The organism is Campylobacter concisus, assembly GCF_002913765.1.
Classification (GTDB): domain Bacteria; phylum Campylobacterota; class Campylobacteria; order Campylobacterales; family Campylobacteraceae; genus Campylobacter_A; species Campylobacter_A concisus_BB.
Genome location: NZ_PPCH01000025.1, coordinates 228,503 through 286,173, shown reverse-complemented (window position 1 = coordinate 286,173; position 57,671 = coordinate 228,503). Strand labels below are relative to the sequence as shown.

The 57,671-nt window shown below is 37.3% G+C and carries 49 protein-coding genes (2 of these 49 running past the window's edge); 6 read left to right on the top strand and 43 right to left on the bottom strand.

Features of this window, described 5'->3' with window-relative positions:
• From CYO89_RS08210 to rpsU, 21 genes are all read right to left on the bottom strand, one after another.
• On the bottom strand, positions 1 to 206 hold the beginning of the coding sequence (locus CYO89_RS08210) for an NADH-quinone oxidoreductase subunit J (protein ID WP_103597919.1). Its footprint begins 331 nt before the window's first position; the window shows 206 of its 537 coding nt (coding positions 1–206); the start codon lies at positions 204 to 206; the stop codon falls past the left edge of the window.
• Positions 199 to 837 (bottom strand): NADH-quinone oxidoreductase subunit NuoI, encoded by a 639-nt coding sequence (gene nuoI, locus CYO89_RS08205; protein WP_103597918.1) that lies wholly within the window; start codon positions 835 to 837, stop codon positions 199 to 201. Before nuoI ends, CYO89_RS08210 begins: the two co-directional genes overlap by 8 nt.
• Before the next feature lie 8 nt (positions 838 to 845).
• Positions 846 to 1,841: an NADH-quinone oxidoreductase subunit NuoH gene (gene nuoH, locus CYO89_RS08200; RefSeq protein ID WP_009294978.1), complete on the bottom strand. Its 996-nt coding sequence runs from the start codon at positions 1,839 to 1,841 to the stop codon at positions 846 to 848.
• On the bottom strand, positions 1,834 to 4,134 hold the full coding sequence (locus CYO89_RS08195) for an NADH-quinone oxidoreductase subunit G (protein ID WP_103597917.1): 2,301 nt from the start codon (positions 4,132 to 4,134) through the stop codon (positions 1,834 to 1,836). Before CYO89_RS08195 ends, nuoH begins: the two co-directional genes overlap by 8 nt.
• Positions 4,131 to 4,841: a hypothetical protein gene (locus CYO89_RS08190; RefSeq protein ID WP_103597916.1), complete on the bottom strand. Its 711-nt coding sequence runs from the start codon at positions 4,839 to 4,841 to the stop codon at positions 4,131 to 4,133. Before CYO89_RS08190 ends, CYO89_RS08195 begins: the two co-directional genes overlap by 4 nt.
• Complete coding sequence (locus tag CYO89_RS08185; protein WP_004317978.1) at positions 4,838 to 5,068, bottom strand: NADH-ubiquinone oxidoreductase subunit E family protein; 231 nt, start codon at positions 5,066 to 5,068, stop codon at positions 4,838 to 4,840. Before CYO89_RS08185 ends, CYO89_RS08190 begins: the two co-directional genes overlap by 4 nt.
• A complete protein-coding gene (gene nuoD / locus CYO89_RS08180; protein WP_103597915.1) occupies positions 5,065 to 6,294 on the bottom strand; it encodes an NADH dehydrogenase (quinone) subunit D in 1,230 nt (409 codons plus the stop codon). The genes CYO89_RS08185 and nuoD overlap by 4 nt, the downstream gene beginning before the upstream one ends.
• Positions 6,291 to 7,055 carry an NADH-quinone oxidoreductase subunit C gene (locus CYO89_RS08175; RefSeq protein ID WP_103597914.1) on the bottom strand — a complete coding sequence of 255 codons (765 nt, stop codon included), beginning with the start codon at positions 7,053 to 7,055 and terminating at the stop codon, positions 6,291 to 6,293. The genes nuoD and CYO89_RS08175 overlap by 4 nt, the downstream gene beginning before the upstream one ends.
• The gene (locus CYO89_RS08170; RefSeq protein WP_021083979.1) at positions 7,052 to 7,564 is read right to left on the bottom strand and encodes a NuoB/complex I 20 kDa subunit family protein; all 513 of its coding nucleotides are present in this window, start codon (positions 7,562 to 7,564) and stop codon (positions 7,052 to 7,054) included. The genes CYO89_RS08175 and CYO89_RS08170 overlap by 4 nt, the downstream gene beginning before the upstream one ends.
• Positions 7,546 to 7,935, bottom strand: a complete 390-nt coding sequence (locus CYO89_RS08165) for an NAD(P)H-quinone oxidoreductase subunit 3 (RefSeq protein ID WP_012001119.1) — start codon at positions 7,933 to 7,935, stop codon at positions 7,546 to 7,548. Before CYO89_RS08165 ends, CYO89_RS08170 begins: the two co-directional genes overlap by 19 nt.
• A gap of 107 nt (positions 7,936 to 8,042) precedes the next feature.
• On the bottom strand, positions 8,043 to 9,677 hold the full coding sequence (locus tag CYO89_RS08160; RefSeq protein WP_103597913.1) for a multidrug ABC transporter permease/ATP-binding protein: 1,635 nt from the start codon (positions 9,675 to 9,677) through the stop codon (positions 8,043 to 8,045).
• Positions 9,677 to 11,041 carry a coproporphyrinogen III oxidase family protein gene (locus CYO89_RS08155; RefSeq protein WP_103597912.1) on the bottom strand — a complete coding sequence of 455 codons (1,365 nt, stop codon included), beginning with the start codon at positions 11,039 to 11,041 and terminating at the stop codon, positions 9,677 to 9,679. Before CYO89_RS08155 ends, CYO89_RS08160 begins: the two co-directional genes overlap by 1 nt.
• A 191-nt stretch (positions 11,042 to 11,232) precedes the next feature.
• Positions 11,233 to 12,549 (bottom strand): hypothetical protein, encoded by a 1,317-nt coding sequence (locus CYO89_RS08150; protein ID WP_103597911.1) that lies wholly within the window; start codon positions 12,547 to 12,549, stop codon positions 11,233 to 11,235.
• A 2-nt stretch (positions 12,550 to 12,551) separates the two neighbouring features.
• Positions 12,552 to 14,144, bottom strand: coding sequence for a hypothetical protein (locus tag CYO89_RS08145; RefSeq protein WP_103597910.1), 1,593 nt, complete (start codon positions 14,142 to 14,144; stop codon positions 12,552 to 12,554).
• Between the two features lie 46 nt (positions 14,145 to 14,190).
• Positions 14,191 to 14,982, bottom strand: a complete 792-nt coding sequence (locus CYO89_RS08140) for a DUF2314 domain-containing protein (RefSeq protein ID WP_103597909.1) — start codon at positions 14,980 to 14,982, stop codon at positions 14,191 to 14,193.
• Positions 14,983 to 15,311: 329 nt separating this feature from the next.
• Entirely contained in the window at positions 15,312 to 15,809 is a 498-nt protein-coding gene (locus CYO89_RS08135) for a YajQ family cyclic di-GMP-binding protein (protein WP_002942447.1), read from the bottom strand.
• 3 nt (positions 15,810 to 15,812) lie between these two features.
• Positions 15,813 to 16,742 (bottom strand): D-2-hydroxyacid dehydrogenase, encoded by a 930-nt coding sequence (locus CYO89_RS08130; RefSeq protein ID WP_103597908.1) that lies wholly within the window; start codon positions 16,740 to 16,742, stop codon positions 15,813 to 15,815.
• Positions 16,743 to 16,744: 2 nt separating this feature from the next.
• Complete coding sequence (locus CYO89_RS08125) at positions 16,745 to 17,926, bottom strand: glutathionylspermidine synthase family protein (protein WP_103597907.1); 1,182 nt, start codon at positions 17,924 to 17,926, stop codon at positions 16,745 to 16,747.
• Between the two features lie 2 nt (positions 17,927 to 17,928).
• Positions 17,929 to 18,546, bottom strand: coding sequence for a UPF0323 family lipoprotein (locus CYO89_RS08120; protein WP_103570117.1), 618 nt, complete (start codon positions 18,544 to 18,546; stop codon positions 17,929 to 17,931).
• Positions 18,543 to 19,175: a DNA-binding protein gene (locus CYO89_RS08115; RefSeq protein ID WP_103597906.1), complete on the bottom strand. Its 633-nt coding sequence runs from the start codon at positions 19,173 to 19,175 to the stop codon at positions 18,543 to 18,545. The genes CYO89_RS08120 and CYO89_RS08115 overlap by 4 nt, the downstream gene beginning before the upstream one ends.
• Before the next feature lie 103 nt (positions 19,176 to 19,278).
• A complete protein-coding gene (rpsU, locus tag CYO89_RS08110; RefSeq protein WP_009294994.1) occupies positions 19,279 to 19,491 on the bottom strand; it encodes a 30S ribosomal protein S21 in 213 nt (70 codons plus the stop codon).
• 143 nt (positions 19,492 to 19,634) lie between these two features.
• Here rpsU and ccoG point away from each other — a divergent pair, with 143 nt between their 5' ends.
• The 6 genes from ccoG (at position 19,635) to CYO89_RS08080 (ending at position 27,642) form a co-directional block, all read left to right on the top strand.
• Complete coding sequence (ccoG, locus tag CYO89_RS08105) at positions 19,635 to 20,960, top strand: cytochrome c oxidase accessory protein CcoG (RefSeq protein ID WP_103597905.1); 1,326 nt, start codon at positions 19,635 to 19,637, stop codon at positions 20,958 to 20,960.
• A gap of 4 nt (positions 20,961 to 20,964) precedes the next feature.
• Positions 20,965 to 21,618 (top strand): TetR/AcrR family transcriptional regulator, encoded by a 654-nt coding sequence (locus CYO89_RS08100; protein WP_258032553.1) that lies wholly within the window; start codon positions 20,965 to 20,967, stop codon positions 21,616 to 21,618.
• 106 nt (positions 21,619 to 21,724) lie between these two features.
• Complete coding sequence (locus CYO89_RS08095; protein WP_012001106.1) at positions 21,725 to 22,885, top strand: efflux RND transporter periplasmic adaptor subunit; 1,161 nt, start codon at positions 21,725 to 21,727, stop codon at positions 22,883 to 22,885.
• Between the two features lie 10 nt (positions 22,886 to 22,895).
• Complete coding sequence (locus tag CYO89_RS08090) at positions 22,896 to 26,021, top strand: efflux RND transporter permease subunit (protein WP_103597904.1); 3,126 nt, start codon at positions 22,896 to 22,898, stop codon at positions 26,019 to 26,021.
• Entirely contained in the window at positions 26,011 to 27,393 is a 1,383-nt protein-coding gene (locus CYO89_RS08085; protein WP_103597903.1) for an efflux transporter outer membrane subunit, read from the top strand. Before CYO89_RS08090 ends, CYO89_RS08085 begins: the two co-directional genes overlap by 11 nt.
• Positions 27,394 to 27,411: 18 nt before the next feature.
• Complete coding sequence (locus CYO89_RS08080) at positions 27,412 to 27,642, top strand: hypothetical protein (protein ID WP_180995481.1); 231 nt, start codon at positions 27,412 to 27,414, stop codon at positions 27,640 to 27,642.
• A 129-nt stretch (positions 27,643 to 27,771) separates the two neighbouring features.
• On the opposite strand, the gene aqpZ is transcribed toward CYO89_RS08080, so the two are convergent.
• The 22 genes from aqpZ to CYO89_RS07970 form a co-directional block, all read right to left on the bottom strand.
• The gene (gene aqpZ, locus CYO89_RS08075) at positions 27,772 to 28,479 is read right to left on the bottom strand and encodes an aquaporin Z (protein ID WP_103597902.1); all 708 of its coding nucleotides are present in this window, start codon (positions 28,477 to 28,479) and stop codon (positions 27,772 to 27,774) included.
• Positions 28,480 to 28,721: 242 nt separating this feature from the next.
• Positions 28,722 to 31,562, bottom strand: coding sequence for a type VI secretion system Vgr family protein (locus tag CYO89_RS08070; protein ID WP_181001909.1), 2,841 nt, complete (start codon positions 31,560 to 31,562; stop codon positions 28,722 to 28,724).
• Positions 31,562 to 32,107, bottom strand: a complete 546-nt coding sequence (locus CYO89_RS08065) for a hypothetical protein (RefSeq protein ID WP_258032552.1) — start codon at positions 32,105 to 32,107, stop codon at positions 31,562 to 31,564. The genes CYO89_RS08070 and CYO89_RS08065 overlap by 1 nt, the downstream gene beginning before the upstream one ends.
• The gene (locus CYO89_RS08060) at positions 32,104 to 32,667 is read right to left on the bottom strand and encodes a hypothetical protein (RefSeq protein WP_232527100.1); all 564 of its coding nucleotides are present in this window, start codon (positions 32,665 to 32,667) and stop codon (positions 32,104 to 32,106) included. The genes CYO89_RS08065 and CYO89_RS08060 overlap by 4 nt, the downstream gene beginning before the upstream one ends.
• Positions 32,664 to 33,155: a hypothetical protein gene (locus tag CYO89_RS08055; protein WP_021089495.1), complete on the bottom strand. Its 492-nt coding sequence runs from the start codon at positions 33,153 to 33,155 to the stop codon at positions 32,664 to 32,666. The genes CYO89_RS08060 and CYO89_RS08055 overlap by 4 nt, the downstream gene beginning before the upstream one ends.
• Before the next feature lie 178 nt (positions 33,156 to 33,333).
• Positions 33,334 to 33,855, bottom strand: a complete 522-nt coding sequence (locus CYO89_RS08050; protein WP_021089483.1) for an Hcp family type VI secretion system effector — start codon at positions 33,853 to 33,855, stop codon at positions 33,334 to 33,336.
• A 64-nt stretch (positions 33,856 to 33,919) separates the two neighbouring features.
• Entirely contained in the window at positions 33,920 to 34,837 is a 918-nt protein-coding gene (locus CYO89_RS08045; protein WP_021089466.1) for a hypothetical protein, read from the bottom strand.
• A 9-nt stretch (positions 34,838 to 34,846) separates the two neighbouring features.
• Positions 34,847 to 38,335, bottom strand: coding sequence for a type VI secretion system membrane subunit TssM (gene tssM / locus CYO89_RS08040; protein WP_103597901.1), 3,489 nt, complete (start codon positions 38,333 to 38,335; stop codon positions 34,847 to 34,849).
• Positions 38,336 to 38,412: 77 nt separating this feature from the next.
• Positions 38,413 to 39,309, bottom strand: a complete 897-nt coding sequence (locus CYO89_RS08035; protein WP_103597900.1) for a type VI secretion system baseplate subunit TssG — start codon at positions 39,307 to 39,309, stop codon at positions 38,413 to 38,415.
• Entirely contained in the window at positions 39,306 to 41,024 is a 1,719-nt protein-coding gene (gene tssF, locus CYO89_RS08030; RefSeq protein ID WP_021086338.1) for a type VI secretion system baseplate subunit TssF, read from the bottom strand. Before tssF ends, CYO89_RS08035 begins: the two co-directional genes overlap by 4 nt.
• Positions 41,024 to 41,413, bottom strand: coding sequence for a hypothetical protein (locus tag CYO89_RS08025; RefSeq protein WP_012001091.1), 390 nt, complete (start codon positions 41,411 to 41,413; stop codon positions 41,024 to 41,026). Before CYO89_RS08025 ends, tssF begins: the two co-directional genes overlap by 1 nt.
• Positions 41,414 to 41,421: 8 nt before the next feature.
• A complete protein-coding gene (tssC, locus tag CYO89_RS08020; RefSeq protein ID WP_103565630.1) occupies positions 41,422 to 42,870 on the bottom strand; it encodes a type VI secretion system contractile sheath large subunit in 1,449 nt (482 codons plus the stop codon).
• Between the two features lie 2 nt (positions 42,871 to 42,872).
• On the bottom strand, positions 42,873 to 43,358 hold the full coding sequence (gene tssB / locus CYO89_RS08015; protein ID WP_012001089.1) for a type VI secretion system contractile sheath small subunit: 486 nt from the start codon (positions 43,356 to 43,358) through the stop codon (positions 42,873 to 42,875).
• Positions 43,359 to 43,438: 80 nt separating this feature from the next.
• Entirely contained in the window at positions 43,439 to 44,722 is a 1,284-nt protein-coding gene (locus CYO89_RS08010) for a type VI secretion system domain-containing protein (RefSeq protein ID WP_103597899.1), read from the bottom strand.
• Positions 44,723 to 45,487 carry a type IVB secretion system protein IcmH/DotU gene (gene icmH / locus CYO89_RS08005; RefSeq protein WP_021086306.1) on the bottom strand — a complete coding sequence of 255 codons (765 nt, stop codon included), beginning with the start codon at positions 45,485 to 45,487 and terminating at the stop codon, positions 44,723 to 44,725.
• 9 nt (positions 45,488 to 45,496) lie between these two features.
• Positions 45,497 to 46,891: a type VI secretion system baseplate subunit TssK gene (tssK, locus tag CYO89_RS08000; protein ID WP_103597898.1), complete on the bottom strand. Its 1,395-nt coding sequence runs from the start codon at positions 46,889 to 46,891 to the stop codon at positions 45,497 to 45,499.
• Position 46,892: 1 nt separating this feature from the next.
• Positions 46,893 to 47,360 carry a type VI secretion system lipoprotein TssJ gene (gene tssJ, locus CYO89_RS07995; RefSeq protein ID WP_087583804.1) on the bottom strand — a complete coding sequence of 156 codons (468 nt, stop codon included), beginning with the start codon at positions 47,358 to 47,360 and terminating at the stop codon, positions 46,893 to 46,895.
• Positions 47,361 to 47,475: 115 nt separating this feature from the next.
• A complete protein-coding gene (locus CYO89_RS07990; protein ID WP_103597897.1) occupies positions 47,476 to 48,843 on the bottom strand; it encodes a thioredoxin reductase in 1,368 nt (455 codons plus the stop codon).
• 3 nt (positions 48,844 to 48,846) lie between these two features.
• On the bottom strand, positions 48,847 to 49,662 hold the full coding sequence (locus CYO89_RS07985) for a 3-deoxy-D-arabinoheptulosonate-7-phosphate synthase (RefSeq protein WP_103597896.1): 816 nt from the start codon (positions 49,660 to 49,662) through the stop codon (positions 48,847 to 48,849).
• An 18-nt stretch (positions 49,663 to 49,680) separates the two neighbouring features.
• The gene (locus CYO89_RS07980; RefSeq protein ID WP_103597895.1) at positions 49,681 to 51,042 is read right to left on the bottom strand and encodes a thioredoxin reductase; all 1,362 of its coding nucleotides are present in this window, start codon (positions 51,040 to 51,042) and stop codon (positions 49,681 to 49,683) included.
• Positions 51,043 to 51,045: 3 nt separating this feature from the next.
• Positions 51,046 to 54,801 (bottom strand): hypothetical protein, encoded by a 3,756-nt coding sequence (locus CYO89_RS07975; RefSeq protein WP_103597894.1) that lies wholly within the window; start codon positions 54,799 to 54,801, stop codon positions 51,046 to 51,048.
• Between the two features lies 1 nt (position 54,802).
• Positions 54,803 to 57,671 carry the 3' portion of a DUF2974 domain-containing protein gene (locus tag CYO89_RS07970; RefSeq protein ID WP_103597893.1) on the bottom strand. It continues 680 nt past the right edge of the window, so the window shows 2,869 of its 3,549 coding nt (coding positions 681–3,549); its start codon lies off the right edge, out of view — the gene reads right to left on this strand; the stop codon is at positions 54,803 to 54,805.

The window sequence follows — 57,671 nt, the reverse complement described above, 5'->3', positions numbered from 1 at the left end:
TATAAAACGACCACCGCACCTGTATAGACGATGATCTGCACCACGCCTAAAAACTCAGCCCCAAGCAAGAAAAATATAGCCGAGATAAAAACCATGCCAGCAGCTAGCGCAGAGACCGCATTTAGGGCGTTTTTGCAAAGCACGCTAAAAGAAAAACTAACTAATATAAGGGCGCTAAAAAGATAAAATGCAAAGCTCTCATACATCGCTTGACCCTTTTAAATTTATATCCATCGTTTCTGCCTTATCTTCATTTGTAAGCGCATTTGGCGTCTTTTTCACCAAGCTATCAGCATTTTTAGGTAGAGCGCCATAGCCCTCAAACTCGGTTTGATCTTTTAAAAATTTATCATCTGTTAAAAACTCAGCCTTTGTGCCAAAGAGGATTTTGTTTTCACTTGCGACCTCGTACTCTTGTCCGCAAACTATAGCAAGCTCAGGGCAGACATCAGCGCAAAAACCGCAATATACGCATCTGCTTAAATTTATCGTGTAGCTTGCGACCTTTTTGCGGCCATCATCGCCAAGTGAGGTCTTCATCGAGATGCAGTTGCTAACGCAAATTTTCTCACACAGCCCACAGCCTATGCAGCGCTCATTTTCGCTTTCAACAAATTTTAAAAGCCTGTGAATTCCCCTATATCTGGCGTTTAGCTCCATCTTTTGCATAGGGTATTTTAGAGTGTGCGACTTGCTAAAGAGCATCTGCTTTAGCGTGATCTTTAGCCCCACCAAAAGATCAAGCTTAAAAGTAGCGGCGATGAAGTGCTTAAATTTATCAAATGCCCCTTTTGGCTCTATCTTTTCGTCTATCAAAATATATCTTTTCTCGCTCATTTTACGCCTTAGATAAGTAGTGCAAAGCCGGTGATTACGACATTTAAGATGCCAAGCGGAAGCAAAATTTTCCAGCAAAGCATACTAAGCTGATCGACCCTTAAATGCGGCCACGACGCCCTCGTCCAAAGAAAAAAGAAAAAGACTAGGCTTGATTTTAAAAGTATCATTAGCCCGCCTGGGATAAATAAAAACTCATTAAAACCGCCCAAAAATAGGAGCGTGATGATGATGCTTGCTGCGATCATGTTGGTGTATTCGCCGATAAAAAACATCGCCCATCTCATGCCGCTATACTCAGTGCCGTAGCCTGCTACGATCTCGGTCTCGTTTTCTGTTAGACAAAATGGCGTTCTGTTGCACTCCACAAAGCTTGCCATCACGAAAAGCACGAAGGCAAGGGGCTGCTTGAAAATTAGCCAGTTAAAGATGCCTTTTTGGTAGTTGTTTATATCAACTAGCGAGAGCGAGCTAGTCACCATGACAACGCTTAAAAGCGCCATGCCAGCGACCACTTCGAAGCTAAGAAGTGCCACGACTGCGCGAGCAGCGCTGATTAGTGCAAATTTATTGTAGCTTGCAAGACCTGCTGCAAGTGGCGAAAAGACGCAAACTGCTGCCACGCCAGCGATATACAAAACGCCCACATTTATATCTGCAAGTATCGGTCTAATCGTATGCCCAAAAACCTCAAACTCAGGCAAAAATGGCACCGGCGCAAGCGCTGCAAATGCCGCGATAGCAGAGATTAGAGGGGCTATTAGAAAGATAAATTTATTTGCATTTGCTGGGACGATATCCTCTTTTGTAAAAAGCTTTATCATGTCAGCCACGATCTGAAGCACGCCAGCAGGCCCCACCATATCAGGCCCCACGCGGCGCTGCATGTAGGCTAACACCTTTCTCTCAGCGTAGGTCGCAAGCCCAGCAAGGCTAGCCATGACGGCCAAGATGACGACTGCTTTAACAATAGTTGTTATCACAAAAAATAGCATTTCACTCATTCTCTGCCTTTATTATTTTTACGCTTGCGTAACTCTTGCCCTCAAAAATGGCGCTTACATCAAGCTTATCATCGTAGTCGCCAAGATAGGCTGCCACGCCTCCTAGCTCGCTATCAAGCTCCACGCAAATGGCAAGCTTTTGCCCATTTTTTTCTAAAATGACCGCTTCATTTTGTGAAATTTCAAATTTAGCCATAAACTCGCCACTTGCGTAAAGTTTCGCGCGTTTAGCTGTCTGGCTGGCATAGTTTGCAAAAAACGATGGCAGATTTATAGGATTTGCAAGGCTTATTAGCGCTTCGTCCTCTTTTAAATTTAGCTCATTTTGCTCTTTAAAAAGTGGCTCTACATCATCTTTTGGTGTGAAATTTGAAATTTCAAGCTTGTAGCCTCTGTGGCTTGTGCCGTCATTTGCGTAAAAATTTTCTAAATCATCAAATTTAACGCCCCTATAGCCCTTCTCTTTTGGTAGCTGCGCTGTGTAGTCAATCGTATTTTTAGCCGCTATGTTAAGCGCATTTGCGATATCGTTTAAGAAGTAGCCATTATGAGCCAAAGCCGCATTTGTTGGCACTACTTCGTTATTTATGCTTGTAAATGTGCCCTCTTGCTGATTTAGCGCACCAGCGTCAAGATCGCCCTCAAAAATGCTAAATTTAAACTCGCCCATTTCGTTGTATCCTAGCGTCTTGCCAGGCTTTTTCTCGCGTGAAAGCGTGCAAATTTTTGCTACGCCAAGCGAATTCGTGCGAGGTGGTATGAGCATCACACGAAACGGCGTAGCTCTTGCGATCACTCCAGCAAGGGCTGCAAGTAAATTTGCATTTTCATGAGCGTAAAAGTCGCTACCTAAAATGAGCGTAAATTTAGCCTTGCCTTCGCTAAGAGTTGCTACTTCTAAGCCAAAGCTCTCTTCAAATTTTTCAACTCTTGCCTGAAGTGCTACTGGTAAATTCTCACCCCAGTTTTTAAGCACAAAGAGTAAAATTTGCTCCAAATCCCCAGCCTCATAGCTCACACAGGCAAAATTCTTTGAAAATTTCTTCGCCACCTCATCAGCGATGTGATGAAAGTAAATTCCAGCCGCTTTATTCATCTTAAGGGCGTTATTTAGCTTATAGCTTGTTACTGGGCTCTCATGGCGCAAGAAGCTGCCAGCCGTGATCACAAAGTCGCTATTTTTTAGGCTATCATAGTCTGCGTTATATGAGCTAATACCGCTAAATTCGCTAAAAATATTTAAGAAGTTTTGAAATTTAAAAGCCTCATCGTTTAATAAATTTAGATCAAATTTCTCTCTCAAGCGCTCCAAAATAAGCGCCTCTTCGTTTGTTATGAAGCTATTAAATTTTATATTTTTTATGTTGCCGTTTTTTAAATTTGAGATGAGCTCATTAAATTTCGCCTCATTTTTACGGGCATTTTCGTTGTGAAAGTCGTAGCCAAACCTTGCCGCACCGCTTATCTCGCCAAAGTGAAAGTCGTTGCTGACACGATAAATTTGCTTGCTTCTATCGCTAGTGCTTTTCTCTTTTACGTCATAAAAAATGAGCTCGCAGTCGCTTTGGTGCGGATTTGCCGCTGGGACACGGCTTAGCTCCCAGATGTTTGAGCTATACTGAAAATTTGAGCTAACAAGCGCGCCAACAGGGCAGACGCTGATGCACTCGCCACAAAACGAGCAGTCCAAATTTTCGCCAACACTTGGGCCAATTAGGCTCTTTTGCATCTTGCTAAAGACGGCGTAGGCATCTTTTGGCATGCTCTCTTTTAGCTCTTTTGGCACTTCAACACCCCTTGGCACCGTTTTTAGCGCGCTCTCGCCTATCTTATCTTTGCAAACCGTCACGCACCTCTCGCAGACCACGCAAAGGGCTGGGTCGTAGTTTATTAGCCCCCATTTTTTGTGCGGTTTATGAGTGTCCTCTATGGCAAATTTTTGCTCATTTACGCGTAGATGCGCCGTTAAATTTTGCAATTCACACTCGCCACTTTTATCGCAAACACCGCACTGAAGGGGGTGATTGACGCAGTAGGTCTGCATGATCGCATTTCGCTCAGCAGCGATCTCTGGCGTATTTGTGTAAATTTGCATATCCTCTTTGGCTTTGGCGTTGCAGCTATAGACCACTTTGCCGTTTGCCTCGACCATGCAAAGCCTGCAAGCAAGCGTTGGCGAACAGCCGCTAAGGTAGCAAAGCGCAGGGATGTAAATGCCATTTGCCCTTGCGATGTTTAGGATGCTCTCGCCCTCGTTTGCCTCTAAAATTTGATCGTTTATGGTGATTTTCATTTGCTAACTACTACTTGTTTAAATGCATATCCATCAAAATTTTTTGCGCCAATCAGGGCAACCGTGCCTTTTAGCGTTGGATCAAGCCTAAATTTAGCCCTTACGTTAAAGTCTTTTGCCTTTAAATTTAAAATTTCGCCATCCTTTGCCTTTGCCACGATGCCAAACTGCACACCGCCTACGATCTCGTCGCTTGCGTTTTTGTTTAGATAAACGACCGCTCCGTCAAAATTATCAAGCTCTCTTAGCTCGCCAACTTCGCCACCTGCTGCAAATTCTCTCACTTCGCTGCCTGCTAAGACGACATTTTTGCCTAAAATTTCAAGTAGCCAAAAGATCGCATCTTTGTCTGGATGAGTAAAAAAGGAGTCATCTATGATCACGTTTTTAACGTCCTTTATCCACTCGCCAAGCTCCTCAAATTCCTCCTCGCCCACATTGCACTCGCCGCTTATCAGTCCATCATCAAGTTCATCAAAAAACTCATTTTGCACCAAATTTGCATACTTGCAAAGAAGCGCTAAGACGTAGCTTATCGATCCTATCTCGCAGCGGATCAAATTTTTACTGCCAAGCTCGTTATCCTCGAAGCATGAGATGTATTTAAACTCGTGCTCTTTTATCTTTTTTGCTAAATTTTTGTCGCTCAAACTTAGTAAATTTGCGATACTTAGGCTCTTGCCTGCTACTAGATCATTAAATTTCATATCTTGCCCTTTTTTATCGTTAATGCCCAATCAACTTGGTTAAATTTAAGCGAGTTCATCACCTCGCAGTTTAGGTTATAAGCCAAATTTACGGCCTTTGTTACACCGCTGTAATCTCCTATCTCAAACAAAAATATCACCACTTCGTCTGGCTCGCTCGCCTTTATCTGCTGTCCAAGAGCGCTCAAAAACTCGCCCTTTAGATGCCTAAGATCGACCCTTCTCATCTATCAACCTCGCCTAAGATGATATTTGTGCTGCCAATTATTGCGGCCACATCTGCCACATACTGCCCAACTAGCATATCTTCGTAAATTGCGCAGTGCCAAAAGCTTGGTGTGCGAATTTTTAGGCGGTACGGGCTTGCGCTGCCATCTGAGTTTATATAAATTCCAAGCTCGCCCTTTGGCGACTCACTAGCAAAGTAAATTTCACCCTTTGGTGGCTTTAGCCCCTGAGTTATCAGCACAAAATGCTGCATTAATGAGTAGTTTTGGCTCATTATCTGCTCTTTTGAGGCGCTCACATACTCTGGCGCGTCGGCGATGATAGCGGGGCTACTTGTCTGATACTTGCTAACGCACTGCTTTAAAATTTTCACGCACTCACGCATCTCTTTCATATAAAGCAGATATCTCGCGTAGCAGTCGCCCTTGGTGGCGTAAGGCACGTCAAATTCTAGCTCGTCGTAGATGAGATATGGCTCTTCTTTTCTGATGTCGCGCGCGATGCCACTTGCTCTTAGCATGACGCCAGAGCAACCGCTACTAAGGGCTAGCTCTTTGCTAACTACGCCCACATCTATTAGCCTTGCTTGCCAAATTCTATTTTCACTTAGCAGATCTTCGTAAAGCGTGATGTCGCTTGGAAATTTCTCGCAAAATTTAAGCAGCTCCTCGCACCAGCCATCAGGCAGATCAAGCGGCACGCCACCGATCCTTATGGAGCTATGTGTTAGCCTTGCGCCGCAGTATTTTTCTATGAGATCAAGGACGTATTCGCGCTCCCTAAATGCGTATAAAAAGACGCTCATTGCCCCCACGTCAAGGGCGTGCGTGGCTAAAAATAAAAGGTGCGAGCTGATGCGGTTTAGCTCTAAAAGCATCACTCTAATGATCTGCGCACGGCGAGGCACTTCTATGGCGCAAAGCTTCTCCACAGCCGCGCAAAATGCGTAGTTATTGGCGCTTGAGGCGATGTAATCGACCCTGTCAGTCACTGGGATAAATTCCTGATAGGTCATATTTTCAGCCATCTTTTCAACGCCTCGGTGCATAAAGCCAACCTCTGGCATCGCACGCACGACCTTTTCTCCGTCAAGCTCAAGCACGAGTTTTAGCTGTCCGTGAGCGCTTGGGTGCTGTGGTCCAAAATTTAGTATCATCTTGCCGTCATTTTGCTCAAATTCTAAATTTTCAAAAAATGGTTTTAAGCGGCTTGGTGCTTGGCTCAAGGTCGTTCCTTTACTATCTGGCTTTGGTTAAATTTAGCCTTTTTGACAAATCTCACGCCGCCTTCTTCTTGATACTCGTAGTCTTCATTTTCATCAAACACACGTGAAAATCCAAAGGTATCTTTCTCATCCACAAAGGCTGGATCGCGGTTCTCTTCGCCGATCTGCTCTCTAAACTCACGTCCAAAAATTTTATCCACCTCATACCATTTAGCAGCCTCGTCGCCAACTAGCGGATAGCTCTTTAAAAGTGGATGCGAGTGCCAGTCATCAGGCATTATTAGGCGCTTTAAATTTGGATGATCTTTGATGAGAACACCACTTAGATCATACATCTCGCGCTCCGCCCAGTTTGCGCTTTTATAAAGCTCGCAAACGCTTTTTAGCATTTCGTCCTTTTTAACAAAGCACTTTACGCGTGTGCGCCTATTTTTAGTGATGCTAAGAAGCTGATAAAAGACCTCATATCCACCCCTTTTAGCTATATAATCAACCGCCGCAAGCTCGCAAAGCTGCTCGTAGCCAAAGCCCTTTAACACTTCAAGTGCTTTAAAATTTTCACTAGAATTTACATAAATTACGAGCTGATCAAACTCCACGTAGCTAGATAAAATTTGCACTCCGCTTTGCTCTAAAACAGCCAGCTCTTCGTCAAATTTAGAGCCACTTGCTGCTTCTTTTGGCGTCTGCTTAGCTATATAAAATTTCTCGCTGTAATACTGCTTTTTTTGCAAGTCATTTTTTGGCTTATACTCTCTCATATATCTAGCTTTCTTGGCTTTTGCGCCCTAAATGCACTTTGTTTTCTTATCTTTTTTTGAAGCATCATAAGTGCGTACTGAAGCGTCTCTGGGCGCGGGGCACAGCCTGGGATGTAGATATCAACAGGTATTATGCGGTCTACGCCTTGAACGGTCGAGTAGGTATTAAACATGCCGCCAGTGTTTGCACAGCTACCCATCGAGATGACCCACTTTGGCTCAGGCATCTGGTCGTAAAGGCGCCTTGTAAATTCAGCGTGCTTTTTAGTTAGCGTGCCAGCTATGATCATCACCTCAGAGTGCCTTGGACTAGCCCTAAAAATGGTGCCAAATCTATCAAAGTCATATCTGCTAGCACCACTTGCCATCATCTCGATCGCACAGCATGCAAGCCCATAGCTAAGTGCCCAAAGCGAGTTGCTCCTGCCCCACTGCACGAGCTTATCAACGGTTGTCAAAACCACTGGCAGACCGCCATTTGCAGCGTAGTTTATCTGATGCTTTGCCATTTAAAGACCCCTTTTTGCCATGCGTAAGCAAAGCCGATAAGCAAGATCGCCACAAAAAGTAGCATCTCAATGAGCCCAAATAGCCCAAGCAGCCTAAAATCCACCGCCCACGGATACATAAAGATGACCTCAACGTCAAATAAAATAAATAAAATTCCATAAAAAAAGTAGTGGATATTTATCTTATTTGGTTGTTTTACAGTTGTCGGTCCGCACTCGTAAAAGCCTACTTTTAGGCGCTCGGTGTTGCGATTGGCTAGCTTTTTGCTTATCTTTGAGGATAAAAATGTTATCAAACTAAACGAACAAGTAGCTAACAAAAGTATGATAAAAGCGCCAAGATAGGTGCTGTCAAGCTCTGAGTGTGACATACTTCGCCTTTTTTAATTTTTCAAAATTCTACTAAATTTAAATTTATTTGATCTTGAAATAGCTCAAGAGTAGCGCACTCAAATCTCTTTTTGTGTAAAAAATACTCTTATTTTATCTTCTCAACGGCGTCTTTTGCAGCACTTATGCGCTCTGCCTCATCAAGCTCGCGCACAAAGCCATCTTTAACTAAAATGATCCTAGTTGCCACGTCAAAGTAGCTATCATCGTGGCTCACGGCGATGACGCTGATACCTTTGCTTTGCAAAAACGGCAAAATTTCTTTGTAAAATTTACGCTTAAATAATGGGTCTTGATCGGCCGCCCACTCATCAAGGATAAGGATAGAACGGCACTCTAAAATGGCTATTAGCAGGCTTAGGCGCTTTCTTTGGCCGGTTGAGAGCTGCGTGGTGCTAAGTTTATTATCCACCACACTTACCTTTTTATCTATCTCAAGCAGCGCCAAGAGCCCCTCTATATCGCTTTGGCTGGCAAAGCCATCACGCGAGAGCGTTTGTGAAAATAGATAAAAATCAGCAAAAATAGCGCTTATCTTTGCTTGGTAGCTTTGTAAATTTACATCATCTATCTTTGTGCTATCAAGGTAAATTTCACCGCTACTTGGACGGATAAGTCCGCAAAGAATGTTTATAAGCGTGCTTTTGCCACTGCCATTTTTACCGATGATAAATGTTATCTCGCCGCGTTTGATTTCTAAATTTACGTTTTTTAGGCTAAATTTGCCGTGGTCGTAGTTGAAATTCAGATCCTTTAGCCTGATGCTTTGCCACTCATCGCTTAAGCTATCGTCAAATTTAAAGCCTTCTTTAAATTCATTTAAATTTAAACTCATGATCTTTTCCAAGCTCACCTTTGCGCTAAGTGCGGCTGGTATGGAGCCCACCATACTCATAAATGAGCCTCTTAAAAATAGTATCGTAAGGCTTATGCTAAGTGCTGTTTGCAGGCTCGCCCAGCCAAATGCCACGCACAAAAATACGCAAAGTCCGACTGAGCCAAGCAGCATCACGTTTGTGAAATTATCACTTAGTGCGTGAAATACATCAGCCTTTACCATGCTTTGGCGCTTCTTATCGCCTGTCAAATTTAGCTCATCAAAGCAAATTTGCGCTCTTGCTCTGTTTAGACTAAGCTCTCTGTGCCCCTCAACGATGTCGTCGTAGTGTCTTTGCAGCGCGTCGTCTTGCGTCCTTGAGTCTTTAAAATAGAAGTGAATTTTCTTCATAAAAAGCGTGTTTATAAAAAGGGTCGCACCGATCCAAACGGCTAGAAATATAAAAACTTTTGGCGCGATCACGCAAAGATAGATGCTCGCGCAGATGATGAAAACTAGGCTTTGTATAAAGCCAGTAGCGCTCATAAAGGCAAATGTGATCGTTTTTATGTCGTTGTTTAGACTTGCTATGATCTTTGCCTTGCCGATCTCGTTTATCACGCTATTTGGCGTGTCTAAAATTTGCTTTACGCTTTGATATCTAAGCTCATAGATAAATTTGTGTCCAAAATTTGTAAGTGAGATGTTTGCAGCGATGGCGCTTAGAAAAAAGAGGAGCAAAACAACTATAAATTTAACTGCCAAAGGAGCGCTAAATTCTTTTAAATTTACAAGTTCATTGTTTATAAAAGAGAGCGTCCAGACGCCAAGCCCGCTAAAGGCAAGCGTCAGGATCACTATTTTGATTATTGAAAAAAGATTGCTTTTTATTAAATTCGCAAGCATTACATGGCAGCACGTGGCTGGATGATGTTTTGATCAAATTTTTGCTCGGTATTTTCACTCATGATGTGAAGCACTTTGCTGCGTTTGATCTTCGCGTCATCCTTAAATATCGCGCGCACCTTGTCCATGCCAGCGTAGAAGTCGCGCATAAGCACGACGCAGATGTATTTGCCAAAAAATGTTGGCTTGATAACGCCATTTTCTTCGTAGATCGCATTTACAAGTTTTAGCAAGCTAAGCTCGATAAATAGGTCTTTGTTGATGTTTGCCCCGTTTTGCTCGTTGTAGGCTTTGATATCCACAGCACCGTCAAAAAGCCTTGTTAAAAATGTATATTTTAGCCTCTCTTTTTTGCTAAATGCGCATTTTGCGATGACTGGGCTTTGTCTTTCTTTAACCTTTCTGCCGTAGTCAAGTAGGTTAAAGGCATTTATCACAAGCTCGCCGTTTAAGAAGCTAAACGCGCCACTACCAACGCCCACGTACTCTAAATTTGAGCCCACATATTCGTCGCGAAGGTCTGCGCTTTTTTCATTTGAAAACGCCCAGGCGTTGCTTTGCCTGTAGCCGCCTTTAGCAAATTCGCTCACGATGATCTCGTAAAATTCGCGCTCATTATCGACGTTTGAGACGCCTAGTGCGCGAGCGATGTTCTCTCTTGTTAGCTCTGATTTCATGAGCGGATAGAAGGTGATTTGCTGCGGAGATATTGATTTTGCAACATTTATGTCGTTTATTAGCTGCTCTTTTGTTTGATTTGGCAGGTTAAAGATGAGGTCTAGGCTGATGACTGGTATCTTGCCGATAGCCTGCTCAAGCTTTCTTTTTGTCTCTTTGGCTGAGCCAAATTTCTCGTATCTGCCAACTCTTTTTAAAGTCTCATCATCAAAGCTTTGCACGCCTACGCTTAAGCGGTTGATGAGCCCATCAAAACGGCTTAAACTCTCTGGTGAGATGTGGTTTGGGTCGCTCTCTGCCGAGATGTCCTCTATGCTAAAGAGATCTTTTGCGAGTTTTAGCGTTTTTTCAAGCTCTGGCTCGTTTATAAGCGTCGTGCCACCGCCCACATAAAGCGATGTAAAGTCAAAGCCAGCCTCTTTTATCTGCCTCATCTCCTCGCGTAAATTTTCAAAGTAAATTTTCGCAAGCTCCTGCTCGTAGTGGTACTTGTGAAACGAGCAATACGGGCAAAATGTGTGACAAAATGGCACGTGAGCGTAGAGCATATATTTTTTGTCTTTTTTTGGAGTTTTGGTGTAAGTCGTGTTTAAAATGTCTATGTTAAATTCGTTATATAGCGATTTTTGTATAGAATTATGAGCGTAATTTACAGCAAAACTCTCAATGATATTTTTAAAAATCATAATTAATCGCCTTAAATAAGTTAGTTTTAATTTAATCCATTAGGATAGCCAAATTTTAATAAATTTAGCCTTGCATTAACGTAAATTTTGAGTAAAAAAATGCAATCATTTTTTAAATTTTCTATTTTTACAAACCTGTGATTTTTACATATCTAGCTCGTTTTTGCTCTATAAATTTAAGCTTAGCCTACTTACTCTTTTACTCTTGAGATGACCTTGCTTGAGTCAAGCTCAAATTTCACTCCGTCTTTTGTCTGCAAGTAGTAAAATTTACCGATATTGCAAAGTGACTTCACATCATAAATTTTAACCGCCTTTTCATCTATCTCGCAAGGTGTTTGCTCTTTGCCTTTTGCCTCGCAAAGTGAGCTAGGTAGCGCCTTTAACGCACTTTTATCTACAAGCAAAAATTTATAATCCACATCGCCTATGTTAAAGGTTTTTGCTGTGTATTTGATAAACAAAAGTGAGTTTGAAACGATCATAAGCGAAAGCGCAGCGTAAAAAACAAATGAAAAGTCCTTTGTCTCTTTGATGCTTGCAACGCCCAGCATAAAAGAGAGCATAAACGAGCAAAAGAGTATCCAAAGTGCCAAAAATCCGCCATCTTTTAAGACGACAACCGAAATGATAAAGAGCAAAAGCATGATAAGCGATAAAAGATAGATGATGAAATTTGATCTATCTTTAAAGAAAACTGCCAAATTTACCCCAGCGTAAGAGAGCAAAAGTAGCGATGAAATAGCGCCCCAGCCGTAGTTTAGCTTGAATGCTGCAAAGGCTAAAATGGCAAATGAGATGAGCGTTAAAAAATAGATGAAATTTGAGCTATAAAAAAATAGAAATTTTGGCTTTTTAAATTTATATTTTTTATCGTCATTTTGGTAAAGATAGGAGACAAAGACCAAGATAGCGATCTCAAAAGCCGTTACGATCGCTGTCGCACAAAATAGCAAGATGCCTGTAAATATCATCTCTGAGCTATCTAAGCTCGGAAAGTAACCGATCTCAAAGCCAAAATATAAAAAGTAGCAAAGCATGCTGACAACTGGGACGATGAAATTTGAGTGCTTGAAGAAATTTGTAGCGCACTCTTTTATGAAATTTGCCTTTAAATTTGCCGAGTGCTCGCCAAGACGGCTCTCAAAATACGAATTAAAAAGCAGCTCATTTTTTATCTTTTCAAGGCCCTCCTCATCGCTATTTGCTGCGCCTTTATAAATTTCATAGTTTTGCTCGCCAAAGTCTTTTATGATCTCATCTTTGATATCTAAAATGACAAGAGTGATCTGCTCTTTTATCTCGCCGAGCCTTTTTGAAACTTCAGCAAAATTTGTCCTATTTAGCCTGTCAAAAAGGTCGTTTTCTTCGTTTAAAAGAGTGATCAAACGCGCTTGTTTGCTGCTTCTTATCTCACAGTTTGAAAAATTTACCTTTAAGAAATTTACAAATTTCCTAGCGTTTTTTACGCTCTCATCTTTTTCATCTAAAATGTCTTGATAACTCAAATTTACCTTTCTATTATAGGACCTGGTGTAATTTTACCAGCATCAAGTTTGAATTTTATTTTTTTATCTGTTGTGTTACTATCTGCTTCCAAATAATAAAATTTTCCAAGGGTTGAAAGTGCTTTAATATTATAAATTTTTATGATATTATCTGCTTCTTTTTCATTATAATATGTCTTGCTGACATTGCAATCTTTGTTGCAAATTTCTACCGGTAAAGTCTCCTTTATGCTTTTTTCAATACTTAAATATTTGTATTTAATATTTCCAAGATCAGAAATTTGAACAATCTTATCGCTTAAAGTAACAAGTAATACAAGACTAACGATAATAAAAATATAAAATAAATATTTAAAAAAATATATATCCTTTGTTTTCACTAAGGCATACAAAATAGGTAGTGCTATAAATATAATAAATATCAATAAGTATAAAATATCAAAAAGTGATCTCTGATTGATTTGACTATAAATTAATAAAAAAATTACAAATGGACTAAACATAGAAATAAGTCCATGGAAAGCCATCAACCAGGTTCGTTCATTTTTAAATACTTCTAAAAATGGAATTTTTAAAAAGAAGCACAAATATAAGAATATAAAAATAGTATCAATAAAATAAAAAATAAAAAAAAATAATTCTGATTTTTCAGAAATAAAACTACAATTTTTTAAAATTAGTATAATTAATAGTCCTGATAAAAATACTGATGAAATAAAAACTACAAAAATATCTTTTATATCTCGTATATAAAACGCTGTAGTTAGTTGCAATATTGGCATAAGATACAATATAAACAGCAGACTAAGGCCTGCTAAAGCTAGTGAAACCAAAAGTGAGAAAATATCGCCACTTTCAGGCATTGGAATGTAACCTATATTTTTATTAAACACAAAATATATTATAAATGGCGTTAAGCCAAGTAAGGCTACTAAGCTCTTATAATGATTTTTTATAAAGTTTGCTTTTTCTATAAAAAATCTAATTTTTTCTTGCTCCTTATATTCTATACAGAATTTGTCTAATGTAATTTTTAACTTTTTATCCTCTGCAACATACATACTACTTTCATTAAAATTATTTACATATTTTTGCTTTATTAGAATTAATTGTTCAGAAATTTCTACTTTATGGTTTTGAAGTATTCCTTTTTTGTAGTTTTTTATGTCAATTTTGAGCAGTTCAATTAATGTCAAAACATTATTACCCAATATATCATCGCAAATGTGCTTAAGATTATTTAAATAATTATCATATTTTTTAATATCTGCAGTTTCTAGTTCCTTTAAAATATTTTTTAGCTTTAGCAATTTGTTTGATTTTTTTCTTGAATCACCAGATTCAAAAATACCTTGTTTTTCTAATATAACAATTTGCCTATAAATTTTTTCATCAAGATTCTCTACGGATAGCGCTAATTCTTTGTAATTATCATACTTTAATTCTAAATATTTCTCTTTCTTCTTCAAAAGTAACTCAATTAAAGCTGAAATGCTGCTAGTTTGCAAAGAAATATCTTTGAGTTCTTTAATAAAATCGTCGCAATCTTTAATAACTCTATTTTTATCTTCAACCAATCTCTCAAAGCTTTTCATACCCTAAACCTTTTTATTTAAAACGTCTTTAAATTTATAAATTTAACTAGCTAAGCACCTTTGCGATTTCGCTCCAGCCTATTTGCTTAGCAAGTTCAGCTGCGGTTTTGCCACTTTTTGTGCGGGCGTTTTTGCTAGCGCCATTTTCTAGCAAGAGATTTACGATCGTTAAATTACCAGCAAGTGCCTCGTGGTGAAGCTGCGTAAAACCAAGCTCGTCGGTGTCTGCGACCATACTTGGATGCGCTTTTATATACTGCTCCACCTGGCCACGCATATTTTTGCTCATCGGATGCTCTATCAAATTTTCTGGATGCTCTTTTTGCTCAAAAACTACCAAAATGTCTTTAAAATCGCCAAAATCAAGCCCCCAAGCCGCGTCATGCTCAGCTAGCTCATCTTTTTGCATGCGTGAGCGCATCGCCTGCACGCTAAAGCCACCATAAGCACGTCCGCCAATGGCAAAAAGCCAGTCGCTCATATCGGTAAATTTTGCGCTTATTTGATCGCCAACTTTGACGTTTTGCACGCTATCAGGCTCATTTACGAGCGTGCCATATATCGTCTCTCCGTCAAATTCAACGTCATTTACCCACATGTGCTCGCCCACCTCTTCGCCATTTATGACGTCTAAAAAGCAAATTTTTACCATTGCATAATCAAGCATAGGCACGATCCTGCGGCGCTCCCAGTAAAGCTCACGCCAAAAATACTTAAAGCTCTCTCTGGCTTGCTCAAATGCGTGCTGCATGTAGTCTTCGTCGCTACTTACAAAATAGATCGGCATCTGCTCGCCAAGGTCTATTTGCTTACCAAGAATTTTTTCAAAAAAGCCCATTTTTACCCCTTTTTAGAATTTAGATAGATCAAATTTAAATAAAACGATAAGGCGAAATTTCATCCACGAATACGCCAAATTTTAGATATAAAAACCATGCCAAATTTCACAAATTTAGCCTGGAAGCCTGCGAAATTTTAAATACAAAATTCGCACAATTATTTCGCAAAATTAGGCGAGGCGATTTAAATTTTTGTGACGGGAGTTACCGAGCTGGTAATGACCGAGCAAAAATTTGAATCAACGACGCATAATAAAGCGAAAATATGCGATATAGCCTGCGGAGCGAAAATTTTTCTAGCTCATTTAAAGGCACTCGCGAGAAGCCATTATTTTAGGTTTTTAAAGCTTATTGGGAGTTCTAGGTTTAGCCCCCTAACCAGCTTTATACACTCCTGCAGATCGTCTATGCTTTTGCTTGTCACTCTGATCTCTTCGCCTCTGATCTGCGCGCTTACTTTGATCTTTGAGTCTTTGATCGCTTTGGTGATCTTTTTTGAGTTTTCACTATCAAGCGTGTCGTTTAGCTTTAGCGTCGCCTTTAAATTTCCCCCGCTCGCTGGCTCTCTTTTTGTCTCTGTGATCGCCACTGGTGGGATGTTGCGCTTGATGAGCTTTGAGATCACGATATCTTTTAGCGCGTCGATCTTGTTGTCACTTGAGCTAAGAAGCGTGATAAATTTCTCTTTTTCATTTAGCTCTACCTCAGCCGCAAGCCCCTTAAAGTCATACCTCGCTGCGATCTCTTTTTTGGCCGTCTCAAGAGCGTTTTTAACCTCCATCATATCGACTTCAGCGCTTATATCAAAGCTATGTTCGCTTGCCATTTTCTATCCTTTTATAAATTCTTCTATATTTTTAACTATGAGCGAGATCAGCCGTTTTCTAGCCTCCAAGCTGCCCCATGCTACGTGCGGCGTGATGAGTAAATTTTCTTTGTTTTTTACATTTAAAAATGGGCTATTTTTGCTCATCGGCTCACTTTCTAAAACGTCGGTGCCAAAACGCAGGTTTCTCCCATCTATCGCCCTTGCCATCGCTGCTTCATCAACTATGCCGCCGCGTCCTAAATTTAGCACTATCGCATCATCTTTTAGCAAATTTATCTCGTTTGTACCCAGTAAATTTCTAGTCTTTTCATTTAGCGGTGCGTGGATGCTGATGATGTCGCTGCTTCTTAGTAGCTCATCTAGGCTTTTTTGCGCAAACTCGCTATTTTTATTTGCTCCGCTTGTCGAGTAGTAGCTCACGTTTGCGCCAAATGCACGTGCCGCTGCCGCCACACCGCGTCCTATCTCGCCAAGACCGATGATGCCAAACTCTTTGCCAGCGATCTCGCTGATATCTGCGCCAAGATAGGTGAAAATTTCGCTCTTCACCCACTCGCCACTTTTTACGTAGTGATCGTAAAATTTGATGCGATTTGTTAGCTCAAAAAGCAAGGCAAATGTGTGCTGCACGACGCTTGCGGTTGAGTAGCCAGCGACGTTTTTAACGACTATGTTTTTAGCTTTTGCATGTTCTAGATCGACATTATTCATCCCAGTTGCGCTTATGCAGATAAGCTTTAAATTTAGCGCGTCCATCACGGCTTTGTTGATGATGACCTTGTTTGTGATGACGACATCAACGCCCTTTAGACGAGGTACGACCTCATCGCTCTTAGTCTTTTGGTAGCTTATAAACTCGCCAAATTTCTTAAAAACACTAAGATCTACGTTTTCTCCAAGCGTTGCCGCGTCCAAACAAACGATCTTCATCCTTAGTCCTTAATGAAATGTCCTACAAATTTAGAGTAGTTATCTAAAATTTTGCCGCCCTTTCTATATCCAAGCGCGCACGCCTCATAAGCGTAAAATACGCCTGCTTGGTAGCTCTCGCCCCTCTCATCTTGGTTAAACTCGTAAAATTCTTGATAGATGGCTTTGTTTGAGTCGTATTCACCATCACTGCTTGCTATTTGTGCGCCGTTTTCATCGTATATCGAGACGTTTGCGCCTTCTCTACCAAATACCGGCTTTTTCACATATTTTTTGCCTTTTAGTGGCTCGTTTGAGGTCTCAAGCAAGAGCGGGTGATTAGGATATAGATCCCAAAGGATTTTTAAGATCCCTTTGCTTTGGAAAAGCAGCGTGTAGGCTGGATTTATGATGATAGCTTTTTGATTTTTGACGATGTTTGAAAGTATGAGAGCCAGCTCGCCCTCATCGATCGCTATGCTCTCCCAAGGCACTAACTTGAACCAATACTCGAAATTTTCATCATTTTTAAAAATGCCCTCATCATCGTTAAAAACGACCTCATCAACGTAGGCAAAGTCTGTTACAAAACCAGCCTCTTTTGCGATGTATTGCAGTAGTTTTACGGTCTGCTCATCCTCGATACTGCCTGCGATGCTGCTAAATAATATCCCCCAGCCCTCGTAAAGCTCATCAAAGTCCGCATCCTCGTCGCCAAGCGTGATAAGGCGTTTGAAATTTTGCTTTAGCGACTCGTAAAGGTCGTTAAACTGGGCTGCTTCGTCCATGTGATTTAGCTTTAGCATCGCCCACTGGATGATCGCCGTCTCAAAAACTGCCGTTGGCGTGTCGGCGTTAAATTCAATGAGCTTTATAGGCTTACCATCAAGCCCGCCAGCTAGGTCAAATCTGCCATAAAGGTGCCAGTGAACGTCATTTTCCCAGCTATTTTTTATGATATCAACAAGGTTAAATGGTATGCCTATCTCGTGAAAAAGGTTGTTGTCGATCACGTGTTGAGCGGCATTTACATACATATCATATAGCTCGTTTGCCGCCTCGTAGTAGGCATTTGCCTCTTTTTCGCTTACTTGCACGATCTCATCAGCGATATACGAGCTGTTGTCGTTATCCGTGTGCCACGCAAAGCCTATTTTCTCCATAAATTCATTGTTTAATGGGGTGATTTTTCTTAAATTTATCATTTTCAGCCTCCAAAGCTTGATGAGCTAGAGCTTGACTTTGAGCCACCACCAAAAAATCCGCTCTTTCCACCGCCGCTTCTTGCAGCAGAATTTGCCGCTTTTTGCTTGTTAAAGCTATCCACACTTCTTGTGTAAGCACTTGGATTTTTATATGTGCTTTGGCGATTTGCTTGGAAATTTTGATTACCAAAAAGCTTACTGCCTATCCAACTACCAAGTATCGCGCCAGCTGCTGAAGCAAGGATCGTCTCACCAAGGCTTAGTCCGCCGCTGCTTAGCTGTGCGTCGCTCGTTCTTGTCAAATTTGAAGTGTTATTGTCGATCTTTGCGTTTGCTTGAGCTAGAAGTTTATCGATCTCATCTTTACTTAGCACGCGCTCAGTGCCGTTCATATCTTTTAGCACGACTCTAGTTTCAGTGCTTGGATACTCTTCTAATATTTTGTAAACGCCAGGTGCGCTCTCTTCGATGATGACAAAGGCGCCGTTTTTTTGCGCAACTTCGTTTAGTGCGTTTTCATTACCGCCATCGTCGCTCCCACAACCTGCAAGTCCAGCCATGATAATGGCACCAAATCCCCCAACCGCAGCATAAGTAGCTATTTTTTTGATGTGTTTCATATCTCTCCTATCAACTCTTTTAAATTTTTATGTCTTCTAACAAGTATCACGCCGCGTTTAAATTTGATAAATTTGGAGTGATGTATCGCTTTTATTATCTTTTCACTGATCTTTTTCGTTGCCTTTGGTTTTAAATTTAACTCCTTTAGATATTCGCTTAAATTTATCCATTTTGACTCGTCCTCTATCTGCGCATCTATCGCCATTTCGCTTGCGGCACTTTCGTTTTTAGGTGCTAAAAGTGGCCTTTGCATAGCATTTAGAAACTGCATGAGCTTCTCGTCTCTGTCCTTGTAAATTTGCAAAATTTCATTTTTGCGCTCGATGAGCATCTGCTCTTTTTCTTTAAAAAGCCTATCTTTATCGGCTTGCAAATTTAAATTTAAGCTCTTTAGCTCACTTAGCTCATTTAGCAAATAGCTTACAAACTCGTCGTTTTGGGATTTAGTTTTTGTGCTTTTTGAAGCGGTTTTTGCGGGTTTTTCGCTACTTGGCTCCTCGTCAAGGATGACAAATTTAGTGCCATTTTCAATGAGCGTTTTCAACGAGCCTCGGCGGATTCTATTATAGACTGCTTCTTTTGTTATGCCTAAAATTTCTGCAGCTTCATTTACAGCTAGCTTTTGCATCGGATTTCCGTTTAAAATAAAATAAAAAAATTGCTTTGATTATAAAAAAATAAGGCTAAAAGAAGAGTTAAACAAAGAGAGCAAAGCTCCCTTTGTCTTGGTTTTAGAGTCTTGACTCGTAGCGTCTAAGCATATAAAGACGTTTAAGCATTTTCTTGCGAGCTGCAATTTTTTGTTTCTTGCGGATCTCAGTTTTAGGCTCAAAGAAGCGTCTAGCTCTTGCTTCAGTAACGACTAAGTTACGGTCAGTTTGTTTTTTAAACTTTCTGTAACCCTCGTCAAATGACTCGTTAGGATGTACCTTAATACCAGGCAACGTCCTCACCACCTTTCAGATTAAAATAAGCCGTGAGTATAGTTTAACTTTCATAAATTTAAGCTTTTAGGCAAATTTAAAATATTTAATACTTTTTTAATAACCCAAAATTTATAATCTTGAAATTTCAAAAAAGGCTCACCATGTCAAAGGATCTTCATTTTACCTACGCCAAGAGGCGTTACATTTTTTTTGCCTGTATCACACTATTTGTATTTATTTTGCCATTTATTAGGATAAATGACGCGCAACTATTTTTGCTAAGTTTTGATAAAAGCAGAGTTGATCTATTTTTTACAAAATTTGATATGCAAGAGCTATATTTGATGCCGTTTTTGTTTATCACTTTGTTTTTAAGCATATTTTTCTTAACGACGCTTGCAGGGCGTATCTGGTGTGGCTGGAGCTGTCCGCAGACCATTTTTAGAACGCTCTTTCGTGACCTTTTGCAGACTAAAATTTTAAAGATCAGAAAAAATATCCAAAACAAACAAAATGAGCCACAAGGTCAAATTTTTAAGCGTGCATTAGCTGTTGGAATTTGGTGCGTTTTAGCACTTATCATAGCTGCAAATTTTATGTGGTATTTTGTGCCACCACTTGATTTTTTTGCTTATCTAAATGACGCAAGCGAACATAAAATTTTACTTGCATTTTGGCTTAGTATAGCTGCTTGGCTAGTCTATGACGTGGTCATTTTAAAAGAGAATTTCTGCGTCTATGTCTGCCCGTATGCGAGGGTGCAGTCAGTTATGTTTGATAGCGACACGATCCAAGTTATCTACAACCAAAACAGAGGCGGCGTCATATATGATGGCCGGGAGAAATTTAAAAAGCCAAAAGAAGATGGCGCGCTTTGCACTGGTTGCGAGGCCTGCGTAAGGATATGCCCAACACATATAGATATAAGAAAAGGTATGCAGCTTGAATGTATAAACTGCCTTGAGTGTAGCGACGCGTGCGCTAAAGTGATGGGACATTTTAACGAAAGCTCGCTCATCGAGTGGAGAAGCATAAATTCTCAAAATGAAAATAAAAAGGTGAAAATTTTTAGATTTAGAACGGTTGCTTATCTTGTCATTTTGTGCGTAGTTTTGGTAGCTGCAGCGCTGATGAGCGGTAAAAAAGAGAGCATGCTTTTAAATATAAATAGGACAAGCGAGCTTTACAAGGTTTTAGATCAAGGTGAGGTTGAAAATTCTTATGTATTTTTAGTGCAAAATACCCAAAGCAAGGATCATAAATTTTACTTTGAGATAGATGATAAAAGCATAGAAATTTCTCGTCCAAATAAGCCGTTTATGCTAAAAGCTGGCGCAAAACAAAAGGTCATCGTCACGCTAAAATCAAAAAATGAAAACACGAGCGAAAAAGATCTTTTAAAACATATAAATATAAGAGCTTACGCCACTGACGAGCCAACTATCAGCGTGCAAAGAGCCAGCACTTTTATCTATCCAAAAAGATGATAAAATGGCGAAAAATTTAGTGGGAAGTAAAATGGCGATCTCAGAAAAAGGCAAAAAACGATACGAACTCATCGTAAAAACGGCGCTTGAGCTATTTTTAAAAAATGGCTACGAAAAAACGAGCCTTAGCGATATCGTGGCGATAAGCGGCGGCTCGCTTGCTAGCATTTACACATTTTTCGAGAACAAAGAGGGGCTTTTTAAGGCGATCATCGAGCAAGAGATAGATGACTTTATAAAAGAGATCGATGAAAAAATAGACCTTAAAATTTCTCATAGTTTAGAGGAGTTTTTAACCAAATTTGCAACCATCATCTTCTCCATCGTCTGCACCAAGAAAAATATCTCACTTGGCAGGATAATGATGAGTGAGGGTTCTAAAAATGGCGGCAAGCTTGGCAGGGCATTTTTAGATCAAATTTTAAATAAGATCGACCTTGTACTTATAAATTTCTTTGAAAGAGATGAGGTAAAAGCCGAGCTTAATCCAAAATTTCCAGCCAAATTTGCTGCAAAGTGCTTTATGAAAAATGTAATTGGTCTTTATTACTTCGACTCACTTATGGTAAATGAGGAGCCAAAACTAAGCAAAAAAGAGCGTGAAGAGCACGTTGCTTTGTGCGTTGAGCTATTTTTAAATGGCATTGTTAAAAGTTGAATTGACTTTTAATTTATAATTAGTTATATTCAGTAACTTTTATAATTTGTAATAAAAATTACAAAACTAAATTTGGGATTAAAATTTAAAATTAAGGGAGGTTTTTATGTTGAAATTTAAAAGTTTTCTTATGCTTTCAGCTGCCGTTTTTTTGCTTTCTGGCTGCTTTGAAAGTGGCGACAAAAAGGCCGCTGCAGGACGCCAAATGCCAACATCTCATGTTGATATATTTGTTGCACAAAAAGCGGATGTGCCTATTAGCTTTGACTACACAGCCACAGTTACTAGCAACCAAGATGTCATCATCTATCCAAAGGTTGGCGGCACGATCATAAAGCAGTTTTTTAAGCCAGGCGATAAGGTAAAAGCTGGAGAGAAGCTATTTCTCATAGATCCAGAGAAATATCAAGCTAGCTACGACTCACTTGACGCAGCTGTTGGCGTTGCAAATGCAAATTTAAAAAATGCCGAGACTGAGTTTAAAAGAATTTCTGCTCTTTATAAGAAAAATGCAGTCTCTCAAAAAGACTACGACGCAGCCGTTGCAGCTTATGATATCGCAAATGCAAATTTAGTAAGCGCAAAAGCAAATTTAAAAAGTGCAAAAATAGATCTAGGCTACACAAGCATAGTAGCTCCATTTGACGGTGTAGTGGGCGATAATAAAGTCGATGTTGGCTCACTTGTAGTAGCAAGCCAAACACAGCTTGTAAGACTAACTAAGATAAATCCGATCGAGGCTGACTTTTACATCGCAGATGTGGATAATCTAAGTAGAAAAGCAAATTTAGATAGTGGCGCTTGGCAGCAACTAAATAGCGAGGCTGTTTTAAATTTAAACAATGAAGATTTCACTGGCAAAGTGACATTTATAGATAATGTCGTAAATACCGCAACTGGCAGCGTTTTGGCAAAGGCTAGCTTTGATAATAGTGAGGGTAAAATTTTGCCAGGTGCGTTTGGTCATATAAAGATGAGCGGATTTGTGCAAAAAAATGCCTTTAACATCCCACAAGTTGCCCTTCAACAAAGTGCTACAAACACTTATGTTTTAGTCGTAAAAGATGGCAAAGTAGGCCAAAAAAATGTAAAAACAGGATATCAAACAAAAGATATGATCGTTGTGACTGAGGGTCTTGAGGAGGGCGATAAGATAATAGTTAGTAACTTCCTTAAAATCGGAGTTGGCGCACCAGTTGAAACTGATAAAGACCTAAGTGCAGAATTTATAAACGGCAAAGATGCAAACGCTACAAGTAGCAAGTAAAGGCAGATAGATGTTTTCAAGATTTTTCATAAACCGCCCGATATTTGCAACTGTTATATCTATCATCATAGTTATAGCAGGTTTTATGGGTATCAAGGGGCTTCCGATAGAGGAGTATCCAAGTCTTACTCCGCCTACTGTCTCTGTAAGTGCGACATATAGCGGTGCTGATGCGCAGACGATCGCTGACTCAGTCGCAAGTGCGATCGAAGATCAGATAAATGGTGTTGAAAATATGCTTTATATGCAAAGCACCTCAAGCTCTGCAGGTACTATGAATATAAGCGTATATTTTAAGATCGGCTCGTCAGCAAAGCAAGCAACGATCGATGTAAATAACCGCGTGCAAGCTGCCCTTTCAAGATTGCCTCAAGAGGTGCAAAGTATGGGCGTAACGGTGCGCGAAAGAAGTGGCTCGATCCTTCAAGTAGTTGGCTTTACAAATCCAAATATGAACCAAGTTGAGCTATATAACTATGTAAATTTAAACATTGCTGACGCGATCAAAAGGGTAAATGGCATCGGTGATACAGTGCTAATTGGCAACAAAGAGTACTCGATGAGAATTTGGCTAAAGCCAGACAAACTCGCTCAGTTTAAACTAACTCCAAGCGACGTCATCTCTCAAGTAAGAATTCAAAACTCACAATACGCCGCTGGCAAGATCGGCGAGCAGCCATCAAAAGGTGAAAATCCTTATGTTTATTCAGTAGTTTCTGAGGGACGTTTTAAAGATCCAAAGCAGTTTGGCGAAATTTTGATAAAAAGTGATGACGGCACAGTCGTCAAGCTAAAAGAGGTCGCCACAGTCGAGCTTGGAGCTGCTAGCTACGCATCTGAAGCTATGCTAAATGGCAAGCCAGCAGTGCCACTTTTGCTATTTTTGCAAAACGACGCAAACGCACTTGCAACTGCTGAAGCGGTCAAAGCAAAGCTTGAAGAGCTAAAGAAAACCTACCCAGTTGGCCTAGAGCACACGATAGCTTACAATCCAACTGAATTTATCACCGTCTCAATAGACGAAGTTATAAAAACTTTCATAGAAGCGATGGTGCTAGTTCTTATCGTAATGTACTTCTTCTTAAAGAGCTTTAGAGCTACCATCATACCGATGCTTGCTGTGCCAATCTCCATCATAGGCACATTTGGCGGACTTTATGTGATGGGTTTTAGTATAAATTTGATCACGCTTTTCGCCCTAGTTCTTGCCATCGGTATCGTCGTGGATGACGCCATCATCGTTATAGAAAACGTCGAGAGAATTTTGCACGAAGATAAAAATATAAGCGTAAAAGACGCGACATTTAAGGCGATGGAGGAGGTGCAAGCTCCGGTTATCTCTATCGTGCTCGTGCTTTGCGCAGTTTTCGTGCCAGTTTCATTTATGGAGGGCTTTGTTGGCGTTATACAAAAGCAGTTTGCGCTAACACTTGTTGTCGCCGTTTGTATCTCAGGCTTTGTCGCTCTTACGCTTACGCCAGCGCTTTGTGCGGTTATGCTTAAAAAGCAAGAGAACAAGCCATTTTGGATCGTTCAGAAATTTAACGACTTTTTTGACTTTAGCACTAAGCTCTTTACAGCTGGTGTGGCAAAAATTTTAAAACACGTCATCATTAGCTTTATAGTAATTGGCATAATGGGATTTGCAACGTATGGCTTGTTTCAAAAGGTGCCAAAAGGGCTTGTGCCTTCAGAAGACAAGGGCGCTTTGATGGTTATCACCTCGCTTCCACCTTCAACAAATATGCTAAAGACTAAAGAAGAGGTAAAATCTATTAGTAACGCCATTTTGAGCAATCCAAATGTCGAATTTACTATGGGCGTTGCAGGTTATGATATGCTAGCTAGCTCACTTAGAGAAAACTCAGCCATTAGCTTTATCAAGCTAAAAGACTGGAGCGAGAGAAAAGGTGCAACAGACGGCGCAGATGCCTTAGTTGGTCAGTTTAACGGCATGCTTTGGGGCTCTAAAAACTCAATGACCTTTGTCGTAAACGTGCCACCTATCATGGGTCTATCAATGACTGGCGGCTTTGAGATGTATCTACAAAACAAAAGTGGCAAGAGCTACAACGAGATAGAAGCAGACGCTAGAAAGGTGACAGCGGCAGCAAATGCAAGACCTGAGCTAACTGGCGTGAGAACGACGCTTGAGACAAACTACCGCCAGTTTAAGATAACAGTTGATAAAGAGAAAGCAAAGCTATTTGGCGTAAGTGAGAGCGAAATTTTTAGCACGATAGCGGCTACTTTTGGCTCTTACTACATAAATGACTTCAACCTTGCTGGTAAATCTTACCGCGTATATGCAAGGGCGAGCGATAACTTTAGAAACAACCCTGAGGATCTAAGAAAAATTTTCGTCCGTTCAAATGAGGGCGAGATGGTGCCATTAAATTCAGTAGCGACGCTTACAAGATCGATCGGACCTGATATCGTTGATAGATTTAACCTCTTTCCAGCGGCTAAGATCATGGGCGATCCAAAACCTGGCTACACATCAGGTGATGCGATAAGAGCGATCCAAGAGGTCGTAAATGACACGCTAAGTAGCGACGACTACGCTATAAGCTGGGCTGGAACGGCATATCAAGAGGTAAATTCTCAAGGAACAGGCACGGTTGCCTTTATCTTTGGTATGGTCTTTGTCTTTTTGATCCTTGCTGCTCAGTACGAAAGATGGCTCATCCCACTTGCAGTCATCACTGCTGTGCCATTTGCGGTATTTGGCTCGTTGCTAGCTGTCTGGATAAGAGGGCTAACAAACGACATCTACTTCGAGATTGGTCTTTTGATACTCATCGGTCTGGCGGCCAAAAACGCCATCTTGATCGTAGAATTTGCTATGCAAGAGCGTGAGAGCGGAAAGAGCATATTTGAATCAGCTGTAAATGCAGCAAAACTTCGCTTTAGACCTATCGTTATGACATCTATCGCATTTACCTTAGGCGTTTTCCCAATGGTCATAAGCACAGGCGCTGGAGCTGCATCTCGCCACTCACTAGGAACTGGCGTGGTTGGCGGCATGATCGCTTCTACTACGATAGCGATATTTTTCGTGCCTATGTTTTACTATTTGCTTGAAAATTTAAATGAAAAATACTGGAAAAAGGGAGCAAAAAAAGATGAGAAATAAGGCGTTTATACTTATAACAGCGGCGTTTTTGGCTGGTTGCTCGTTTCGCCCAGATATGCCAAATGTGGATACAAATTTCACCTCAACATACACTTTCGAGACAAGCGACATAAGAGATCTTTGGTGGAAAGAATTTCACGATGAAAATTTAAATTCTCTAGTCGAAAGTGCACTTGAGAAAAATACAAATTTACGCATTGCATATTTAAATTTACAAAAAGCAAAGGCAAGTCTTGGCATTGCTGAAGCTGATTTGCTACCGGGGGTAAATTTAAACGCAAGTTATACCAAGGCAAAGACCAGCGGTGAAACTTACACTGGGCAGCCTCAAACACGCTATAGAAGCTCGAGCATAAATTTAGGACTAAACTACGAGATAGATCTCTGGGGTAGAGTAAGAAATAGCGTGCTTGCAGCTAATGAAAATTTAAATGCGAGCAAATTTGACTACGATAGCGCCAGACTAAGCCTTAGCTCAAGTGTGGCAAAAAGCTACTTTGCTCTAGTATCGCTAAACATGCAAGAAGCGGTGCTAAAAGAGACTCTAAAAACCTACGAAGATACGTTAGCACTTCGCAAGACACAGCTTGATCTTGGTGGCATAAATGAGATGACCTATCTGCAAAGTAAGGCTGAAGTAGAAAGGGCAAAAACAAGCCTAACTTCAGTGCTAAACTCAAAGTCGCAAGCGCTTACTTCGCTAGCCATCCTAACTGGCAAGAGCAATGATGAAATTTTAAAAGGAGCCGTTGCTAGTGCGCAAAATTTACCAAGCTCACCTGAGATAAAGGCTGGCATCAGCTCAGATGTCTTGCTTAGAAGAAGTGACGTGGCAAAGGCACTAGCAGATCTAAAAGCTACAAATGCCCTTGTGGGCGTAGCAAAGGCTGATTATTTTCCTACGATCTCGCTCACTGGACTTTTGGGCTTTACAAGTATTGATTTTGAAAATATATTTGTAGGAAATGCCAATACTTGGAATATAGGTGGCTCTTTAGCGCAAAAAATATTTGACTACGGCAGGACAAAAAACAACGTCCGTGTTGCTGAGACAAACGAGCAAATCGCAGCTATCACTTACGAAGCGACTGTTAGATCGGCCCTTGGCGAGGTTAGAGACGCCCTTATCTCAAGGCAAAATGCAAAGCTCTCTTTGGATCAGGTAAAAAATTTGCTACAATCGCAGCAAAAAATTTATTCGCTTGCTAAAGATCAGTATAACGCTGGCTATATCGGTCACTTAGAGCTTCTTGATGCACAGAGAAATTTGCTTCAAGCAAAGCTTCAAGATATCTCAGCTAAGCTTGATGAGGTAGATAGCGCGGTTGAAGTTTATAGAGCACTTGGCGGCGGATTTAAGGTAGATAAATAAACTCAAAAAGGAGAAAAGTTGATGACTAAGATTTTAAATTTTTTATTTTCTTGGGGATTTTTTGTTTTTGCTATCGCTCTTGGCGTAGCATTATGGTTTGCGATAAATTACGTGGATACCATTAGGCTTGAGTCAAGCTTTTATGATATCGGCGAGATATTTATGATGGCAGCTGTCTTTGGTATCGTTTTTTACCTTATTGCAGCGATATTTGTTATACCTATTAGGGCGATGACAAAAAAAGCCTAAATCCTCTTTTCATCTAAGAATTAAATTTCTTAGATGACCCCTCAAAAATATCTTATAAATTTCTTTTTACTTATTTAAATTTTTAGAGTAAAAAAGGGCGAAGATCGCCCCTTGAAGTATAAAAATTGATTATTTTGCGCTTTTGCAGCCGCATGTGCAGCCTAAAATCCTATAAATGATAGCTCCGATGATCGCTCCAACGATAGGTGCAACCCAGAAAAGCCAAAGCTGCTCTAGTGCCCAAGTGCCTTGAAATATCGCAACGCCGGTTGAGCGAGCTGGATTAACCGATGTGTTTGTGATAGGTATCGAGATAAGGTGGATCAGCGTCAAACCAAGGCCAATAGCGATAGGTGCAAAGCCCTTTGGAGCACGCTCATCAGTAGCACCTAGGATGATGATAAGGAAAAACGCAGTTAGGACTATCTCTGCAACAAGTGCTGAGACTAGATTGTAGCCATTTGGTGAGTGCTCGCCGTATCCGTTGCTAGCAAAACCGCTTGCAGTAGCGTCAAATCCAGCCTTGCCTGAAGCGATAAGATATAGCACGGCAGCAGCTGCGATCGCTCCGATAACTTGTGCGATGACGTAAGGTACGAAGTCTTTTTTGTCAAATCTTCCGCCGACCAATAGGCCAACTGAGACAGCAGGGTTGAAGTGTCCGCCACTGATGTGACCAACAGCGTAAGCCATCGTAAGAACTGTAAGACCAAAAGCAAACGCAACACCTACAAATCCGATACCAAGCTCTGGAAAAGCTGCTGCAAATATCGCGCTACCGCAACCTCCAAAAACTAACCAAAATGTGCCAAAAAACTCGGCTAAATATCTCTTCATTTTCTCCCTTTTAGGTAAATTAAAAGGGGCGATTTTAGCAAAAACGTGTGACATTACAAAATATTGTAAAGATAAAGTTTTATGTAAAATTACTTGTGGTTTTGGGTTAAATTTTTAGTGTTTATAACAATCATAAATACTATTAAAATTTTGATAGTTTTTATATAAGCTCTATGTAAAAGCTAAATCGTTTTTAATAAATTTGTAAAAACCCGCCGATTACTGACGGGTTTTTATGTATTTTACAGCGCCTTGATATCTCCACCGATGACTCTTAGTCCCATGCTGTCAAATATCGCTTTTATGCCGCCAACTTCTATCACGACACTTGCGCCATTTATGGTTACTTTGGTGCTGCCTACTTGGTGGATGATCTCATTTTTAGCATTGACCTCGTATGTCGTCTCGATCTCGCTATACTTAGAGTCTGCCATCTCGGTGTGCTGCGCGGCTGTTTTTGTAGTAAAATTTGACTTAGCATTTATGTCGATGTAGTTGTTTGCCTGAAGCACGATGTGCTCGTTACTAAACTCATTTATGCCCTTTTGAGAATTTAGCTTGTAGCTACCATCTATGTTTTGCTCTTTGGTACCTTTTATCTCTTTAGTCTCATCGTTGTGTATGGTTGTGTTGAGGTTTGATTTTATCTCGACAAATTTGTCATTACCGACAAACTCGTGTCTATCTTGACCAACTCTAGTTGTATCATCAACAGCTACATTTAGTGTATTTGAGACGCCTACTACCGTATCTTTTGAAAGTCCAACCGTCGTTAGATATTCGCCACCGACATTTACGTTTTTAGCAAGATCTATCGTTTGGATGTGCGCTTTTTTGACCCTTTCGGTGTAGCTACCATGCACTTGAGAACTTTTGTCGTTTAGTATCGTTTGAGAAAAGTCGTTATTTACTAGCTCGTCGTAGTCTTTCTCGGCTTTTACATAAATTTGCTCTTTGTTTTTTAAGTTTGACAAAGTAATCTCGTTTATGCCAGTCTCATTTGCACCGATCGTTTTTGAGCTAAGCGATGTTTGGTGGTAGTTGTTATCTACATTTACTAGTGGCATATTTGAGGCATTATAGAGGCTACCACTTACCACTGGGTTGTCTATGTCGTTTTGCAAAAATGAGATGATCACCTCATCGCCGACCCTAGGTATCGCAAAGAAGCCAGAGCTGTTGCTTGCGATAGGTGTGATCACTCTTAGATAGGCGCTCTTATGATAGCTTGCGTTTATGGTGTCGTCTTTATCTATCTGCTCTTGTGTGCTAAAGGCGTTTAGTCTTACCTTTACTCTGCCGTAACTATCCGTATGGATGGTGTTTGTTTGGCTATTTAGCCCATCTTGTCCTACAACAAGACCTAGAGTGATATCAGGCGCTTTTGGCTTTTGCTTGTAGCTTGGCACAAATTTCACACTGCTTGGGATGATGCTTAGCTCATTTGTATATGAGCTTATAAATTTCTTATCTTTTAAAGGGACATTGTCGCCTAAATTTAGAGTATTTTCTAAAACACTTTCGTCTATATAAGTGTGTTTTATAGCTATTATTTTAAACTCATACTCGCCGCTACTTTGATCAATGGCGACTGAGATATTGTCGTTTAAATTTAGAGCAAAGACGTTTGAGCTAGCGACAAATTCTTTCAAAAGCATATCGCTTCTTAGCTTTTTAAGATAGGTGCTGACCTCAAGCAACCTCGTATCACTAAATGAATACTCATCTAAATTTATATGCTTATCATAGATATTTACCTGCTCGTCAAATATCTTCTCATTTTTGCTCTCTAGCACGTTTGGATAGGCTGTGTTTTGAAATGAGTGGGTGAAGCTGTTTGCCTTTAGAGTTTCGCTCTTTGTGATTTTATTTATGTGTTCGCTTGCGAGATTGTTATTTAAATTTACATTAAAGCTTACTTTTCTAGCCTCTTTGCCTTTGCTCGGTTCGCTTTGCGCTAGGCCTTCAGCTTGGTTGCTATAAGCTAGGATAAAGGTATCGTGAAAGTAAATTTTCTCATTATCTTCGTAAAAATATATACCGCTATCATGGCAAAGTCTTGTTATAAAAGCCAGGTCACTTTCGTTGTACTGAGCTATAAATTCTTTTTTATTGTAGCTATTTTTGATGTTTGAGAAGTCTAGCTCTTTAGTTAGCCTTTGCTTGTTAAAAGACAAAATTTCTTTTACTACTTCAAGCACGCTTTGATCTGTGTAAATTCTATTTGCTCTATTGATACTTAGTCTATATAGCGAAGATGTGAGTTTAAATTTGAAGAAATATTTTTTGTCTATATTTGTACTACTATCGTCATCAACGCCTAAATACTCGACATCGCTTACTATGCCGCTAAAGTAGATATAGTCGCTGCCATTATTGCTTGGGATGATACTCTTGTTTATAGAAGATGGTCTTTTTATGCTTAGCTTCATACCCTTATCAAGGTACCTATATATGCCAGTTTGAGCGTTATCATTATATATACTCTCTAAATTTTCATAAAGCGGGTTTTTGACTAAATTTATATAGGCAAAGCACTCTATGCTAAATATATCCTCTAAACTCTCATTTATATCAGCTCTTGTGACTATAAATTTATCGTTTGCTATCTGAAGAGTAGAGAAGGCATCGTTAGATACGCCATAATCTACAAAGCCGTCTGTTGCCACTGAGTTGCCAGATGCTAGCATGACTGGCTTAGTTAGTGATGATGTTGGTGATGTTATGTTTTTGTCCATTTGTTGCTCTTTCAATCTTTTTTCGTTTTTTTCTTCTCTAAGTTTTTTAAAGTATTTCTTTTCTGGTTCTTTAATATTATAAAATCTATTAACTTCTTCTTCTATGCCACCACGTTCAGCTTCTTTATTGGCTCGGTTATCCTTGTCTGCAAAAATATCTACACCAATTTTCGCAATATCAGCACCCTTTTCACATGTTTTACAACCTAAAGCATCAAAAATTACACTAGTGCCACTGATTGCCTCATCGGTTCTCGTATACTTATCTTTTTCACTAAAATCTTTTAGTTCTGCATTGTCATTTTTTATATCGAGTTTCTTTTTATTTATATTAAAAATATCCATTACTTCTTCTCGCTTTCTAAAAGCTTATCTAAATCTTTTTCGTCTCCTACTATCTTTAATATAACCCTCAAATAGCCATAATGATAAGGATCTTGACCATGTTCTAAAAGCTTTTTGATTAGCTTAAATTTTTCTTCTTTAAATTCTTTATATTTTTGAGTTTTTATAAATTCTAGTAGCTCAGGGCTTGCTTTTTTATCTTTTATGCCATCGCTATTTTCTCTAAAAAAGACTAGGAATTCTGTTGCGATGTCTCTTGTTAGCCACTTACTAGGAAATGTACCCTTTTGTAAAAGTAAATCAAGTGTTTTAGGCTTATTCATTGCATAAGTACTGTCAAGTAGATTTGGTTCATAATGCAATTTATCATTTTCTAAAGTAATGTTAGCATCACAACCAATCTTATCTATGTAATATTCTATGTCTTTAGCAGTATTTTCATCGGTTGTATTTTTGTCAAATATCACAGCAAACATATTTAAGCAATTTGCTTCATGTGAATATAAAGATGTTATGAGAAATATAATTATTGCTAATTGCCTCATTGCACTAATTCCTTTTTGGTTCCATATTTTAATAAATTATCCAAATCTTTTTCATCATTTATGAGGATTAATATATTTTTTAAGAAGCCATAATCTTTTGGATCTTGTCCATGCTCTAATAGTTTTTTGATTAATTTAAATTTTTCTTCTTTAAATTCTTTATATTTTTGAGTTTTTATAAATTCTAGTAGCTCAGGGCTTGCTTTTTTGTTGTCTATACCGACACCATTTTCTCTAAAGAAAAATGTAAAGCTCATACCTATAGATGTAGCTAATTGCATATTTGGCTTAGCACCATTATCTAAAAGCAGGTCAAAAGTCTTATTTTTTTTATAATCATGTGCAAATTCGAGCAAATCATATGTTCTATTAGAAAGCTTTTTATTTTTTAAAGTTATATCTGTCGTGCATCCATATTTTTTAATATATTCCTCAATATATTTTCTTGTATCATTGTCGCTTATATTTTTATCAGCTATTATGTTAAACATATCAGCACAATTTATTGTATGTGAATATAAAGATGTTATAAGAAATATGATTATTGATAATTGCTTCATTGTGCTAATTCCTTTTTAGCTCCATCTTTTAATAAATTCTCTAAATCTTTTTCATCATTTACAAGCGTTAATACTTTCTGTAAAAGGATATAGTCTTTTGGATCTTGTCCATGATCTAATAATTTTTTGATTAGCTTAAATTTCTCTTCTTTAAATTCATTATATTTCGGTGTTTTTATAAATTCTAATAGCTCAGGGCTTGGTGACTGCCCTTCTAACTTAACACCATTTTCTTCAAAAAAAAGCAAAAAGTCTAATCCTATTGAACCAGCCAACCATGCATTAGGTACTGCGCCTTTTTCTAAAAGTTTGTCAATGCTTTTTGGTTTATTTGCACTATAAGCAAATTCTAATAAGCTAGCTTTCATCGTTAAATTTGGTAAATCTATACCAGCATTAGCATCACATCCAAGATCATCTATGTAGTATTTTATATACTTAGCCGTTTCAACATCACTTAAATTTTTATTGAAAATGAGTCCAAACATATCCGTGCAATTTGCTTCGTATGAATATAAAGATGTTATGAGAAATATGATCATAATTAGGTGTTTCATATCGCATTTCACATATCATGGTGTTTTAAAAGATAATGATAAAAAGGGCTCATTTGTGTCCTTCCAACGAGAAGATTGATATCCCTAGGGAGGATCCCTAGGTTATTTTTTAAGCTTTTTTAGTAGCTTCTCTCCAGTCATCGCTTCCGCTTGTACCTGCAGCTACGTGCTCCCAAACTATCTTTCTATAGTTCATTGAAACTTTAAAAAGCTCAGTTTTGTCGCTGTTTAGCTTGTCTTGAGCATTTGGGCTTACTAGAGTGATATCTGTTATAGTTGCATCTTCTAGTTTTGTAGTAAAGAAGTGCTCAGCACCACCGCTAGTTGATGTTCTGTACCAGTAGATCTCAACCTCTGGAAGTCTCTCGCCTTGAGTTAGTGCATTGTAAAGAAGTGGAACAGCTTTGTTTAAAGATGTTGTAAAGCTAAATGGCTTATGTACTCTTTGTCCTGATGGTTGGCCACTTTGTGGATCTACTGGAACAGTTACAATGTGAGAAACCTCTTGTGCCATGATCTCATCTTCGTGACCTGACTGATAGCGATTACCGATACTAGCTTCTGTTGAAGCACCACTTGAGATAAGTCCTTGAGTAGAACCTTTCACCTTAATATACACTGGTTGTGACATATTTACTCCTATTAAAAAATTTGGTTATTTTAACTTTTATTAACTTTCTATTTTATTAAAAACATTACTTTTTTAACATATAGCTTTCAAGTGCTTTATGTAATAAATAATTAAACGCCTCTTTATCTTCTTTGGTGCTTTTTGTTACAGCACCAGAGAGATATTTGAAAAATGAATTATTCTCGACTATATCGTACATTTGACTATATAGCTCTTTGCAAATAAGCTTAAGCAAAACGGCATTAACAAGCGTCGTATTGTCGCTTAGAGGCAGCGTTTTTATAATTGTATCCATATCTTTTGTATTTAACGTCCTGCTCTGCTCACTTATAGGGCTCATGTTTGGCTGTACTTTTATGCTCTCAACTAAATTCATCAAAAGCTCATCCATACTTTTTGCTGTTAGCATCCTTTGACTATTTATATCTTCTTCATCGAAATTTTGAGCGCTCTCATTTAAATTTAAAGGTATATCATGAACATTTTCATTTAAAGTGATATCTTTTTCTTCATCTATGAGAGAATTTATCTTTGGCTCTTCTTTAAAATCAACATTTGAGATTTTCCCAACTGGCTCAAATTCTTTATTATCAAGCTTATCAAAATTTTTGGTGTTTTCTATGACCTTGTGGGCTTTACCGACATATTCGTCTATCCTAGAAGGATCTATAAATATAAATTTAAGCTCACCTATCCTAAAAATATCTCCTGGATTTATCACACTTTCATAATCATCAGGCAACTTCGAATAAGAATCGCTATAAAATATCTCGCATCCTTCGTATCCACAAATGGTAAAAACGCCCTCTTCAAAGCCTATATGAGCGTGCTTTGAAGCTATAGAACCACTTGTATCGCTGCACGGAAATTTAACCGTATCTAGCGAGCCTATGTCTCCGCCGTTTTCATCAAAAATGACATACTGCGCCAAAAAGCTCGAAGCTTTATCGAAATTTTGTATAACCGCTGCTATTTCTTGCATATTTTTTCCTTAATAAAGCATCTTTCTTGGTAAATCAATCGTTGGTATGATATTCATAAGCTCTAAAAGTTCTCCGCCATTTGGAGTAACTTCAAAGCCAAAATATGACTCTTTTTTACCATCAAAGTTAAGCGTGCTAACGCCAATGCTGCTGAAATTTGAAGCTTTTAAGAGCTTGTACCAGCCCCACTCGCCATCAAAGCTGATCTCTTTTTTATCGCTACCTGCATTTGAAACTGCATTAAATTTAAACTGTGTTGAGATATCAAAGCTTTTACTTGAAACAAGTAAATTTGATGGGATCGTGTGATCATACGCCAAAGAGTTATTTGCGTAGCCTATATTTATGTGGCTGAAATTTGCCGATAGGTCAACCGCTTTTAAGTTATAGTTTAGTTTTAGCTCGTCATTTGAGTCAAGCATCAAATTTGAAATTCTATCGATATAAGCGATATTTTCAAGGAAACTTTTATTAAATCTTAGCTCTTTTGCATATTTTGGTCTTACCTTATAACCACTGCCTGTTTTGCTTAAAATTTGTTTTAGATACTTATCATAAAAGCTATTCCAAGTTCCGTCTTTGCCAAAAAATCTCTTAAATTCTTCGATGCTAACAGCCTTTGCTGAGTTTTCATTAAATGGATAATAAGGCTTTATAAGACTTTCAAAGTCGTCAAGAACATCATCTTTATAAGCTGTTGCTAAAAGCGATGAAGCTCCGTTTTCTACCTGTTTCCAAGCAAGCTTTGATAGCTTTTGATAGTACTCATTTAGCTCATCTGGAAGCTTTTTAGCGTCATTGTTTAGCACGATAAATGGATCATTTTCGTTTTTTATGCCATTTATCGCATAAACTATCTTATCGTCACTGCTTTGAAGCATCTCAAAGTTATAGTCGCTAACTTTTTTATATACATTTGTGACGTCATTGCTGATAAGATCTAGCGATCCGTCAGAATTTAACGCATGATAGTTTGTAAATTTAGTGCTAAAGTCTGTAAATATACGTTTTATCTCACTTGAAGCAAAGCCTAGAGAGTAGATGTATTTTAGTAAATTTTCATCATTTAAATTTGTATTTTGATTAGTTAGTTTTATAAGAGAATTTAGTGGGTTTTCTCTTTTTGACAAAATTTCAAGCTCATCTATGACCTCTTTTTTAGTAGCAAATTCATTTGGCTCGATCGCTCTTAAAATTTGGTTCCATTTATCAGCATAGTTTTGCAAGTAAAGCTCTACAACTGCGATACTTAGCTCTTTTTTCTCATTTGAGCTGATATCTTTTAAAGATGAGTTGGTATCCATTAGCCACGACTCGATGCCTGCGGTCTCATCGATGTTTGAGCTAAGTTTAGCCAAGAAGTCTCTTAAATTTTCTTTTGTATAAATTTTATTAAATGGATTAAACGCCTCTTTTTCTTGAACTACTTGGTTTAAATTTTCAACCTCTTTTTTGATGTCGTAGAATGATTTTTCATCTTTAAATGATATAAACTCAAGTATCGAGTAGAGCCTTTTTGCTCTTTGAACAGGTGTTAGCTTGGTATTTGCTGCACTTTGGGCGCTCTGATCTGCTGAAATGCTTAAATTTTTAGCATTTAAAATAGCTTCGATGTGTGCTAAAAACTCGTCCTTAGCAACACCATATTTTTCAAATTTATCCCAGTTTGCAGCTATCCAAATTTTAAATAGATCTACATTTGTATAGTTTTTATCAAAAAGTGAATCATACATATAAAAGGCTTTTATAAGCTTATCTGGATCGCTCTCTGTTTTTAGGATATTTTCCATCTCAGTTAAAACTGTATTTTTGAAAAAGTCAGCGCTAAGGTCGTAATAAAGCGCTTTAACAGGCGTAAAACCTTTATAAGAGGTATCAAGAGTGATGTACTCAAATTTAGTATCACCGCTAAAGATCCTTGGATAGTCGTTTAGACTTTGTTTTAGCAGATTTAAAAGCTCGATCTTTTGTGTAGCGGTAAGATCTTTATACTTTTTGTTATCAAGATAGTTTGAAATTTTATCTACGTTGTTAGCCGCAATTTGCTCTTTTGTATTTTTGATATTTAAAATATAACTAGAGCCAAAATAAACTCCCACACAAAGTGCAGCCACTAGGGCGAAATTTATAAATTTAATAAATCTATTTTGAGCGCCAAATTTCGTTACATTTGCTTTAAAAGCGATCTCTTTTAAAAATGATTTTACAAAATAGCTTTGTTTGCTGTAATTATTTACCGCTCTAAGAAGTGGTTTTTTGATGCTATATTTATCACAAATTGTATTTGTAAGATAGTTTATAGGGATGTTTTCTTGATATGCACTTACAAAATAAACTCCGTTTATAACAGATGTGTTTTTAAGGGCATTTTGAGAGCTTAGCTTTGTAACAAAATCTTTTACCAGCACGAAGAAATTTTCAAGCTGTTTTAAGAACAAATATGAGCGTTTTTTATCTTCTAGCATGTGCGAGATCGAGTTTTTGCTCATTAGGTGTTTAAATAGTGAGTCGCTTAAGCCCTTAAGCTCTGTCTCAAGTGTTTGGGCGGTGAAATTTGAGTCTAAATTTATACCAAGTGCTTTGTTTGCCACGTCTTCATTAAATAATTTAAAATAATCACCCATACCATCTATAAGATCAAGCTTACTAAAGACCACATAGATAGGAAATTTAATGCCAAGGTGCTTCTCACAGTCATTTATCCTCTTTACCATATATCTTATAAGCTCGTCAAAATACTCTTGAGTGCCTTCTAGAAATTTTTTCGTATCGATGATAAGCACGGCGCCGCTTAGTCTTGAGTTAAAGTCATTTCTCTTTAAAAAGTGTAAAAACTCGTTCCAAACGCCTTTTTTAAGTAGATAGTCTCTGTTTTTCTCTACATCATCTTCAGGAAGCTCTTCTGTCGCAGTTGGCTGATAGAGGCTCTCTTGCGCAAAGTGAATGCCCTCAGTATCTAATAGTGCTCCAAATTTTGATACATAAAGGTTAAAATTTGTCGTACTTTGGTGTATCTTTTTATAAGTATCTAGGCTATCAGATAGAGGAAATTCGATATTTGAATAGTTTATAAAAGCACTTTTGCCAGCGCCCTCGTTGCCTATTATCATTATTAATGGCAATTTTTTGAAATTTATATCTTTTTTCCAAGTCGTTTTGGCGTCTTTTAGCGAAAGTAAGAAATTTCTCTTTGCTTTGCCAAAACTATCCATTGACTCTTTTTTTATCTCTTTTAGTTTGTCGTTTTTCTCATCTTTGCGTGATGCAAAATAGTTCATCAGCGGTCTAAGCAAGACAAAAAACAATATAACTGCCCAAAAAGCAACTAGCACGCTAACTCGTGAGCTAACGCTAGCAAAGCTGTATATATCGTTAAATGCTACAAGTGGGGCATAGAGCCAAAACAAAACACTAAGAGCGATAGAAGTTACTAAAACAACACTGTGTTTAAACCTAAAAAATGTGAAAAATCTGCGTAAGTAGTCGATAAATGCCATAGCTGCAAATCCTTTTACAAATAAATATATTTCTTTTATGTAATTATATCAGATTTTTTTGATTTTGGAGTTAAATTTTATGAACAAAGTCTAAATTTTATAAAATTTGACATTTTTTTATCATTTTTAAGCCTTGAACCAAAGCCAATTTGACTACTTGTATATTTTGACCCAAGCTTAAACTGCATCTTGTGAGAGTAATTTATCTTCAAATATAAATCAGAAACAAATTCATCATTAGTAAAATAAGAAAGAGTCTCTTGAAGCTCTTTAAATTTATCTTTTTTGGGGAAGAAATTCACAGCCTCTTCGTACTCTATGCCGTTTATAAAGACTGCGATCTTAGTTTGTTTTTCAAAAAGCTTTTTGCCAAGGATGAAATTTTTACCAAGTGTCCTATTTTTATGGCCTAAAGAGTTTAAATTTGATGGAGCTATGAAAATTTGGTTTGGCAAATTTTCAAGTATGAAAAGCTTATCTTTTAGTCCAAAGTGGCTCTGAAGCGCAAATTCAACCTCTTTTTTTGGTCTTCTTTGGCTAACCGCAAGTGGCGAAAATGGCAGAAATTTCTTTGCCAGTAGCTTATCTTTTATATTAAGCATATCAAGCAAGATCTTTGAAATTTTATCATCAAGCTCATCTTCAAAAGATCTTGCGTAGTTTTTTAGACTAATGCTGTCAAAAAATAGCCAAAGCAAGTAGTTGTCAAAAAAATCAAAAAATAACTCATAGCTATTGTCATTAGTCTTTGAAATTTTCTCTAAAATGTAGCTTGTTAGGTGCGAGCCGCTTCCTAAAAGACCCATAAAATTTACAATTATCTTTGTAAGCTCCTGCTCATCTAAGCTCTCGAGCTCTTTGATCGGGTAGGCAAAACTCGAGCTATTTTTTAAAAATATCTCGCTCCTATCCCTATTTTTTAGGATATTCTTTATCAGTTTAAAAAAAGAAGCTTGGCTTATCTCTTCGCTCATACTAGCTCTTTCGTGCCGCTTAAAAACCCATAATCAAATAAAATTTTACTCTTTACACACTTTATCTTAAGCTCGCAAAATGAGTTAATAGAAGCAAATTTTGATAAAAACTTAGCCAAATTTATACCTAAAACATAGACATTTCCAAGGCTTTCAAACTCGCTTTCATCTATATAAAATATACAAAGCACTCCTCTTTTTGCAAAGCCGCCATCGACCCTGTGGATCTGTTTTGTCTTTATCTCATGAAGTGAGCTAGAAAATTTCTTCAAAAACTCATCATCAGGTAGCATAAAGGCATTAAGCAGTGCTAGAAAAGAGCCCTTGTTTAGTATGCTTTGATAGCTAAATGACAAGATACTAACTAGCCTCCAGAGTAAATTTCCATCTACATTTACACGTTTTACGCTAGTTGGGATAGTTAAATTTTTGGTTACTACACCTTGGTGATTTTGGATTTTGTTTATCTCGCCTAGTTTTAGATTAGTTGGTAGATCGCCGTTACAGCAAAGCGTCTCGATGCTTACGGTCTGCTCTTTGGTGTCATTTTTAAAAAATGAAATTTCTTTGTAAGAGTTTAGCTTCATATCTATTTTGTTGCTTACAAAGTAATAATCCTTTGATCTTTGGCTATTTAAAAACTCAAACCTCTCAAAGCTTTTGTAGTTTTTAAGTATCCTTTTTTCATTATTGCTGCTGTGAGCGACGACCTTTGTGATAGAGACTATCTCGTAAGCGTTTATGTTTGAGCGGTCGATGAAAATTCTATATTCGCTTCGTTTGTTGTTATTTTGTATAGGCTCAGCACCTTTGGCAAACAAATTTATCGCTGGCGTGGCAAAGAGAGAGAAATACTCTAGCCTTGGCACGTAGCCATTTGGCATATCTTTTGAAAAGACAAATTTGATGTTAAAGCTTTTTGCGTCAAATCTTTTTAAAAAACCAAGTCCGTTTATACGGATGAAATTTAGTTTAGATGAAAAATACGAAAGCTCTTTTATAAGCTCAAATGCCTCAAAACCAAACTCATCGCTCTTTATCAAAGCTTCATCAAATTCATCCAAACTAAGCTTATCAGCTCCAAGTTTTATCTCCTCATCGCTATCTTCAAAGCTTATGACTATAAATTTCAAGTAGTTTTTTAGCCACATCAAAAGAGTTGAAGAGAAGTATATGTTATCGCCAAGGTATAAATTTAAAAAGCTGGTATCAAGCTCTTTGGTGCTAAGTTCATCTTTGGTGATAGATATGTTTAAATTTAAAAGATAGTCGCTTTTGTTGTTTGACATGAAAGCTTTTGATATCTTTAGTGGAAGCAAATTTACGTCATATATCGTCTGGAATTTACAAGCCACGCCGTTTATTGGTTTTGACTCTATGATGCTGCCTTTTGGTATAAATTCTTTTTTCTCTGAAAAGTCATCTCTTAGAGCAAATTCTTGCATGCAAACTGAGGGGAAAGGATTTGTGTAACTTGGCATTAAGATATTTATCAAAGACTCAGCTATTAAGGGGATATTTTCATCTAGCTCTTGTCTAATCCTTGATGTCAAAATAGCCATATTTTCTATGATACTCTCAACATCAGGATCTTTGCTCTTAGTATCTAAAAATGGTGCAACTTTTGGGAAATTCTTTATAAAAAGTGCTCTTGTTTCATCAAGATACGCCATCTCTTTTTGAAAATAAGCTAAATTATTTTCATTATAATCCATTATAAAATCTCACAATATCTATTGTTTTTAAAAATAACCTTTAGCAAATACTCTTTGAAATTGTCGTTTTTATGCTTATAGTTTATGTTAAAGATGATGCGCCAAGGCTTTAGCGAGTCATCATAGCCGATAGAGGTTATCTCTATTCTATTTTCGTTTGAGGTGATTAGTTCATATATCGCCATGCCAAGTCTATGGCCAAGCTCGTTTATCTCAACCCCAACCGACCAAAGATCGATGATACTATCATTTAAACGGCCGTAGTTTCCAAGCCTTGAATTTAAGATAGTATCGATATGATCTTTGATGTCGCTGTCTAGGTCTTTGAAGTAGGGACGAAATTTTGACTCATCACTAAATTCATATAAAATTTTATCTATCAGCGACATGCTTAAATTTACTCTTTATCCAGCTTACCAACCAAAGAAAGCTCGAAATTTGCCCCCATAAATTTAAAGTGAGGTCTAGCTAGAAGCTCTATCTTATACCAGCCTGGCTCACCAGCTATATCGCTAACGATAACTTTTGCACTTCTAAATGGCCTTCTACTTCTTACATCAGCTGGTGGATTTTCTTGATCTGAGATGTACTGTCTTAGCCACTCATTTAAGCCACGTTCAACGTCACTGCGCTCTTTCCAAGTACCGATCTCTTCTCTTTGAAGTACTTTTAGATAGTGCGCCAAACGAGATATCAAAAATACATATGGAAGTTGTGTGCCAAGTCTGAAATTTGTCTCAGCAGCTTTACCTTCTGGAGTATTTGGGAAAACTTTAGGTTTTAGCACTGAGTTTGCAGAGAAAAATGCTGCGTTGTTACTATCACGTCTTAGCGTAAGTGTGATAAAGCCATTTTCTGCAAGCTCAAATTCTCTTCTATCTGTTATCAAAACTTCGGTTGGAATTTTTGTCTGAACGCTTCCGTAGTTTTCATAAGTGTAAGTTGGTAGGTCTTTTACAGCGCCGCCACCTTTTGGTCCGATGATGTTTCCGCACCATCTATAGTCCGCAAAACTCTCTGTAAGTCTTGTAGCAAACGCATAAGCGCCGTTGCCCCAAAGCATATCATCGTGCTTATCAACGCTTTCGCGGTAGTTAAAGCTTTTTATAGGATTGTCTTCTGGGATATATGGAGATCTAGTAAGAAATCTATTTACCATACAACCTGTATATTTTGCATCTTCGTTCTCTCTAAAAGTTCTCCATCTTGTGTATTGTGGGCCTTCAAGTAGGCTCTTTAGATCTTTTATGTTTTCAAGCTCGCCAAAGTTATCAAGTCCGAAGAATTTAGAAGATAGCGAAGTTAGAAGCGGAGAGTGGCTCATCGCTGCAATTGATGACATTTTGTTTAAGAAAGTCATATCTTGATTTGACTTATCTAGCTCATAGTCAGCAACTATCGCACCAACTGGCTCACCACCAAATTGACCATATTCAGCTGAGTAAATTTGCTTATAAAGTGTGCTTTGAGTTATATCTAGATTGTTTTCAAAGTCATCTAAAATTTCTTCTTTTGTTGCGTCTAAAAGATCGATCTTTACATTTTCGTTGAAATTTGTTCTCTCGACTAAAAATCTAATGCCACGCCAAGTAGATTCTAGCTCTTGGAAAGATTTATTGTGTAAAATTTCATCCATCTGAGCTGATAAAAGCGTGTCTATATGAGCTATCATCTCATCAAGTGCAAGCTTATTTATCTTCTCTTCAGCATTATTTGTTGTGATGACATTTGAGATAAACTCGGCAACTCCTTGCTTTACTACGCTATAACTTTCATCATCTTTTGTATATTTGCTCCTTTGCATTATGCTTTCAATGATAGGAGTTTTTACTTTAGTTTCAGACATTTTTATTCCTTATCTTTTTCGTCTTTAAGCTCTAAAAGAAGCTGTTTTCTACTATCTTCATCCTTAATAGCCTCTAAAACTGCTTTTCTAAAATCAGGCATATTGCCCATAGGCCCTTTTAACGCAACTAAAGCCTTTCTAAGCTGCAATAGCTTTTTTAGCTCAGGGACTTGGTTGATGATATTGTCTGGATTGAAGTCTTGAATGCTTTCAAAATTTAGATCGATATTTAGATCTTCGCTACCAGAATTTAGTCTATTTTTCACTGAAAATTCAGTATGAATGTCTAAACTTTTCATAACTTGATCGAAATTTATCTTATTTATAGAGACAACTTCGCGATCTTCAAGTGGAGTTTGGTTTTCACCAGTTAAATTTGAAACTACCATCAGCTTTAATGGAAGCTCGACATCTGCTTCTTGGTTGTTTGTTTTGGTTCTATAAACAATGTTTATACGTTCTTTTGGTGGGATTGAATTCTCTGCCATAATAACATCCTTTTTTTGAGTAAATGATTTAAGAATTATAATTAAATAAAATTAAAGAAGTTTTAAAAAAACATATTTTATCACAAAAATGTTTTTGCCTTTATATAAATATCTGACAAATAATCCTTAAGTTCGGTGTTTTCTATAAATTTAACTATTTGCGAATATACAACTTTCGCATTGTTGTCCATGCCTTGGATTGTAAAAATTTTGGACAGCTCTAACAAAAAGCTAAGCTCACTTTGCGAATTTGTTGTATATTTGCTTCTATCAAGGGCTTTTATCAGCTCTTCAAAGCTCATATCCTTTTTCATTTCGTCACTAGAGATAAAATTTGCACTCTCTTTTTTACTAAAAAATTTAGCACTCTCTTCACTGAAAAATGCCTCTTCGCTTTGAAATTTAAGCTTTTTCATATCTGGGAATTTTTCTATGAAATTTAAAGTCATACTAGAAACTAGCTCGCTTTGCTCGCTTAGTCCAGATGATCTTAAAAACTCACAAAATATCCTAACGCCATCTATCCAAAATGGATTAAGAGCTAAATTTCTTATAAATTTCTCTAAATTACCAAGGTTTGCTTCTTTCATATTTTTAAAAAGTAAGATCAAATTTTCATCAGGATAGCGTATCTGCGTCACTTGCTCGCTGCTAACTGGCAAAGCCTTGATCCTGCCCCACATCGCCTCAAAAACAAGTGAGTAAGCGGTCAAATTTTTTATATCATTTTTTAAAAGCGAGATGGATAAATTTACAAAATACTCCCTAAACTCTCTATCGCTAAATGTGCTAATGTCACTACTGCCAAAAGAGACACTTTGTGAGTAGCTTGGTTCTGCCTTTTGCGGCTGCTGCTTTGGCTCCTCTATTTTTTGAGTTTGCTCATTTTTCTCTTCTATATAAAGCATATCAAAGTGCGTGCTAAGCTCGCGTGAGAGCTCAGGTACAAGATCATTAAAAGCCCTTGCATCCGCTTCGTCTAAATTTATACCGTCCCTATGGGCTTGCGTAAAAAGCTCTATCGTTTGAGCAAATATCTTTTTTTTAGCAGGCACTTGCTTTTCATTTTTGGCTAATAAACTTGGCTCTTGTTTTAGGGTAGTTAGAAAAAATGAAAAAGCACTGATTAAACTTCTAAAAGCATCTTTGTCGTTTAAATTTACAGCAGAGATCGCTAAGAAATTTAAAAGCTTTACATCGAGGCTAAATTCGCTTAATGCCTTTAAAGACGAGCTATAAACAAAGTCCCATTTTATCGTATCGTGAGTCAAAGTCTTATACTTTGACATCTCGTCTATAAGGCTGATGTAGAGTTCGTTTTCTGAAAAGTTTTCGCTAAATTTGTTGAAAAACTTATCTTGCACTTACTTTTTGTCCATAAAATTTTCTATTTTATTGTTTAAAACGCTGTCGTTTTTAACGTTGTTTTGATCCATCGAGTAGGTGCTATATAAAAACGCAGCCGCGATAGCTGCAAGCGCTATAAGTATAAAATAAAATTTCAAATGCCTTAGTGAAAATATCTCAAAAAAGCTTCTCTTTTTAGTTTTTAAATAGCTCTTTTCAAATACATTTTCATCAGCCTTTATAAGAGGCGAAACGGCTGAGGCTATATTTTCACAAAGGTATGAAATTTTCTCGTTGCAATCTTCCTGCGCTTCGTATTTGCCCTTGTATCCAAGCACCAAACAAGCGTAGATAAACTCTAAAAAGTCCTTGTTTTTGCCAACATTTTCAAACCATTTATCCATGATGCCAAAGAATTTGTTGCCACCTAAATTTTCGTTGAAAAATCTTGTTGTTAAGGTGTTGTTCGCCCAAAAACTATTCATAAAAATTTCATTTTTAAGCAAGCTCTCATCGATGAAAACGCAAAGGCAATATCTAAGCCTAATGATGTCATCCTCTTCATAAATGCCTAAATTTGAGATCTTTGAAGTGGTGCTTAATATATCATTTATCAGCTTTTCACGTAAATTTTGCATCTCGCTTTGTGAAAAATTTTGTAGTTTTGATACTCTGTTTGCCAAAAGAAGCAGTGGTAGCACATGATCTAGGGCAGGATTTGCGCCAAGTCCTAGAAGCTTTGTCTGGCTTAAAACTGAAATGTCATTTTGATTTTCACTCATTTTTTATCCTTATAATAAAGCCCACATCTTAATGTCAGCGTTTGATAAATTTGCTGTTATATAGACGCTAATAACGCTTTGATTTGCGAAGCTTTTGAAAATTTCATCTTTTTTATCGATCTTGTAGTAGATATAGTCATTTAGCTTTGGCAATGTACTAGGTATAGCTGAAATTTGCTCTACGTTTATGCCGCGAAGCTGCGATGATACGATACTTTTGATGTTTGATTGGGTGTGGATTTTGCACTGCTCTTTGAAATTTTTAAGCAGGTACTCATTTTTTGTATCGCTATGGATAGCAAAGTAAATTTCTGAGTTTTCTATGATGCTTGGGTTATCAAAGACGCAGTCAAAAAAGCCGTGATTGTTTTTGACGATCTGTGCCATGACGTATTTTGGCGACAAGATATGCGAGAACAAAAGCCTAAGATTGTTTATTAACGGTACGAAAGTTTGACTTAAGTTGTTGTGATCATAAGCTATAAATTCGCTAAAACTATCATCGTGACTTAGAGCTAGCAGGTCAGCTTGAAAATCAACCAGCTTTTCATATAGATACTCTGGATGAATTTTGTCTCTTTTGAAAAGATATGAGAATATCAAGTGCCATTTTTTCAGCATATTTAGCGTCAAATATGTTGAAATATCAAGCCTATTTTTCGCCTGATCTATACCGCCTAAAAGCCCAGTATAGCTCTCTTGATGCTGCTTTGTAGCAAAGCTAAACTCATCTATAAAGCTAGTGATGAAAGAATTTTTACTGATATCGATGCAGGTTGGGATAAATTTCTCATCTAGCGTTATTTGTTTGTTTAGATCTATATTTTTTATCCTGCAAATAGGCACGCTAAGCTCATAAGGCGTCTTTGAGCCAAGCACTCCTAGAGCCGATCTTTGGCTTGCCAGGATCAAATTTTCTTTATCTTGCGTAAAAGCAGACGAAAGCTCAAAGTCGTCTTTGTCATCTAGCTCGTTCAAGATATCGTTGCTAGCTTCATCATGCACTCTTGAGCTAATGAGCGCTTGTTTAGCTGTAAATTTTAGATTTGGCAGGTTGTTTTGCAAGCTAACATCAACAAGTCCTGAGCTAACTGGTAGCTTTAGCACTATGACAGCAGAATTTAGCTCGCTAGGGCTTATCTCAAGAGGCTCTGGTAGGTCGTCTTGATCTGGGGCGTTATATATCGTACCATCTTGTGAGATGCAAGAAATTTTATTGAGCCCTATCTTGCCTTGAAGCAAAAGCTCGCTTGAGATCTCAAGCTCCAAAACTCCATATAAATTTGATAAAGACGAGACGGTTTTTAGGTTTAAATTTCTCTCAAAATACCTCTCTTGCTGCTCGAAATGAACCTTATCAACGTTCATCCCGTTGTACCAGACAACTTTTAGTTTATCAGACATTTTATTTGCTTGCTTGGATCTTAGAGCTGCTAGCGTCTATGGTATTTACGCCATTTTTAGTTATCTCAAAAACTATGTTTTTCTCTTTTGCTTCTTTTGTTGATTTGTAAGCTTTGATATTTGTCTTGCTTTGATCAGCATAAAGCACCAAAATGCCTACGTATGGCACTTCGTCTGGATCGACATTTGTAAAAGCGTATCTGTTTGTGTTTGGCTGAATTTGCGTTTTTATCGAGTCTATCTTATCTTGACCAAGTATGTCGCCATTTTTCTCAGCTAGATCAACTATGCTAGCTTGCTGAAATTTTGCCACATCTTTCAGCTTGTAAGCGATGATAGTCACTGGTACGTTGTCACCGTGGTAGTTTAAGTTTGAATTTGGGGTGTTGCTTATGATAAGATCTTTTGCACATCCTGCGATAAATAGCATAAAAATTAAAGAACAAAGAAATTTAAACGTTTTCTTCATGGTTTCCTTTACCTCACGTTAATAATATTATTTTTATGTAATTCTATCTAAAATTATTTTAGAAAAAACTTATTTTAAAATCAATGTTCTTAAATAAAACTTTAATGAGCGTTAATCAATCCTTTATATTATGCTCTTTGGCATAGCTTAATATCTTTTGCCTAAGATCTTCTGGGAAGCTATCTCTATACATCACTGGTGTTAAAGGGTTTAGCTTTTTATCTAATTTACCAGCCTCATATAGTCTTGTTAGCTCTTCTGGTGTGTTGTAGTATGGTGCATTTGGATATCCCTCTGGTGGGGTTAGGGACATTATTTTGGCTTCTAGAAGAGCAGAATCGATATAAAGAGAAAGATCTTTTTCACTCCATCTATTAGGGAAAGCACCTTTGCCATATTCCTCTTGAAATTCACTCATGTGACTTTTAATATAATTTACAAATTCTTCTCTAGTAGTCTCGTTTGCATCAAGATCTCTAGGGTCAAGAAGCTCGCCTTTATCTTCTACTAATTTCCTTAAGCGTTTATGAAGCGAGCCATCTGCATTATTAATGACACCCTCTCTATTAAAATCCATCACGAAATAGCTCCCTACTATCTCATCAAGATAAGGCATCATTCCATATTCATCTAGTGGGGGATTTTTAGCTAGTTTCCTAAATTCTTCAGCCATTTGTAAATTTTTGTTTAGACCTACTAAATAGGTAGAGTATTCAAACATGTCGGCTAATGCCTCTAAGGCTCCGTCTTGACCAAGCTGGGCTGATAGAAACATTGATTGATATGCTCTTGCTTTAAACCCTGCATAACCTAATCCAACTCCTCCTGAAAATCCAACAGTGCTTCCTAATACTCCAGCACATATATTCCACTCTGCTGCAAATAATTCTGATTTTAATGTACCTTTGTGAGCATTTACTTCATCATAAATTTCAGCATATTCTGGCTTTGTTAGTTTGCCATTACTATCTACTCTACCTATTGCATCATCTGGGATATCTATCATAGTACATTTTAGATTGCTTCTTTTTACTAGATAGATATATCTATCTCTTTTATCTTTTAAACTTTCATAGTAGGCTTTTTCTGATTTAGTCCAAGGAGATAGTTTATTTGAGCTTGCTTTATAGCTAATGTCTAGCCATGGTTTAAATGATAGATAGTCTGTTTGACCTAGAGAATTTGGTTTAGGGTTATAGTATAGTGGTTTATAGTTTTTATATGGAGATGAGTCTAGGATGGAGCGAGAGTCAAGGACTAGCTTGGCTGCAAGATCTGGAGCTAGTTGCATATTGGGATTTTTTTCAGCGACTATCAAATTTGACTTTTTATCAAATTCTATCTTATCTCCATTCGGAGCTATAACCGTATATGTATTAGTATTATCCATTGAATTTCCTTTATCTTGTAATTTTCCTTTGCCTATTACCACTACTGCTGTGACTGCTAAGATGGCTAAAGTTATAAATATGATCTTCTTCATATCTTATCCTATATAAAGACCATCTTCCATAACTATGGTAGTAGCTAGACGACCTACTAGGCGAGGAGGCATAATTTTCTTATTGCTATTACTATTATTTTCCCTACACCCCACATATATACCTTTTACATTATTATTGCCTATAACATCTAGTGCTTTTAGTAGTCTTCTTGATTTATTATCTACTTCTGATCCAAAGGTGTTTAAATTTCCATTTTTAAAGTCTTCTAGTATCTCCATAGCTTCGTTGTATTTGTCTATTGGTAGGTCTTGTTTTGAGGTGCTTTTATTTGCTTTATACATCTCATAAATTCCCTCTCTTTGTTTTATATCTATTGGATTTGATGGACTTATTGTAAGCAATGTTTTAACTCCTTGTAGCATAAGCTCTTTTGGTGAATATGCTAGCTTCTTGTTTCTTTTGTTTAGATTATTAAAGAACTCTTCATCAGTTTTATTATCTGTTCTTAGCTCATCCAAACATAGATAAGATATCATAGTATCTAGACTTATATCTTTAGATAGATTAGAGTCTAGTTTGTTTGTAGTGGTGTTTATATCATAGTAGAAGAAGTTATGATAGTCTAGTCCTCCACTAGATAGTCTTCCTCCTATGATAGTTCTTTTTAGATCTATATTTATAAAAGATGAGTATATCTCTATAGGGTAGTAGGTATATTCACTTGTTTCATTTGAATTTGGTTCATAAGATATATTCTTAACAGCATAAGCGTCATTAAATTTATTTGTGAAATACTTATGAAGTATTAGTTCATAAGATCTTTTTTGTTGTTCGTAGTTGGCTCCGTTTGGAGCCATAGATATTAAATTTATTCTTTAATCCTTTATATTATGCTCTTTAGCATAGCTTAGTATCTTTTGCCTAAGATCTTCAGGGAAGCTATCTCTATACATTACTGGTGTTAGAGGGTTTAGCTTTTTATCTAATTTACCAGCCTCATATAGTCTTGTTAGCTCTTCTGGTGTGTTGTAGTATGGTGCATTAGGATATCCCTCTGGTGGGGTTAGAGACATTATTTTGGCTTCTAGGAGGGTGGAGTCGATGTAGAGACTTAAGTCGCGATCGTCCCATGTGTTTGGAAAAGCGTACTCATCAAATTTATCTTGGTAAAATTTCATTTCTTTATTTACATAGCTCACAAATTCTTCCCTAGTAGTCTCGTTTGCATCAAGGTCTCTAGGGTCTAGTAGTTTGCCTTCATCTTCTACTAATTTTCTTAGATGTCTATGCATTGAGCCAGAAGTATTTTGCGCTACCCCACCTCTATTAAAATCCATCACGAAATAGCTTCCTACTATCTCATCTAGATAAGGTATCATGCCATATTCATCTAGTGGGGGATTTTTAGCTAGTTTCCTAAATTCTTCAGCCATTTGTAAATTTTTATTAAGACCTACTTCATATGTAGAGTATTTAAATAAATTAGATAGGAAATTTAAAGCCTTTACTTCTCCTAGCTGAGCAGAAAGAAAGACTATTTGAAATTCTCTTGCTTTAAATCCTGCTTGATTGCCATTTGCAAATCCCATAGGGTTTCCTAGTATTCCAGCACATACAGCCCACTCTCCCGCGAATAGCATTGACTTTAATGTCCCTTTGTGAGCATTTACTTCATCATAAATTTCAGCATATTCTGGCTTTGTTAGTTTGCCATTACTATCTACTCTACCTATTGCATCATCTGGGATATCTATCATAGTACATTTTAGATTGCTTCTTTTTACTAGATAGATATATCTATCTCTTTTATCTTTTAAACTTTCATAGTAGGCTTTTTCTGATTTAGTCCAAGGAGATAGTTTATTTGAGCTTGCTTTATAGCTAATGTCTAGCCATGGTTTAAATGATAGATAGTCTGTTTGACCTAGAGAATTTGGTTTAGGGTTATAGTATAGTGGTTTATAGTTTTTATATGGAGATGAGTCTAGGATGGAGCGAGAGTCAAGGACTAGCTTGGCTGCAAGATCTGGAGCTAGTTGTCTATTACTATCATGCTTCGCAACTATTAAATTTGTATTTTTATCAAATTTTACCTCTCTGCCATTAAGTGCTATAACCGTATATGTATTACTACTATTCATTAGATTTCCTTTATTCATTGTTTTTTCTTTATTGATAAACAGTGCTGAAGCCATTACTGCTATGATAGCTAAAGTTATAAATATGATCTTCTTCATATCTTATCCTATATATAGACCATCTTCCATTACTATGGTGGTAGCTAGACGACCGACAAGTCTTGGGGGTATCACTTTATCTCCTTTGTCTTCGTTGTTTATCTTACACCCCACATACATACCCTTGATGTTATTGTTTCCTATGGTATCAAGAGCCTCTACTAGATCTCTTGAGAGGTTAGAGTGAGAGTTATCGCTATCGTCTGTATTAAATATACCTTTTTTAAATTTGTTTATTATCTCTGTGGCTTTTTGGTAGGCGTCTATTGGGTAATAGTAGCCATACTTATCCTTATTGCTTTGCATATAGACATCATACACCTCTTCTTCCTCCTCAACATCCAAATTTAACTCCCTTATCTCTACATCAGATTCAGTGTATCTACTTCTAGCATAGTTAAAGTACCTTGCATCTATCTCACTACCAGATCCTCTTAGCTCATCTAAGCATAGATAGGTACTAAGGTTATTTAGTGCTAGTTTAGAAGCTAGGTTAAAAGATAGTTTGTTTTTCTTGTGGTCTATGTCGTAGTATATAAATGAGTTATAGTCTAGTCCTCCACTACTTATATTAGCTCCTAGAAATAGTCTATTTAAATTTAGACTTATATAGTTTTGATAGATCATTACTGGATAGTAGCAATAGCTATTTGTACTATTTTTATCATAGGCTTCTTTTATAGACATAGGTTTATATGAGATATTATTTAGTGCGTAAGCTTCATTAAATTTATATGTGTATCTTGTGTGCATTATCTCTTTGTAGTTTTCTTCTAGTTTTTCATAGGATGTTTTCCAGAGTTCTACGATGCCTTTAAGAAAAGCTACTCCTACATCTTTGCCTAGTGATTTACCATATCCTTTTAGCATATTTCCCATAGCTTCTACATCTTTTGGGTTAAACATATAAGTTTGTTTCATAAAAGCAAAGCTTCTCATGCTATTCCAGATGATACTTATGTTATAGCGACCTATTAAAAGACGAAGTTTTACAGAGTTAATAGCCTGTTTAAGTAGATTTCCTTTTGATTTCCTTAGGATTTCAACATTTGTTTTAGAATTTGTTACATGCTTTATAAATTTATCCACATTTTCAGTATTATTCATAGTAAATAGCTGTCTTACGATGTTTAATACACCAAGCTCATCAAGAAGTTCATCTGTTGCCTCTTTTTTATTTGGGTCAAATACAAATGAACCAATGGACTTATAAATTTTTGATTGACCATCTTCGCTAAAGTACTCTGCAAAAGGAAATAACCCCTCTATAGCAGTTTTTACTATAAGTGTTGGGGCTTCCTTTTTCATATCCTTTTCTATGGTTTCATAAGGGATATCTTGCATTTTTAAAGTCTTTTTCAAGATAGCATCATCCTTTTTCCAACAATCCTCTATCTCTTTTGCTTGTTTATCAAGTAGCTCTTCTATCTGCTTTTGCTCCTTTAGTCCTAAGATAGATGTGTCTATGACTTCATGCTTATTGTTACTATTTGCTTTTAAGAGATCTTCCACACTTACTACGTTACTTTTTTTTGAGTGTTCCATATAGTCTCTTAGCTCTTCGATGCAAATATATTCACCAACCTTTGCATTTATACTATCTTTGTAAAAAAACAAAGCTTGCTCTTTTTCACCAAGTTTTATTGTTGCGTTTTTATGGATAACCTTTATCTTTTTTTCTGCTATCTCTATATATTCCCCATCATTACTAACAGATTTCTTTACCAGGTCTCCTGGGTAGCTTTTAGTTATTATAAAGTAAGCCACAGCAAGAGAGAGTACTTCTGCCAAAGAGTAGTGATTGTTTGGCATACGATCGATTATTTTAGTTGCAAGTTCTTTAGCATCTTCTATATTCATTTCATCTTCGTATTTTTTCATATTAACTATATCATCTACACTAGGATAGTCTGGGTCAAAACTTCTTTCAAAAACGTTTTTATTTATCTTTTCAAAAATATCTTTAAAAGTTAGAGTGACCTTATCCATATAGGCTTTTTCATTTTCTTTGATCTTCTCCATATCATTTGGCTGTTTGGCATAAGCATTTACATGTACAAAATTTACATTATAAAGCTCTTCATTTTTTAGTTGATCTGGTACATATGCAAAACGAGTTTCTTTTGCTTTTTTATCGCTTGCCTTTTTTCTATCTATGATATTGTCTATATAATTCTTATCTATCCTTGCAAATGGAGATAAATTTAAGACAAGAGTTGATTTATTGTTGCCTTTATTGATATCTATACTATATTGGCTATAGTCTTTTATAGGAGTTAAGGTCTTTATATCATCAAATTTTTGTTTTACTACACTACTATTGTTTGATCTATTTATTCCGTCTTTTATCTCTTGATCCAAGCTCTTGCTTACAACCTCTTCTCTTAGACCCGCACTTGATCTAAAAGGAGAGTTTGAAAGAACGATATAGTTTTTATTTAAATTTGAAAAGTCCTTGCTATTCATCTCATCGTTTGCAGATTTGCCGTTTTTGTTAGACTTATCTGATATTAGATTGGCTAGTTTTACGGAGTTGAAATTTGAAGCGCAGATGAAATTTAGATTTGCATTTAGTCCTTTTATCTCTTCTTTTAGTCTGTTAAAAAGCGTGTCTTCACTTGAGCCAAATCCTAAGTTTTTATTTATGATATCGTAAGAGCAAGCATCTTTAGTATATTCAAATACTGATACATCATCTAAGTATCCATATACGCTATATCCTTCATCTGCATTGCAGTTTATCTCCTTTGTGCCTGAGTTAATCTGAAAAGGAACATAGTCTAAATTTAAATGTGTAAAGTCTATAAAAAATCCAGACTTAGAATTCTTATCATTCTTAAATACCAAGACATTGCAATTTGAGTTTATATTTAAGGTATTTATAATAGAAGCAAACCTAGATGTAAAAAATCTTAGTATAGGCAAAGATACTCCATAAAGTGCTTTGTTGGCATCATACTTGTATATTTCAGTGTAAAAATCAACAAGTTCCCAAGCAACAGTACCCCATCCGATTAATTTTTTCCCTACCGCTTTTGTGCCTGAAAGATCAAAAAGACTTAATACAAAAAGCGCAAACTGCTTTATGATAAATTCTCCGTTATCCTTGTTTAGATCTTTTAAATTTTTGTCTAGTTCATCAAAACACTCTTTGACACTTCTTTCAAATTTAGCTTCGTTTAACTCCTCATTAGACATTAAAGGTTTAGCATCATTTATTAGATCGTCTTTTAAAGTACTTAAGCACTCTCTTAAAATATCTTTACTTTTGTTGTAATAAGATATTATAAAATCAAACATTTCAGCAAAATTTTCTGCTGGTCTAGCTTGATTTTCTCTTCCTGGACCATACTTTATTTTTTCTGTTCTAATTTTTACAGGATCGATCTTTTCCTTTAAATTTACAAAGAATTTATCAACTGCACTCTTTTTATGAACTACTTTTACTGGTATGCCTCTATATTTAAATTCTCTTGTTCTACTTAGATTTTTATCCTTAAAACTCTCTTTATCTATATAAAAGTCAGTTACAATAGATATTTCCCCATCATTTTCTTTAGAAAATATTGATCTTCTTGTATTTAAGAATGTTGTCATCTCGTTGTTTATCAAACTTGCCATACTACCAAAGAGATTTGACCCTAGAGAATTCAAACTAGACGTATAAAGAGTTACACATTTTGCATCAGCCATATACTCTTTTATCTTTTTTAACGTCTCTTCGCAAGAGTAAGTTATTTTTATTTCGTTGTTTTGCATATTAAGCCACCACTACTGTTTTAGTTGTATTTATATCATCATTATATTTACTATCAAGTCCACAAGCAAATTTTATATCCACCGTCTTAGCCTTGCTTGGCGTGACATAGATAAGATTACTCTCATCGCTTATATCATCTACAAACTGAAAAAATCCTATACCACTTTTTGGAAGCGTTGTATTTTTGTAAATAGACTCTATATATTTAGGTGTTATAAAGATGAAATTCTTATCCATGAGCGAGTATTTGAAGTTAAATGAAGAGATACTAAATTTATCATCTCTAAAGCGAGAGCTTAGATGTTCTTTTAGCTTCTTATCTTTTACATCGCTGCCCTCATCTAAATTTAGCTCCATCTCTTTAAATCCCTCTTGGTTTTTATGCTCCACATCATTTAGCTTATATATACAAACAGCAAGGTTATCTGCTTGATTAAGGGCTGATTTTACATGCAGTCTTATGTGAGCACTATTTAAATTTGGATTTAGCACCGCTGCATTATTATTTTCAGATGCAGGACTACCTATGCTATGAGCTAGCTTTATCCTATTTTCTTTTTTGATACATCTTAGCGGTGAGCCAGTGTTGCTTAGGCACGCTGGCACTAGATCTTGCATAACAGCATAGTGGTTATTCATACTTTTTAGACTAAGAGCTGCCCTTGGTACGTATGCTACCTTTGTGCAAGGGTTTTTAGCTGAGCAGCCAACTATCGGTGAGTTTATAAAATCAATATCAAGTATCACGCCTTGATCATCTGACCTTATGCTTTTGCCCGCTCTACTTTTTAAGATCACATGGCCACCATGTGGGCAAACTACCACGTCATCTTCTATTATTGGATTAGCAAAGGCAGTGCCCCCAGCACTTACCGCACTACTTCTCTTTTCTAAATTTAGTCTCTCATTTGCCTTCTCAAGCGACTCTTTGGTCTCTTTGTTTGTTGGTTTTAGATCTATATTTAGGCTTTTGTTTAGCAAAGAGTAGTTTAGTATGCTAGCCTGCGAGTTTTTATAGCTAACACTTAGTCTTCCTTTGTCTTTTTCCTCGTCCCTTGGCTGATGAGAGAAGCTTAGAGCATTAGAATTTGACTCTTCCCCGTCCTCTTCTTTTTTAAAGTATAGCGGATAGTCTGATTGCTCTGTGGCGGTGTTTAGAAGCATAGAACCTAGATATACTCTTTGCTCCATACTTTTACTATCTAGTTTAAATATATCATTTAAGACCGCCGCGTCTATGATGCTTTTATCTTCAGCACTTACACTAAGAGTGTTTTCCTTTTTATGAAAGATATCCCCAAAGCTCTCATTTGCAAGAGCTCTTATATCCTCAGTTGCTAGTTTATTATTGCGTGCTATATCGTTATTGCTTAAAGTTGATGGTTTATGCGCTATAACTATCGCTTCATCGCTAGAGCTTGCCTCATTAGAGCTAACGCTAGCTAAGAAATTCTCGTTTTCTTCAAGTTTTTTGTAGTCGGTATATTTTAGGCTTATTATGCTTTTTAGTATCTCTATCCTATCTTTTACGTACGTAGTAGCAAGCTTCATATCCACCTTGTCATCACACAGGGTTGTTATACTCTTATAGATGTTTTTGTTATAAGCGAAGTATTTACCTAGCTCCTCTTTTTCTATCTTCTTATCAAAGACAAATAAATTTAAAGCACATATCGCCACTAGCATATCTATATCACCAGCTCTAGCACTACTTACTATCTGCGAGGCATTTAGCTTCTCTATATCCTCAGCATCCAAAAGCTTAACTAAGTGAGCCTCTTTGTCGCTATTTTTATCTATATTTTTGCCTAAATTTTCGATGATATATCCAACCATATCTTGTTTAAATTTATCATCGCTAAATTTCCCTTGCTCATAAAAGAGGTTTAGATAAGCATAGAAGATATATAAAGGCGTATCAAGCATCGAGGTGTTGCTTATGCTATCTATATCCACATCTAAATTTAGCTTCATCCTTATGCATCTTAGTTTAAATTTAAGCGACTGGATATACTCGTTTAGGTAGTCTAGGGCGCCTACGATATCTTTACCATCTATCTTGCTTGCGTTTTCTTTATGCTCTAAGAGATAGCACATCAAGTATAGTATCATCACACTTTCTTTTAAAAAGTGCGACCTAACTAATATATTGATCAAGTGTCTATTATCAGTGTTTTTATACTCTATCTCATCAGCCATACCGACACCCAGCTTAAACCCAAGATCAGATATAACAGAAAGTGTAGGCTCCCACATTACATGCCAGTCTTTTGTGTAACTATCTTCATTTTTACTGATACGTTGCTTTACACTTTCTATATGATGTATCTCTATGCCTAGATCATCACCCTTGCTAGCTCTTTTTATATTTAGGTTTGTATCTTTATTTGAAAGAGTCTTGCAAGCCTCATCGTTCTTCTCAACTGCATTTACGCACTCTTTCACTGTGCTCTTGTCATCCTTAAAACCAAGCATGCCTTTTATCTTATTAAAAGCAGAATTTACTAGCTTTCCTAAAAAGCCATCTGGATCAATAAGTCTTGCTACATACTTTACCCCTCTTACTATGCCCTTAGCTATAAGACTAAGAAACCTTACCACCCAAGTAAAAGCTGAGCCTATTATCCCACCATAAATTCCTGGAGCATTATAAGTATATAGCTCTTTTACTCCGCTATCTTTAAATGTAACAGCATATATCTGTGCTAGGTGCCCGCCTAGTGAGTGGCCTGAGAGGATGACCTCTTTAGGGCCACTAGAGGCTTGCTCTTGGTTTAAATTTAAAGAGTTTTCATCCCCACCATCCACACTATTTAAATTTAAACTATGAGAATTTATAGCTTCAACCATACTTGATTGGAGTGATTTT

Coding starts and splice junctions, on each gene's coding strand:
- nuoI (WP_103597918.1), bottom strand. CDS start 837: ATGAGCGAGAAAAGATATATTTTGATAGACGAAAAGATAGAGCCAAAA.
- nuoH (WP_009294978.1), bottom strand. CDS start 1,841: ATGAGTGAAATGCTATTTTTTGTGATAACAACTATTGTTAAAGCAGTC.
- CYO89_RS08195 (WP_103597917.1), bottom strand. CDS start 4,134: ATGAAAATCACCATAAACGATCAAATTTTAGAGGCAAACGAGGGCGAG.
- CYO89_RS08190 (WP_103597916.1), bottom strand. CDS start 4,841: ATGAAATTTAATGATCTAGTAGCAGGCAAGAGCCTAAGTATCGCAAAT.
- CYO89_RS08185 (WP_004317978.1), bottom strand. CDS start 5,068: ATGAGAAGGGTCGATCTTAGGCATCTAAAGGGCGAGTTTTTGAGCGCT.
- CYO89_RS08175 (WP_103597914.1), bottom strand. CDS start 7,055: ATGAGAGAGTATAAGCCAAAAAATGACTTGCAAAAAAAGCAGTATTAC.
- CYO89_RS08170 (WP_021083979.1), bottom strand. CDS start 7,564: ATGGCAAAGCATCAGATAAACTACGCTGCAAATGGCGGTCTGCCAGTG.
- CYO89_RS08165 (WP_012001119.1), bottom strand. CDS start 7,935: ATGTCACACTCAGAGCTTGACAGCACCTATCTTGGCGCTTTTATCATA.
- CYO89_RS08160 (WP_103597913.1), bottom strand. CDS start 9,677: ATGCTTGCGAATTTAATAAAAAGCAATCTTTTTTCAATAATCAAAATA.
- CYO89_RS08155 (WP_103597912.1), bottom strand. CDS start 11,041: ATGATTTTTAAAAATATCATTGAGAGTTTTGCTGTAAATTACGCTCAT.
- CYO89_RS08145 (WP_103597910.1), bottom strand. CDS start 14,144: ATGAAAAGCTTTGAGAGATTGGTTGAAGATAAAAATAGAGTTATTAAA.
- CYO89_RS08140 (WP_103597909.1), bottom strand. CDS start 14,982: ATGGGCTTTTTTGAAAAAATTCTTGGTAAGCAAATAGACCTTGGCGAG.
- CYO89_RS08135 (WP_002942447.1), bottom strand. CDS start 15,809: ATGGCAAGCGAACATAGCTTTGATATAAGCGCTGAAGTCGATATGATG.
- CYO89_RS08130 (WP_103597908.1), bottom strand. CDS start 16,742: ATGAAGATCGTTTGTTTGGACGCGGCAACGCTTGGAGAAAACGTAGAT.
- CYO89_RS08125 (WP_103597907.1), bottom strand. CDS start 17,926: ATGATAAATTTAAGAAAAATCACCCCATTAAACAATGAATTTATGGAG.
- CYO89_RS08120 (WP_103570117.1), bottom strand. CDS start 18,546: ATGAAACACATCAAAAAAATAGCTACTTATGCTGCGGTTGGGGGATTT.
- CYO89_RS08115 (WP_103597906.1), bottom strand. CDS start 19,175: ATGCAAAAGCTAGCTGTAAATGAAGCTGCAGAAATTTTAGGCATAACA.
- ccoG (WP_103597905.1), top strand. CDS start 19,635: ATGTCAAAGGATCTTCATTTTACCTACGCCAAGAGGCGTTACATTTTT.
- CYO89_RS08100 (WP_258032553.1), top strand. CDS start 20,965: ATGGCGAAAAATTTAGTGGGAAGTAAAATGGCGATCTCAGAAAAAGGC.
- CYO89_RS08095 (WP_012001106.1), top strand. CDS start 21,725: ATGTTGAAATTTAAAAGTTTTCTTATGCTTTCAGCTGCCGTTTTTTTG.
- CYO89_RS08090 (WP_103597904.1), top strand. CDS start 22,896: ATGTTTTCAAGATTTTTCATAAACCGCCCGATATTTGCAACTGTTATA.
- CYO89_RS08085 (WP_103597903.1), top strand. CDS start 26,011: ATGAGAAATAAGGCGTTTATACTTATAACAGCGGCGTTTTTGGCTGGT.
- aqpZ (WP_103597902.1), bottom strand. CDS start 28,479: ATGAAGAGATATTTAGCCGAGTTTTTTGGCACATTTTGGTTAGTTTTT.
- CYO89_RS08070 (WP_181001909.1), bottom strand. CDS start 31,562: ATGGATATTTTTAATATAAATAAAAAGAAACTCGATATAAAAAATGAC.
- CYO89_RS08065 (WP_258032552.1), bottom strand. CDS start 32,107: ATGAGGCAATTAGCAATAATTATATTTCTCATAACATCTTTATATTCA.
- CYO89_RS08060 (WP_232527100.1), bottom strand. CDS start 32,667: ATGAAGCAATTATCAATAATCATATTTCTTATAACATCTTTATATTCA.
- CYO89_RS08055 (WP_021089495.1), bottom strand. CDS start 33,155: ATGTTTGGACTCATTTTCAATAAAAATTTAAGTGATGTTGAAACGGCT.
- CYO89_RS08050 (WP_021089483.1), bottom strand. CDS start 33,855: ATGTCACAACCAGTGTATATTAAGGTGAAAGGTTCTACTCAAGGACTT.
- CYO89_RS08045 (WP_021089466.1), bottom strand. CDS start 34,837: ATGCAAGAAATAGCAGCGGTTATACAAAATTTCGATAAAGCTTCGAGC.
- tssM (WP_103597901.1), bottom strand. CDS start 38,335: ATGGCATTTATCGACTACTTACGCAGATTTTTCACATTTTTTAGGTTT.
- CYO89_RS08035 (WP_103597900.1), bottom strand. CDS start 39,309: ATGAGCGAAGAGATAAGCCAAGCTTCTTTTTTTAAACTGATAAAGAAT.
- tssF (WP_021086338.1), bottom strand. CDS start 41,024: ATGGATTATAATGAAAATAATTTAGCTTATTTTCAAAAAGAGATGGCG.
- CYO89_RS08025 (WP_012001091.1), bottom strand. CDS start 41,413: ATGTCGCTGATAGATAAAATTTTATATGAATTTAGTGATGAGTCAAAA.
- tssC (WP_103565630.1), bottom strand. CDS start 42,870: ATGTCTGAAACTAAAGTAAAAACTCCTATCATTGAAAGCATAATGCAA.
- tssB (WP_012001089.1), bottom strand. CDS start 43,358: ATGGCAGAGAATTCAATCCCACCAAAAGAACGTATAAACATTGTTTAT.
- icmH (WP_021086306.1), bottom strand. CDS start 45,487: ATGAGTGAAAATCAAAATGACATTTCAGTTTTAAGCCAGACAAAGCTT.
- tssK (WP_103597898.1), bottom strand. CDS start 46,891: ATGTCTGATAAACTAAAAGTTGTCTGGTACAACGGGATGAACGTTGAT.
- tssJ (WP_087583804.1), bottom strand. CDS start 47,360: ATGAAGAAAACGTTTAAATTTCTTTGTTCTTTAATTTTTATGCTATTT.
- CYO89_RS07990 (WP_103597897.1), bottom strand. CDS start 48,843: ATGAAGAAGATCATATTTATAACTTTAGCCATCTTAGCAGTCACAGCA.
- CYO89_RS07985 (WP_103597896.1), bottom strand. CDS start 49,662: ATGGCTCCAAACGGAGCCAACTACGAACAACAAAAAAGATCTTATGAA.
- CYO89_RS07980 (WP_103597895.1), bottom strand. CDS start 51,042: ATGAAGAAGATCATATTTATAACTTTAGCTATCATAGCAGTAATGGCT.
- CYO89_RS07975 (WP_103597894.1), bottom strand. CDS start 54,801: ATGCAAAACAACGAAATAAAAATAACTTACTCTTGCGAAGAGACGTTA.